Genomic DNA, 57671 nt, shown 5'->3' with positions numbered 1-57671 from the left:
TCGCAGTGCACCACGGCAAGCGGGACCGCCTGATGCACCGCGTTCATCTTCTCTTTGCTCAGGGTCAGATCGAGCATCGCACGGCGGCCATCGACGTCATCACCCAGCAGATTTGCAAACCCTTCGGCGTTGGCGGTGCAACCTGACCAGCGCAGCAAGGCGACCTGCTCCGCTACCCTCTGATGCTCGCCCTCGCCGTGTGCGGCCTGCGCCAACCTCCGCGCCAGTGCGGCAACGCGTCGGGAATGCCCGAGAGGCTGTCCCATGCTGAGGTCCCCGACCTGGCCGATCGCCCGCAACGCTCCGCTCAATGAGATGTCCAGGTGCAACGCGCTATCCATGAAAAAATGCCTTGGGTCGGATAAATGACCGATGCCCACGAAGCAGGCCAGTCAGCAGAATTTGAGCTCCCACACAGGAGCTGATGCAAATGAAAACATTCAGATCGAAAGCCGCCACCGTCGCCTTTGCCCTTGCAAGCACATTGGTCGCGGGTGTCAGTCAGGCCAAAGATACAACGCCTTCGGTGGTCATCGTACACGGCGCATTCGCCGACGGCTCCGATTGGGCCAAGGTCGTGCCGCTTCTTCAGGCCAAAGGGGTTGCAGTTTCGGTCGTGCAAAACCCGCTCACCTCGCTTGCCGACGACGTCGCCGCGACGCAAAGAACCTTGAACAATCAGCCAGGCCCGGTCGTTCTGGTCGGTCACTCCTGGGGCGGCACCGTGATTACTCAGGCCGGCAGCGACGAAAAAGTCCGCGCCCTGGTGTACGTCGCCGCCTTCGCGCCTGATGCCGGTCAAACAAGCGGCGAGCAAGGAAAAGGCGCGCCCACGCCTCCGGGCATCAGCCAGATCAAGGCTGACGGCAACGGTTTCCTCTATTTGACGCCAGAAGGCATGGCAAAGGACTTCGCCCAGGACCTCCCTGCGACGCAGACCGCCGTGATGACCGCGACGCAAGGCCCCATCAAAGCCTCCGCGTTCGAGGATAAAACGACCGTTTCGGCCTGGAAGACCAAACCGTCGTGGTATCTGCTCGCCACCGAGGACCGGATGATCCATCCCGATGTCCAGCGCTCTGCCGCCAAGCGTATCGGCGCCACCCTGGCGGAGCTGCGCACCAGCCATGTCCCCCAGCAGTCGCAGCCAGCCGAAGTGGCCAAGGTGATTCTCGAGGCAGTGAAAAAAGTCGGCGAGCAGTGATTGCTGCGTGCGGCGCCACTAATAACCCAGAACTCAACCGCTGCATCGATACGGAACGGACGCATGAATCATCTGAGTGAGCGCAACTACGACTTCATCGTGTGTGGCGCAGGCACGGCGGGCTGCGTGGTTGCTGCCCGCCTTGCCCAACAGTCCAACGCACGCGTGTTATTGATTGAAGCAGGCAACGAATACAACGGCCCAGAGGTTGTAGAACCCGCGCAGTGGCCGCTGAACCTCGGTTCGGAGCGCGACTGGGCATTCGAAGGACAAGCCAATCCCCACCTCAACGGTCGTCGTCTTTCCTTGAACATGGGCAAGGGGCTCGGGGGTGGATCCAGCATCAACGTGATGGTCTGGGCACGCGGGCATCGATCGGACTGGGATCACTTCGCTGCCGAGTCCGGCGACGCTGCCTGGGGATACGATTCGGTACTGGATTATTACCGGAGGATCGAGAACTGGCACGGCAGCCCGGATGCCGCACGGCGGGGTTCTGGTGGCCCCGTGCATGTCGAGCAGCCGGCTACGCCTCAGCCCCTCGCCAAGGCAATACTGGAAGCGGCCAGCCGTCTCGGTATTCCCCGATATGACAGTCCCAACGGCGCGATGATGGAAGGCCCGGGCGGGGCCGCGATCACCGATCTGCGCATCAATCAGGGCAGGCGCGAGTCCGTTTTCGATTCCTATATCCGGCCACTGCTGAACCAACCGAATCTGACGGTTCTCACCGGCGCATTGGTGGCCCGTGTTCTTCTTGACGGCTCACGGGCGGTCGGTGTCGAAGTGATAATCGAAGGTCAACGCCACTGCTTCTATGCCGAAGCCGAAGTCGTCTTGTCCCTGGGCGCAGTGAATACGCCCAAGGTGCTCATGCAGTCAGGAATCGGCCCGGAGCGCGAACTGCGCACCCATGGCATCGTTCCGATCAGTCACCTTCCCGGCGTGGGTCAGAATCTTCAGGACCATATTGCCTTTGCCTGTACCTGGGAATACTTGCGACCCCAAGCTGTGGGCGGCGGTGGTTGTGAAACCACTGTGTACTGGAAAAGCGACAGTCGCCTGGACTCCCCAGACCTGCTGCACTGTCAGCTTGAATTTGCGGTGCCCTCCCCGGCTGAAGTGGGTATCCCGCCGCCGCAACAGGGTTGGACGACGTTCGCAGGGCTGGCCAGGCCTCTCAGTCGAGGACGCTTGCGCCTATCGGGCGCCGGGCCATTGGATGCACCGCTGATTGAGCCGAACTCGCTGAGCGCACCCGAGGACATTGCGTCGGCGTTTGCGTCGATCGACCTCTGCCGGGCAATCGGCAACAGCGAAGCCTTCAATGGGTTGGTAAAGCGCGAGGTGGTCCCCGGGCCAAAAGATCACCGCGCCATGCACCAGTTCATGCGCAATTCTGCAGTGTCCTACTGGCACCAGTCCTGCACCGCGAAAATGGGCCGAGATGCGATGTCGGTGGTCGACCATCAACTCCGCGTGTATGGCATCGAGAAACTGCGGATCGCCGATGCCTCGATCATGCCGCGAATCACCGTTGGCAACACCATGGCTCCTTGCGTCGTCATTGGCGAGCGAGCAGCCGATCTCATCCTCGCGGCGCATGGAGTGATCGCTCCGGTCACAGCGCCAATCGGATAAGGCAATGAGAACACTGACAGCGGGCGGCGGTATCGCCGACCTTGCAAAGAAAGGGAGGCAATTGACGGTCGCAGTCGCAACCCACAGCAATTGACCAAACACGCCTCGCGTCGCTATCTGGCGCCCTGCTGGTATTCACGGGGCGTACACCCAAACTCGCGGCGAAAAACGGTGTGCAGGTACTGCGCCGATTTGAAGCCGCAACTGCGCGCGATGTCGGCGATGGCTGAATCGGTGTTCTCCAGCCCGTTGGTGGCGGCTGCCAATTTGAAACCCAGGATCTCGTCGTGGACGCTGCAGCCTCGCACATCGCGAAAGTGCGATTCCAGCGATGAGCGAGACACCCCCACGTAGGCCGCCACTTGCGCGGACTTGATGCCCTGGCAGGCATATTGGCGAATGAACAGCAGGGCTTGCATGACATATGGGTTGCCCAAGGGTTGGTGCAAACTCGAGACCTGCACGTTGATCGCATCCGGGGGTATCAGGATGTGCATGCCGGTGGAGGGCATGCCGTGCAGCATCTGGTGCAGCAATCGCGCAGCGGTGCGCCCCATGGTTTCGGTGCCCTGGATGACCGAACTCAGGGGGACCCGGGTCAAGCAGCGGGTCAACGGGTCGTTGTCGATGCCAATCAGTGCCACCTGCTCCGGGACGGCGATTCCGGCGGTCAGGCAGGCTTGCAGCAGCTGCCGGGCGCGGGCGTCACTGACGGCGATGATACCAATGGGTTTGGGCAGGCTCTGTAGCCAGTCGATCTGCTGCTCGACGGCGCTGTCCCAGAGTGGCGCGCTGGTGCCCATGCCCCGATAGACCTCAGCGTGCAGACCATCGCGTTGCATCAATCGTCGAAAGGATTTTTCCCGTTCCTGCGCCCAACGGTTGGCCTGCGCTTCCGGCAGGCTGAAGCAGGCAAAACGTGTCAGCCCTGCCTCGATCAAGTGCTTGTAGGCAAGGGTAATCAAGGCGTCGTTATCGGTGGCCACATACGGGATACCTTTCGGATAGGCGCGCTCATCCTCGTAAGAACCGCCTACCGCCACCACGGGTAACTCGATGCCGGCCAACGCCTCACCGATCAGCGGATCGTCGAAGTCGGCAATGATCCCATCCCCCTGCCATCGTTCGATGCCTTTCAGGCGACAGAGAAAATCCTCCTCCAGAAAAAGGTCCCAAGAGGCACGGGTGCTGCTCAGGTAATTGCCGATGCCGCTGATGATGCCGCGGTCATAGATCTTGCTGCCGTTGAACAGCAGCGCGATGCGGTGCACGGGAGGTACGGTTTTCATTGTTTTTATTATGGTCTGGAGGCAAGCCGTCCTGGACGGCGATTGGCACAGACTAGGCGCCCGGTCGACGAATCTCAATACTCAAAATCGCACCCTGTGTTGATGATTTTCGTAATCAGCGGTAACGGGGCCGTTGCTAGTATCGGGACACCGCAAAGAACAACAAGGACATTTGCCTGATGCCGTACTTCCCCAATGTCGACCAGATTCGCTACGAAGGCCCTGACAGCAACTCGCCTCTCGCCTTCCGGCACTACGACGCCGACAAAGTCATCCTCGGCAAACCCATGCGTGAACACCTGCGCATGGCTGCCTGTTATTGGCACACCTTCGTCTGGCCAGGGTCCGATGTGTTCGGTGCAGCAACCTTCAAGCGCCCGTGGCAACACACCGGCGACCCGATGGAGGTGGCCATTGACAAGGCGGCCGCCGCGTTCGAGTTTTTCTCCAAACTGGGTATCGACTATTACTGCTTCCACGACACGGATGTCGCCCCGGAGGGCAATTCGCTGAAGGAGTACCGCAACCACTTCGCGCAAATGGTTGATCACCTGGAGCGACATCAGGAAGACAGCGCAATCAAGCTGCTGTGGGGAACCGCCAACTGTTTCAGCAACCCACGCTTTGCCGCCGGTGCCGCCAGCAATCCGGACCCCGAAGTGTTTGCCTGCGCCGCCGCCCAGGTGTTCAGCGCCATGAACGCCACCCAACGCCTGAAAGGCTCCAATTACGTGTTGTGGGGCGGTCGCGAAGGTTACGAAACCTTGCTCAATACCGATCTGAAACGTGAACGCGAACAACTGGGCCGCTTCATGCGCATGGTGGTCGAGCACAAGCACAAGATCGGCTTCAAAGGCGACCTGCTGATCGAGCCCAAACCGCAGGAACCGACCAAGCACCAATACGATTACGACAGCGCGACCGTTTTCGGCTTTCTCCAGCAGTTCGGTCTGGAAAAGGAAATCAAAGTCAACATCGAGGCCAACCACGCAACCCTGGCAGGCCATAGCTTTCATCACGAGATTGCGACGGCCGTCTCGCTGGGGATTTTCGGCAGCATCGACGCCAACCGCGGTGATCCGCAAAACGGTTGGGACACCGACCAGTTCCCCAACAGCGTCGAAGAAATGACCCTGGTGACCTATGAAATTCTCAAGGCCGGCGGGTTCATGAATGGCGGATTCAACTTCGACTCCAAGGTCCGCCGCCAGAGCCTCGATGAGATTGATCTGTTCCATGGCCATATCGGTGCAATGGACGTTCTTGCCCTGTCCCTGGAACGGGCAGCCACCATGGTTCAAGACGACCGACTGCAGCAACTCAAGGATCAACGCTACTCCGGCTGGCAGCAGCCGTTCGGGCAGGCGGTGCTGACGGGTGACTTCAACCTCCAGTCACTGGCCGAACATGCATTCGCTAACGAGCTGAACCCGCAAGCCGTCAGCGGCAGGCAGGAGATGCTCGAGAACGTCGTCAACCGGTTCATCTATCGCTGATCGCCAGCGAAGTCAGCCGGCAGCGGGGCTGTGACATTTACGCGACAAATCTGTGTCCGCAACGCCTGCCGACTCTCTACAGTCCTACCAGCCCGATACTCATCATCAGGCAGTGTCTTTCCAACAACAATAAAAGGACGCACCACCATGAAGAACGTAAAACGCACGCTATTGGCCGGCGCCTTGGCTCTGCTGTCGTTGCCGGTGATGGCCGATGCCGCCCACCCGAAAATCGGTTTCTCCATTGATGATCTGCGGCTGGAGCGCTGGTCACGGGACCGCGATTATTTTGTCGCGGCAGCAGATAAAATGGACGCCAAGGTCTTCGTACAATCGGCCGATGGCAACGAGCAAAAGCAGATCTCGCAAATCGAAAACCTCATTTCCCGCGGCGTCGATGTGATCGTCATCGTGCCGTTCAATGCCACCGTCCTGACCAACGCCGTCGCCGAAGCGAAGAAGGCCGGAATCAAGGTTGTGTCCTATGACCGTCTGATTCTCAACGCCGATATCGACGCGTACATTTCATTCGACAACGAAAAGGTCGGCGAAATGCAGGCCAGCGGCGTGCTGCACGCAGCGCCCAAGGGCAATTACTTTCTGCTGGGTGGCGCGCCCACCGACAACAACGCAAAAGTTCTGCGCGAAGGGCAGATGAAAGTGCTGCAACCGGCCATCGACAAGGGGGACATCAAGATTGTTGGCCAACAATGGGTGAAGGAATGGAGCCCGACCGAAGCACTGAGCATTGTTGAAAACGCCTTGACCCGCAACGACAACAAAATCGATGGCATCGTTGCCTCCAACGACGCCACGGCAGGCGGCGCCATACAGGCATTGGCGTCTCAGCAACTGGCTGGCAAGGTGCCGATTTCTGGGCAAGACGCGGACCTTGCAGCGGTCAAGCGAGTGATCGATGGCACTCAAACCATGACCGTGTATAAGCCGCTGAAACTCATCGCCTCCGAAGCCGCCAAACTCTCGGTACAACTGGCGCGTAACGAGAAACCCGCCTATAGCTCGCAGTACGACAATGGCAGCAAAAAAGTGGACACCATCCTGCTCACGCCAACCCCGTTGACCAAGGACAACATTGACCTGCTGGAGCAGGACGGGTTCTACACCAAGGCACAGATTGCCGGGAAATGAACAGCAGAGCGTAACGTCTCAACGGCCCGCTGCGGGAGCCCGGCCAGCCCCTGGTTCCTGCAGTGTCAGCCACATACCTCACGCTCATGAGTCTCTGCCATGCCCGATTATCTGCTGCAAATGAACGGTATCGTCAAAACCTTCGGCGGTGTCAAAGCGCTCAATGGCATCGACATCAAAGTCAGGCCAGGTGAGTGCGTTGGACTGTGCGGCGAGAACGGCGCCGGCAAGTCCACACTGATGAAAATCCTTTCGGCGGTCTACCCCCATGGCACCTGGGACGGCGAAATTCTCTGGGATGGTCAACCGCTCAAGGCCCAATCCATCAGCGAAACCGAAGCCGCCGGTATCGTCATCATTCACCAGGAACTGACGCTGGTTCCCGACCTGTCGGTGGCCGAGAACATTTTCATGGGCCATGAACTGACGCTGCCCGGTGGACGCATGAATTACCCGGCGATGATCCACCGTGCCGAAGCCTTGATGCGTGAACTGAAAGTGCCGGACATGAACGTGTCGCTACCGGTTTCGCAGTACGGCGGCGGCTATCAGCAACTGGTGGAAATTGCCAAGGCACTGAACAAGCAAGCGCGCCTGCTGATCCTCGACGAGCCTTCATCGGCCCTGACCCGCTCAGAAATCGAAGTGTTGCTGGACATCATCCGCGACCTCAAGGCCAAGGGTGTTGCCTGCGTCTACATCTCCCACAAGCTCGACGAAGTGGCCGCCGTGTGCGACACCATTTCAGTGATCCGTGACGGCAAGCACATCGCCACGACCGCCATGGCGGACATGGACATTGCGCAGATCATCACCCAGATGGTCGGACGGGAAATGAGCAACCTCTACCCTACCGAGCCGCACGACATCGGCGACGTGATTTTCGAGGCTCGCCACATCACGTGCTACGACGTCGATAGCCCCAAACGCAAACGGGTCGACGATATTTCGTTCGTTCTCAAACGTGGGGAAATCCTCGGAATCGCCGGTCTGGTCGGCGCAGGCCGTACAGAACTGGTGACCGCGCTGTTTGGCGCCTACCCCGGCCGCCATGAAGGCGAGGTCTGGCTGGACGGCCAACCCATCGACACCAGCACGCCGCTCAAGTCAATCCGTGCCGGCCTATGCCTGGTGCCCGAGGACCGCAAGCGCCAAGGCATCATTCCAGACCTGGGCGTCGGCCAGAACATCACCCTGGCCGTGCTGGACGGTTACTCGAAACTGACCCGCATTGATGCCGAAGCCGAGCTGGGTTGCATCGATCGGGAAATATCGCGCTTGCACCTCAATACCGCGAGCCCGTTCCTGCCGATTACCAGTCTCTCCGGCGGCAATCAGCAAAAAGCCGTGTTGGCGAAGATGCTGCTGACCAAACCCCGGGTCCTGATCCTCGATGAGCCCACCCGGGGTGTGGATGTCGGCGCCAAGTACGAAATCTACAAGTTGATGGGAGCGCTGGCGGCCGAAGGCGTGTCGATCATCATGGTTTCCTCGGAGCTGGCCGAGGTGCTAGGTGTGTCCGACCGAGTATTGGTCATCGGCGAGGGGCAGTTGCGTGGCGACTTCATCAACCGCGAACTCACCCAGGAACAGGTGCTCGCCGCCGCACTCAGTCAATCTGGTGGCTATAACAATAATGATCGGATACCCGCGTAATGAATCAGGTCAAACAACTTTTTACCCGCTACAAAATGCTCGCTCTGCTGGTTGCCGTGGCAATGATATGGATGTTCTTCAGCTGGCAGACCGAGGGCGGATTTCTAACACCGCGCAACCTGTCCAATCTGCTGCGGCAGATGTCCATCACCGGGATTCTTGCCTGCGGCATGGTGCTGGTCATCATCAGTGGCGAGATCGATTTGTCGGTCGGCTCATTGCTGGGCTTGCTCGGTGGGGTGGCGGCCATCCTCGACGTGATCTACCACATACCGCTGCTGGCGAATCTCAGCCTTGTCGCCCTGTGCGGACTGCTGATCGGTCTTGCCAACGGCTACATGACCGCGTACCTGCGCATCCCGTCTTTCATCGTGGGGCTGGGGGGCATGCTGGCTTTTCGCGGCATTTTACTGGGGATTACCGGCGGCACGACCATCGCACCGGTGTCGCCGGAGTTTGTCTACATTGGCCAGGGTTATTTGCCACACACGATGGGCATGGCCCTGGGCGTTCTGCTGTTCGCATTGACGCTGTTCCTGACCTGGAAACAACGGCGCAATCGCGCGCTCCATGGTCTGGCGCCACATTCACTGGCGCGTGACGTTTTTCGAGTGCTGTTGATCGGTGCAGTGCTGGCCGGATTCGTCCAAACGCTCAACAGCTATGACGGCATCCCCGTGCCGGTTCTGCTTCTGCTGATTCTGCTGGGTGTGTTCAGCTACGTGACCAGTCAGACCGTCTTCGGTCGACGCGTCTATTCCGTGGGCAGCAACATGGAAGCAACGCGCCTGTCCGGTATCAATGTGCAAGCCGTGAAGCTCTGGATTTTCGGCATCATGGGCGTAATGTGCGCGCTCGCCGGCGTGGTGAACACGGCGCGCCTGGCCGCCGGCTCGCCCTCGGCCGGCAGCATGGGCGAACTCGACGCCATCGCTGCATGCTTTATCGGTGGCACCTCCATGCGCGGGGGCTCCGGTACGGTCTACGGTGCCCTCCTCGGCGCGCTGGTCATTACTAGCCTGGACAACGGCATGTCCATGCTTGACGTCGACAGTTACTGGCAGATGATCGTCAAAGGCAGCATTTTGGTGTTGGCCGTATGGATAGACGTGAGCACCCGGACCGGACGACGCTGATCCGCTGCGGGATGAAATCATTCACGACCGCATTGGACATAAGCCCTTTTTCTCAAGCCGAAGCCTCCCTCTTTCAATGCCGAACATAACCGCCCAAGCAATTTAGGGTCGTTGATCTTGTCGAGGGAGGTTCAGCTGGCAAGCACTGAGTATTCAAGATTAGGACAGAGGCAGACGCCATTTGCGGTGGATCCGTCTGGAATTGGTCAAATTCACCATCGAGCAGGCCATCATCAAGAAGGCAGCCAGGCTCATCCACAGCTATTCGAAGCCGACGCTGAGCTACTGATCAACAATGACGAGTTACTTAAGCACGAGGTGTTTGGCCCGGTGGTCGTCGTCGTTGCGGTTAATGACCGGCACCAACTGCAGCAAGCCCTGATTTTCGGGGGGATTCACCAAGGCGATTCATGAAGCCCGGCGGATTTACGGTATCGCACATTACACGTAGCACATGAGCGCCAGGCTCCTGAGCGCGGTTTCAATGCTGTCCATCTAGCCTGGCAATTGCGCCTTGACCTGATGCGCAAATTCCGGACTCCCATTGACGAACCTGCTCAAAATGCTCGGGGAAAAGTGCAGCCTTCGAATGAACACCAGCCGCTCTTCCAGTTTGAGCGTAACAGCCAAATGAATCGTGCCCATTGTCAGTCCTTTTCTTTCAGCATATCTTGTACAAAACCTATACAAGGTCGCTAGAAATGTACAATAAAAAGGATTGGCCACTGACGCTGTACTTCGACGGTCAATGTCCACTGTGTGCGCGTGAAATCAAAATCCCGAATCGACACGCCACAGAGAGTCGACTGCTTTTTATTGACATCAGCAGCGGTGCGTTCGACGCCAAGGCACTCGGGTTCACTTTCGAGCAAATGCAGTCCTCGCTGCACGCCCGTTTCGCCGATGGCCGCTGGGTAACCGGTCTGGACGCCACCTTGTGGAGCTGGCGAGCCGCAGGCCTGGGGTTTTGGGCTGCGCCATTGACATGGCGTGCCATCCGACCGCTGCTTGCTTTAGGTTATCGCTGCTTCTGCCGCTTACGCCCCCATTTGGCATGGCTTCCTCACCCTGATGGCCGCCGTCGCTGTGTGGATGACCGTTGCGGGGTGCCGGAGTCAAAACCCGCACCAGACGAGCGGCCCACGTTGAAAACAAAGCAGCCCTAGAACGCTTCGCTTTGACATTGGCCCGACGAAGGAACTGGGTCATAGCTGATCGGGTGCACAACGTGTTTTCTGGTGCGCAGCAGGCACTCTCCTACTGCCAAGGATTGCCGAAACATGAAGCGCAGCATGGCTGCGAGGAATCTAAATGAACCCATCAATAGCCAAGCATTACCGTGAAATTCTCGTCGCCGTAGGCGAGAACCCTGAGCGTGAAGGACTGCTGGACACGCCCAAGCGCGCAGCCAAAGCGATGCAATACCTTTGCAACGGTTACACGATGAGTCTGGAAGACGTGACCAACGGTGCCCTGTTCGAATCGCAAAACGATGAAATGGTCATCGTGCGCGATATCGAGCTGTATTCATTGTGTGAGCATCACCTGCTGCCCTTCATCGGCAAGGCTCATGTCGCGTACATCCCCACAGGAAGGGTACTGGGTCTATCAAAGGTCGCCCGAGTCGTCGATATGTTCGCCCGCCGCTTACAGATCCAGGAAAACCTCACAAAACAAATTGCTGATGCCATCCATTACATCACCGATGCGGCCGGCGTGGCCGTGGTCATTGAGGCAAAGCACATGTGCATGATGATGCGGGGCGTGGAAAAGCAAAACTCTGTGATGACGACCTCAGTGATGCTGGGGGCCTTTCGCGAGTCATCCGCTACGCGTCTCGAGTTCCTGCAACTGATTGGGCGACGCAGTTAAGGCCCAAAATCTGCACAAGGTGTGGGAGAGGCAAAATGAACAGTTCCTTTGAGATGAACTCACTCGGCTACGGCTACCGCGCCTTGGTGATAGGCGCCAGTGGAGCGCTCGGCGCGGCGTTTTGTGAGTTGCTCAACGAAGATCCACGATGCTCGTTTGTTCGTGAGCTGGGGCGCAATAGTGCTCCAGGATTGGATCTGGAAAAGCCCGACAGCATCGCCAGCGCAGCCGCCGAATTAGCCGAAGAAGCCCCGTATCAGTTGATTTTGCATGCTGCCGGTCTGCTTCATCGCGAAGACATCAAACCTGAAAAAAGTTACACCTCTATTGAAGCGGATGCGCTTCAGGCGATATTCCAAGTCAACACACTCGGGCCTGCACTGATTTTGCGTCACTTCTTGCCCTTGCTTGACGCTCGCGGCGCAATGGCCGTGCTCTCCGCCAAGGTCGGCAGTATTGGCGATAACCGTCTGGGCGGCTGGTATGCCTATCGCGCCTCCAAGGCAGCGTTGAACATGTTGATTAAAACGGCTGCGATTGAACTGGCACGAACACGCCCTCAGACCCGCTTGCTGAGTCTTCATCCAGGCACGGTCATTTCGGGCCTGTCCCAGCCCTTTAAAGGCGCTTCTGCCGCCAGGCCTGCAAGCCTCGCTGCCCGCGAATTGTTATCACTGATTGATCGCTTGGCGCCTGCCGACAGCGGCAATTTCTTTGCTTATAACGGAGAACGCCTACCGTGGTAGGCAGGGAGTGAACCTTGAATCTGCAAGCGTTGACCGAACGGGCCGCCAATGGCGAAGTACGAGAGTTGGAGCTGCTGTCTCTGGAAGGCGGTTTTTATCTGGCGCGAGTCGGGCTGGATCACGGCCAGTTCACGCTGCTGGACGATACAGCGAAGCCTATGCACCTTCGCTCCATCAATCACCTGCGTGAGTTGTTGCAGTTTGTCCCGCCATTCCCCTGCGTGCTTGTGCAGCAGTGCGTTCATGACGAGATGTGCGGCTCACGTGAAGGGCGCATTGAGCCGTTACGCATTCCTTTCTCGCTGACTGCGCCTTGGTGAGTCACCTTCCGTTGGACTCTGTCGAATGAATAAGACTCACCGACTATGCCTGGTTTTGGGCGACCAGTTGTCCTTTGACCTGGCCTCATTGAAGGGGCTGGACAGCGAGCGTGATACGGTTTTACTGGTCGAAGTGATGGAGGAAGCCAGTCATGTGCCCCATCACCCGCAAAAAATCGCACTGATCTTCAGTGCCATGCGCCATTTTGCTGAGGCATTGCAGCAGCGTGGCATTCGCGTGCAATACGTCACGCTCGATGATCCGCAAAATAGCGGCTCGGTGCCGGGCGAGTTACGGCGCTGGCAGTCGCTGCTGCAGCCGGATGAGTTGCACCTGACAGAATGCGGTGACTGGCGCCTGGAGCAGTCGCTCAAAGATTGCGGCTTGGCGATTCAGTGGCATACCGATACCCGTTTTTACTGCACCCGATTCGAATTTGCATCCTGGGCCGAAGGCAAAAAGCAGCTGCGCATGGAGTTCTTCTACCGCGAGATGCGACGCAAGAGTGGCTTGTTGCTCAACGGCGATGGCAGCCCGGTCGGCGGCGCCTGGAACTTTGATGCCGAAAATCGCAAGGCACTGCCTAAAGGCGTTAGAGCCCCCTCACCCCTCCGTTTTTCGGCCGATGCCATCACTCAGGACGTGCTGGCGCTGGTTGCAAAAAACTTTTCCAGCCACTACGGCGCCCTCGACACCTTTGACTACCCGGTGACTCACGCCGATGCCCAAGCGCTGTGGGACTACTTCCTTGACTGGGGTCTGGCAGCCTTCGGCGACTACCAGGATGCGATGGCCAGTGATGAACCCTTCCTGTTCCACGCGCGGATCAGCGCCGCGCTGAATATTGGCCTGTTGGATCTGCGTCAATTGTGCAGCGACGTCGAGGCTGCTTACTGGGCGCACAGCATTCCATTAAACGCTGCCGAAGGCTTTATTCGTCAACTAATTGGCTGGCGTGAATATGTACGCGGCGTCTACTGGCTGAAAATGCCCGACTACGCCGGCGGCAATCTGTTTGGCAACAGCAGGCCGCTTCCAGAGTTCTATTGGACAGGCGACACCAAGATGAACTGCATGGGCCAGGCGATCGGCCAAAGTTTGAAACATGCCTATGCCCACCACATCCAGCGGCTGATGGTGACCGGCAACTTTGCACTGCTGGCCGGCATCGCGCCGCCCCAGATTTGCGACTGGTACCTGGCGATCTACATGGACGCATTCGACTGGGTCGAGCTACCCAATACATTGGGCATGGTCATGCATGCCGATGGTGGTTACTTGGGCTCAAAGCCTTACTGCGCCAGTGGCCAATATATAAAGCGTATGTCCGACTACTGCCGTAACTGCGCGTACAAAGTCAGTGAAAGCACGACGGACGACGCCTGCCCTTTCAATTCGCTTTACTGGCATTTTCTGATGCGTCACGGCGACCTTTTACGCAGCAATCAGCGCATGGGCATGGTCTATAAAAACCTCGATCGTATGACTGAATCCAAGCAGCAAGCACTCTGGGATCGTGGCCAGAAGCTGCTCGCCAAACTGGATGCCGGGGAGTCGTTTTGAAGAAGAGTGAACTACCGATCAAAACCTGTGCGGTCTGCGGATTGCTCTGCCCTACTAGAAAGATCTTCCAGTCCTAAAAACTTTCGTGCTGCTACGCCGATCTCTTCGACGGAGGATTCGCGATGCCAAATTCAGATCTGCTCCCTTCCCTGCTACTCAAGATCTATCAGAACCAGCTTGCCTTTGAGGCCGCCATCATGGAACTCACGCTTTGCGTCGAGCAGCGTGGATCGGTTCAAGGTAAGCAACGGACAAGCAAGTCCTCAAGCGAATAGCTAGTTTAAAGATGTATGGCAATTGGAGAGGGCCTGAAAGGCTCTCGTCTGGCCGAACATTTTTATCGCCATAACCAGCAAAAATATGGTCGGAATAGGCCTGCGCACCCTAGTCATACGATCTCCAATCATTAACCAAAGAAGCAAAAATCACCCCTCCAACGCAATACCAGAGCCTGCAACGCTCGAAACCCTCTTGCCCGGCCTACTCGAATACGATACAAACCAATCCAGTTGTACGACAACATTATAAAAATGCCCCCGCCACCTGAGTCGGCCTATCACTCTTCGAGACCTGCCATGCCCCGCCCTACGTATGCCCAAACCATACCGCCGCCCTTCCCCCGCCATCTCGCCGTGATCATACTTTTGTGCATGGGCTGCGCGTTCGCCGGTAACCATGTGGCGGCACGGGTTGCTTTTGATGATGGCGCGGGTGTGTTGTTGGCGATTTTGATGCGTTCTGGCGGGACCTTGCTGGTGCTCGCCATTCTGGTGTTGTGGCAAAAACAAAGTCTGCGTCCGCCGCCGGGTACCTGGCACTGGCAGTTGCTGTTGGGCCTTCTGATTACCGTGCAGAGCCTGTGTCTGTACTCCGCTGTAGCACGGATCCCAGTGGCGCTGGCGCTGCTGGTGGCCAACGTATTTCCTATCTTGCTGGCGTTGCTCACCTGGGTAGTGGGTGGCCCGAGACCGACTGCACGCACCGCTACGTTGATGGGTTTGATTCTGGTTGGGCTGGTGTTTGTGTTGGATGTCCCCGGGCGTGTGTCGACCACGACCAACGTCAGCCAAGAATGGCTGCTGGGCGTCGCGTTCGCGTTCTGCGCCGCCAGCGTGTTCGCATGCGCGCTGTGGATTACTGACCACAAGTTGTCTCAGGTACGTGGTTCGGTGCGCAGTCTGTTGACCATTTTTATCGTATTCGGCAGCGTCAATCTTGCGGGGTTGGCTGGCGCCCTTCCAGGCGGACTAAATCTGCCCGCGACGTCAACCGGATGGTTGGCCCTTGCCACCTTGGTGGTGCTGTACGGCACGGGTTTTATCGTACTGTTTATTTTGGTGCCTCGGCTGGACATGCCACGCAATGCGCCGGTAATGAACATCGAGCCGCTGGCGACGTTGCTGATGGGCTGGATTGTGCTGGATCAGATGCTCAGTGCGGGGCAGGTTCTGGGTGGGGCGATTGTGGTCACCTGTATCGTTTTGCTGACGTATCGCACATCAGCTATCAAGGCTGACGAAAAAGCGCGACGGGCACAGTGCTAATAGCAGGGATACTGCTTGGGGTTAAACAACGTAACCGCCGTCCTACCCGAGAACTTAGGTAGTCATCCATTGTGACTTCATTGAACGAGCGCCCTTTGGAAGATCGGAGGTGTGGAATGAACCCAGTAACACCTGACGGTCGTTACTTTGTTGTCAAAGGGCAGCTGTGGCGATGTTCTAATCCATCGCTTAAGGAGGATGTGCGGCAGAGTCTCGTAGATGAGCTCATGGCAGCTCGACGTGAGGTGAAGAAAGCTAAGGCTTGGTCCGGGTTGTAGCCCGCCTCCAGCCAGACCTCCTGTGATTGCTTGTTGCGCTTCACAACATGTTCACTTGCCCCTGCCAAGTGCTGCCAGAACCTACGGCCGTCCGCACTGCCCTGGTAGTCAGGAAAATAGACGTCTGGGGCTTATGCACTCAAACCGACATCACTTGGCCGGTATCCTTCAAGACGTCAGTCAGACACAGCGGTTCGGCATTCAACCGGGGCGCGAAATACCTTGCTGGCGCAGTTTTCGGTAGAGCGTATTACGGCTGATCCCCAGGCGGGCAGCGACATGAGCGATGTGCCAATGTTCCGCCTCAATCAACGTTAGCAGTGTCTGCCGTTCGGACACTCCAAGTGGGTTTTCGGCTAACACGGCTGGAACGGCCGGTAGCAACTCCGCCAAGTCCTCCAGAGTGACACGTCCCTCCATCGACAACGCTATCAGTGTGCGCAGACACGTACGCAGCTGCCGGACATTACCCGGCCAAGGATGCGTCAGCAAACGCTCTCTAACTCCGGCCTCGAGCCGAATCCTTGCATCTTTTGTCTCTTCGCGCAGTAGAAGGTCGAGCAAACGACCCTTGTCTGAACGCTCACGTAACGGTGGGAGCTGCACGGAGAAACCGGCAATGCGATAAAACAAGTCTTCGCGAAAACGCCCTTCGACCACACAGGTGTGCAGATCCTGGTGGCTGGCACTGATAAGGCGAATATCGAGAGGACGTGCCGTCGCGCCGCCTAGGGGCACCACCTGACGTTCCTCCAGCACCCGCAGCAGGCGAGTCTGCAACGCCAGGGGCATATCGGCGATCTCATCGAGAAATAGAATGCCGCCATGGGCTTGCTCCAGCTTACCGATCATTCCGTCCTTGCGTGCGCCAGTAAAGCTGCCGCCGTGATAGCCGAACAGCTCGCTCTCGATCAGCGTTTCTGGAATGGCCGCGCAATTGATCGCTACAAACGGCTGGCTAACCCTGGAGCTGGCGCGATGCAGCGCAGCAGAAAAAGCTTCTTTGCCTGTACCGGTTTCACCTTGTAAAAACACGGGTACGTCACGCTCCAAAACACGCAATGCGCGAGCAAAGCCGCGTTGCAAGCGCGGATCTTCGAGACACACTTGCCCGTCGTCAATTTTGGGGATTGCAGGAGTGCCGGAAGGCACTCGGCGTAAGGGTTCTCGCAACTGTCCGTAGAGCTGGCGTCCGTCCAGCAGCCGCATTGGCCAGCAGACACTTGGCTGCGAGCTGGCCTGACTCATCACCTGATCGAGAGGTGTCTCCAACAGCATCGTCAGAGATTGCCCAACCACCTGCTCACGGCTGAGGCCCAGCAGCTCGAGCGCCGCATGATTAACTGAACAGATACAAGCGCTCTCGTCGAAACTGAGCAACCCCTCCCCCAATAGCCCGACGTAGCCGGACTCCGGGTGGAAGCGCAGCAAGTATCGCTGCGGATCATGCCCCAGGAAATAACAGCTCTCGATCAAATGGGCCGTCAGGTTGGTCAATGCCATTGCTTTGAAGTGCTGCTGAAGACCTTGTTCTTCTCGCACAGAAGAGAGGTTAAGAACGGCGAGCAACTCTCCGCTCGCATCAAATATCGGGCTGGCCGAACAGGTTAAGCCGGCATGCTTGCCACGGAAATGTTGATCACGACGGATAGTGACATGCTGTCGCTCGACCAGGCAGGTGCCGACACCGTTGGTTCCCTCACAATCCTCGCTCCATACCGAACCGAGCCACAGTCCGGAACGCTGCAATTCGGCTCGTTCGGAGTCATTGAACACGCTGTCGATCGCCACACCGCGAGCGTCGGTGAGTAGCACCACGTGGCCATCACGTCCGAGCTGTTGGTGCAAGTTGCTCATCTGCCAGTGAGCCACAGCGATGATGTGTTCCAGTGGCGCGCGGTGATCCTGCAAGCGTGGATGCTCAACCACGTTAGGTGCGCGGCGACTGGCAGGATCGAGCTGATATTGATCCAGGCACCGGCGCCAGGATCGTGTGATGGCCAAGTCAGCAATAGGGCCATGGGTGGCGTGAGTACCCTGCACGGCTTGCAGCACTTGTTGTGCATGGGCGTTGATCAAGGCCGGCTTCATTATTCTTGTTCTCCGTTACGGTTAGGACACGGGTCTGTTCGCAGCTTATATGAAAAGATCGCAACCAGCGCTTTTTGCACCGAGTGACACTCTGTCATCCACCATTTTCAGAATCGTGACAGATCTGCGAATCCAAGCCTGAGCAACACCGCAGCAGCCGCTCTGCAATGGGGCTTTCGCGAAGGTGGCCCGAGCCTTGCTCAGGGGCAAGTTGTACAAAAACAACAAGATCGGAGAAGCCCCATGAACATCGCTGTTGAAACACCTCTGCACACGCCAACTGCTCAACTCGCGGCTTGGGTCGAAAACCTCGGCGAGCGTCTCACCCAACGTGATGTGGACGGCGTACTGGAACTGTTTGCCGAAGAGTGTCACTGGCGTGACCTGCTACTTTTCAGCTGGAACCTGGTGACCCTCGAAGGCAAGCCTGCCATCCGAGACATGCTCGAAGCACGCCTCGACCAGACTCGTCCTGAGCGATGGAAACTGGAAGGTGAAGCGACGCTGAATGACGGTGTGCTCGAAGGTTGGATCAGCCTGGAAACCGAAGCGGCGCGAGGTAAAGGCTACGTTCGCCTAAAAGACGGTGTGTGCTGGACGCTGTTGACAGCCATGCGCGAGCTCAAAGGCTTTGAAGAACCCAGTGGCCGCCGTCGTCCAATGGGTGCAAGTCATGGTCACACCCACGCCGACAAACGCAACTGGTTAGAGCGTCGCCAAGATGAAGAAGCTTCGCTAGGCATTACCACCCAACCTTACTGCCTGATCGTTGGTGGCGGCCAAGGTGGGCTGGGGCTCGCTGCGCGGCTCAAGCGAATGGGCGTGCCAACTCTGATCGTCGACAAAGCCGAGCGTCCTGGAGATCAGTGGCGCGGTCGCTACAAGTCGCTGTGCCTGCACGACCCTGTCTGGTACGACCATATGCCTTACCTGCCCTTCCCCGATCACTGGCCAGTCTTCACCCCAAAAGACCAGATTGGAGACTGGCTGGAAATGTACACCAAAGTCATGGAGCTCAATTATTGGCCGCGTACCGAATGCGTGAGTGCCAACTTTGACGAGCAAAGTGGCACCTGGGAGGTTGAAGTTCAGCGCGACGGCGAGCGTGTGACTTTACAGCCCACCCAGTTGATCCTCGCCACTGGCATGTCTGGCGTCCCCAACGTTCCTGTTTACCCGGGTGCTGAGATTTTCAAGGGCCAGCAGCACCATTCCAGCCGCCACCCCGGCGGGGACGCCTGGCGCGGCAAGCGCGCGGTTGTCATCGGTGCCAACAACTCTGCTCACGATATCTGCGCCGACTTGGTGGAGAACGGTGTCGAGGTGACCATGGTGCAGCGCTCCAGCACCCACATCGTACGCTCTGACAGCTTAATGGATCTCGTCTTCGGCGGGCTCTACTCCGAAGATGCCTTGGAGTCGGGTTTGACCACCGACAAGGCCGACATGCTGTTCGCCTCGATCCCCTACAAGGTAATGCCAAGCTTTCATCAACCGATCTTTGAAGCGATCAAGGAGCGTGACAAGGACTTTTACGAGCGCTTGGCCAAGGCCGGGTTCATGCTGGATTTCGGTGACGACGAATCTGGCCTTTTCATGAAGTACGTCCGCCGTGGTTCTGGTTACTACATCGACGTCGGCGCCTGCGAACTAATCGCTAACGGCACGATCAAGCTCAAAAGCGCGCCAGGCCTGGGTGTCGAACGCATCGAAGCAGATGCCGTCGTCCTCAACGATGGCAGCCGCCTACCTGCAGATCTGATCGTCTACGCCACGGGCTATGGCTCAATGAATGGGTGGGCGGCGAAGCTGATTTCCCAGGAAGTCGCTGACAAGGTCGGCCGTTGCTGGGGACTGGGGTCTGGAACCACGAATGATCCTGGTCCGTATGAGGGCGAATTGCGCAACATGTGGAAGCCCACACAGCAGGAAAACCTCTGGTTCCACGGTGGCAACCTACACCAGTCACGGCATTATTCGCTGTATCTGGCGTTGCAGTTAAAGGCGCGCTTCGAAGGCATCGACACATCCATCTACGGCCTTGCAAAGAGTCATCACGCTGGCTGAGTCAGAAGGCGCCCAACCGAGGTTGGGCGCTCAATCGGCACGGAAACGCTGGCTGAGCGATCCTTGAAAATGCTCCAGCAGAAAATCCACGAACACTCGTGTTTTGGCCGGCAAAGCTTTTCGGGACGAGAAGTACAGCGAAACGACACCTAGATCCACATACCAATCCGGTAACAAACGAACCAGATCACCGCGTTGCAACCAAGGCCACGCGCGCTCCATCGGTACCAGCCCGACACCCAACCCCATCAATGCACAGCTACACAATGCTTCTGGATCGTTCATTATCGCCGTCGGTTTCAGGTTGACATCAAACCGCCCTTCTCCAGCATCCCGAAGTGTCCAGTTGAGCAAACGCCCTGTGCTGGTCGAACGCATTACGATGCCATCCACCCCCTGCAAATCGCCAGGAACAACGGGCATTGTCCGCCCCTCCAACCACTGCGGAGCTGCAACAGCGACAAGATGAAGTTTGGCCAACTCTCTCGCTACGATTCCCGAAGATAATTCAATACCGCCACCAATGGCCACATCAAAACCTTCACCAATCAAATCGACGCGACGGATTTCCAAGTGCCAGTCCGGAACTACCTCGGGGTAACGCTGTTTGAAACTTTTGAGTAGTGGCAGGACATAATCGTAAGCGAAAGACGGAGACAAATTGACCCGTAATCGCCCTGCGGGGACTTCTCGGGCATCACCTATTTGCGCGATAGCACCTTGGATGGTTTCGACGCTGCCCGAGACTTGCTGGTAGAACAATTCTCCTGCCTCAGTGAGGGTCAGGCTTCTTGTGCTGCGCTGGAAGAGCCGGGTGCCTAAATTGGCTTCGAGCCGTGCCACATTCTTACTCACGGCAGCAGCGGAAATCCCCATACGCCTGGCGGCTTCGGAAAAGCTGCTGGCCTCCGCGGCGCGAACGAACGATTCCAGATTGCCGAGGGTTTCCATGGTCATCTCCAACTTTTGGTTGAAGGTGATTCTACCGATTGGAGACTAATTTATCCCTGATGCTTTGGTCATGATTGTGCCTACCGGATCATTACGATTGGAAAGCAAAGACTCATGACAAAAATTCTAGTTACTGGCGCGACAGGCAGATTGGGCAATGCAGTCTTGCGTTCACTGGTACAAAAAATCCCGGCATCAAATGTTGTGGCGATGGCACGTGATACTGAAAAGGCCGAGCCTCTGGCTGCCTTAGGCATAGAAGTGCGCTACGGGGATTACACCGACTACGATTCGTTGGTGGCGGCATTCGAAGGAGTTGAAAAAATCTACCTGGTATCAGCCGTTGCGTTCAGTGATCGTGTTGCCCACCATACAAACGTGATCGTTGCTGCCGGCCGGGCGGGTGTTCGCCATGTGGTTTACACCAGTATTCAACGGATCAACGATGAGCTGGCACCTATTGAAGGGGTGACGGAGAGCGATATTGCTACCGAGCGACTTCTTGAAAAGTCGGGCCTCACGTACACGATTATTCAACATCCGTTATACGCCGACGACTTGCCCTTCTTCATCGGAGCCAATGCGGCAAATGAAGGCTTCAGCGTCCCAGCAGGCCAAGGTCGAATTGGGCCAGTCACCTACGCAGAGCTTGCAGAAGCAGGTGCTGCCTTGCTCACCCAGACTGGGTACGAGAACCGCACCTGCTTGCTAAATGCAGGACAGACGTGGTCATTCCAGGATGTCGCAGACGGGTTCTCTCGATTGACGGGCATGCCCGTTGAGTACCAGCCAATTTCCGCTGAAGCATTCATTGCAGCTCGGGAAAGTGAAGGCTGGCCAACTGCGGTCGCGAAATTCATCAGCGGCTGGGGTAACGCCATCGATGAAGGCGCTTTTGACCAGAGCAGTCGTACGCTTGAAAAACTGTTGGGCCGTAAGCCAAAACATTTGGAAGGGATGCTAAAGGAAGTCTTCAAACTTTAAGTAAAGCCACTTCCCCAAGCCCAATCTCTTGTAGCAACCGCTGGAGAAACGCCAAGCCGTTTAACCCCACTTTCTGCACCTAATCATTTTCTGTACGCCGGCAAGACTCCGGCAAAGCAGGCTGTGATCAGGTTCGGAAAGCCTGGAGGCATACAATCCCCAAACCGCAGGCGCTCCTGCGACACCACATATTGGCAATGACCTGGACCTTGAAGGACTCGAAATAGGGACGGCATTCTTGTGGAATGGGCGTCCGCTTAAAAAAGGCTAAAGAGTGAGAGATGTACGGGTCCGGCGATGCGTCATCTATCTGGAAACGGCTATCAGCAAAGCCCGGATTTCAATGTACTCATTGATGTACTTAAAATTCGTGGCTGCAGGTAGATTTCGGTAGAATTCGCCGGAACGAAAAAAGAGGCCGAAGCCTCTATTTTCTAGATTTGCAGAGCTCAATGAAGCTCTGCAAAACAACATCTGGAGCGGGAAACGAGACTCGAACTCGCGACCCCGACCTTGGCAAGGTCGTGCTCTACCAACTGAGCTATTCCCGCGTCTTGGTGTGGCGCATTCTATAGAATCCAGAAGCCCCGTCAACCCTTTGATTCAAAAAAGTTTTATTTCTTTTCCACGTCGGTCTTCAGATGCGGCCAGGCAGCCCGCAGGTATTGGACCATGGACCACAATGTCAGGCCGGCAGATACCAGCAGCAAGGCATAACCGATCAAGACCCAGAAGGTAAAGTCCGATGGATTGGCCAGCAGGATCACCAGCGCCAGCATTTGCGCGGCGGTTTTCCATTTGCCCAGGTTCGACACGGCAACGTGAGCCCGTGCACCGAGTTCGGCCATCCACTCGCGAAGTGCCGAGACGACAATTTCGCGACCGATGATGACGGCCGCCGGCAGCGTGAGCCACAGGTTGCCGTGTTCTTGCACCAGCAACACCAGCGCAACGGCCACCATCAGCTTGTCAGCCACGGGGTCAAGGAACGCCCCGAATGGTGTGCTTTGCTCCAGACGACGGGCCAGATAACCGTCCAGCCAGTCTGTGGCGGCGGCAAATGCGAAGACCGAAGCGGAGGCCATGTAGCTCCATTGGTACGGCAGGTAGAACAGTAAAATGAAGATCGGGATGAGCAGGACGCGTAGAACGGTAATCAGATTAGGGATATTCATCGGCACAACTGGCTACGAGGTGAGGTGGCATTCTACTCGCTGTGCAGATTTGCATAAATCAACTCTGCGAGCTTTTTACTGATCCCGGGTGCTTTGGCGATCTCTTCGATGCTGGCACGAGACAGCTCCTGCAATCCACCAAAATGTTTTAACAAATCTCGGCGGCGTGTCGGTCCGACGCCTGCAACGCCCTCAAGTGTCGAGGTGCGCCGGGTTTTACCACGGCGGGCCCGGTGCCCGGTAATGGCGAAACGGTGGGCTTCATCGCGTATCTGTTGAATCAGATGCAGCGCGGGGGAATCACCGCGCAAGGTAAATTCGTGAGCTGCGTCGTTGAGGTACAGGGTTTCAAAACCGGCCTTGCGCGTCGCCCCCTTGGCCACGCCCAGCAGAATCAGGTCAGGCACCGCCAGCTCATTGAGCACGTCGCGGGCCATCGACAGCTGACCCTTGCCGCCGTCCACCAGCAGAATGTCCGGCAACTTGCCCTCCCCGTCCTTCAGTTTGCTGAAGCGCCGCGTCAGGGCCTGGTGCATGGCCGCATAGTCGTCGCCCGGGGTGACGCCTTCGATGTTATAACGACGATAGTCGGACTTGATCGGGCCTTCCGGACCGAACACCACGCACGACGCCACGGTGGCTTCGCCGCTGGAGTGGCTGATGTCGTAGCACTCCAGGCGCTGTGGCGGCTCGTCCAGGTTCAAGACTTCTGCCAGGGCATCGAAACGCGCGGCGACGTGTTGACGGTTGGCCAGCCTCGCGCCCAACGCCTGCTCGGCATTGGTGACCGCCAATTGTTGCCAGCGTGCTCGCGTACCCCGTACCCGATGGCTGATGGTCAACTCGCGACCGCGCAGCTCTTCAATGGCCGCAATGAGGGTCGGAAAGTCTTCGTGAACCACGTTGACGATCAGTTCGCTCGGCAGGTCGCGCTCAGGACTGGTAATGAAGTACTGGCCGAGAAAGGCAGCCATGACCTCGGAAACGTCCTCGTCGATGCCGACCTGAGGGAAGAAGTTCTTGCTGCCCAACACCCGCCCACCGCGCACGCTGATCAGGTGAACACAGGCACCGCCCGGATTGACGAACGCAGCGATCACATCGATATCGCCGGTTCCGCCTTCCATGCTTTGCTGATCCTGGACTCGACGCAGCAGCGAAATCTGGTCACGCAACTCGGCGGCGCGCTCGAACTCGAGGTTGATCGCCGCCTCTTCCATGCCCGCGGACAACTCGTCGGTCAGCGCATTGCTGCGGCCTTCAAGGAACATCACTGAGTGGCGAACGTCCTCGGCATACACTTCGGGCTCTACCAGCCCGACACACGGGGCCTTGCAGCGCTTGATCTGGTATTGCAGACAAGGGCGCGTGCGGTTCTTGTAATAGCTGTCTTCGCACTGGCGAACAAAAAACGTTTTTTGCAGCAAGCTCAAGCTTTCGCGAATCGCGCCCGCGCTGGGATACGGACCGAAATACTTGCCCTTGGCCTTTTTCGCACCGCGATGAATGCTCAGACGAGGAAACTGGCCATCCGAAAGAAAGACGTAAGGGTAGGATTTGTCATCGCGCAGCAGGATGTTATACGGCGGACGCCACTCCTTGATCAGCGTCTGCTCAAGCAGCAAGGCTTCCGTTTCGTTGGCCGTGATGGTGGTTTCGACCTGGGCGATACGGGCGACCAGCGCCGCCGTCTTGGGCGCGAGACCGGACTTGCGGAAGTAGCTCGACAGGCGATTTTTCAGGTTCTTGGCTTTGCCGACATACAGAAGGCGAGCATCGCTGTCGAACATGCGGTAGACGCCGGGGCGCCCACTGACGGTCGACAGAAAAGCGCCTGGATCAAAGACTTCGGTCATTTTCAGAGGCTGGCATCGACCATGCCGTGACGCACCGCCAACAGCGTCAGCTCGACATCACTGCTGATCGAGAGCTTCTCGAAAATGCGGTAACGGTAAGTGTTGACCGTTTTGGGCGACAGGCAGAGCTTGTCGGAAATGATCTGGACTTTCTGACAGCCGACAATCATCAATGCGATCTGGATCTCGCGTTCCGACAGCGCGTCGAAGGGCGAATCGTTGGTCGGCTGAAAGGATTTGATCGCCAGTTGCTGTGCAATCTGCGGGCTGATGTAGCGTTGCCCGGCAAACACCAGGCGAATGGCCTGGACCATTTCCGGCAACCCGGCGCCCTTGGTCAAATAACCGGCGGCACCGGCCTGCAGCAGCCGCGTAGGAAACGGATCTTCCTCGCACACGGTAACCGCGACGACTTTGATGTCCGGATGACTGCGCAATAACTTGCGCGTGGCTTCAAGACCGCCGATCCCGGGCATCTTGACGTCCATCAGCACCACATCGGGTTTCAACTCACGCGCTTTAAGCAGGGATTCCTCCCCCGACTCAGCCTGGCCGACTACTTGCAGGCCATCGATGTCAGCCAGCATTCGTGTAATGCCTGTACGAACGAGATCATGGTCATCGACTACTAGCACCCTAATCAAGCAGACACCTCGCGATATGGTCTTATTGGGTTGCCGGACACCTTAGCAAAAAGCGACTGGCAGACCTAGCGGCAAGCGCTATATAAAAAGTTTCAATACATCTTGAAAGGCTTGTCGCTAGCGTGTTTCAGCGATACAGCTCATCGACATCACGCTGCATTCTCAGGAAACACTCGTCTTGGCCGGCTACCTTCAGTCCTTTTCTCTCGTACAGCGCTTTGGCCGGATTCGTTTCAAAAACTGTCAGGCGTAATGCTGGACGCCGTTCCTTGCTCGCCATGGCCAATACCTGATCGATCGCCCAGGAACCGGCACCCTGCCCCTGAAACGCTTCCAGCACGTGCAATTCGCGGATATACAAAGCCCTGGAGTCGCGACTGAGGCTCACATAACCCAGCAAGACATCGTCCCGGACAATCAACCAGTTCTCGCGCCCGGCCCAGGCGACATCGAACGCCTCGTCCTGCCAGAGCAGGTCATTTTGAATGTAATAGCGGAGCATGTTGCGACAGGTCAGTTCGCGAGCGAAATCAAGGTCGCCGGATGTTGCCGGGCGCCAGTCAAAAGCCATTAAAACCTCCGCAGGTGCCAACGATCAGTGTCGTCATGGTTCGCCCTTGTGACATCACTCGTGAGTGACGCCCAAAGTGTGTCACAAACCTCGACCACTCAAGCGATAGAAAAGGTGATCGGTCATCGATAGCATTTTCTGATTGAAACCGCGCACCGGCCTCTAGTAAGCTCGGCGCATTCATCGGAGACAGACCATGTTCAACGCCCTCTTACAGCTTCGTACCGCCAGCGCCTCGCGCTCGGTTACGGCTGCCCGGGCGACTGACGTTTGTGCTCCGGTCAGCTTTTATTTTGGGTATTGGTTTAGCCACTGGCGCGCCTGATACCCACACGGCGCCCACTTTAAACGGGTCGCCACCAGAGAATTCTCAACCCCCGGTCGGCCTCCCGACCGGGGGTTTTGTTTTTTCAGCCCCTGATTTTTTTGCGACACACCAGACAACCAGAGGATTTACGAAATGAACTACGCCACTTATTACCGTTACGACAGTTTTTCCGCCTGGCGATTTAGCAGCCTCCGCTCGGGACAGCCTGCCGCCTCCGATCGGTCACCCACAGGTGGCAAGCACACACACGCAGCCAATCCGGCCAATTGTCGAACACCCCAGTAGGGCCGAGCGCGCGGGAACGAACCCGCCGCCAGCCCAGGAAGCCTGAATATGAACTCGTCCGTCTCTGCTCTGCCGCTGTCCACCTTGAGTCCCGCCAATGAAGCGCTGACCCTGCGTCTGCCCAGCTCGTTGCAACTCAAGCAGCAACTGCCCCTCAACAACGCCCTGACCCGGCAAGTCGCCGCCCACCGCGACGCGGTCCGCGCGATCCTCAACGGTGAAGATTCCCGTCTGCTGGTCATCGTCGGCCCTTGCTCGATTCACGATCCCCAGTCCGCCCTCGAATACGCCACCCACCTCGCTCGCCTCGCCGCCGAAGTCAGCGACCAGCTGTTGCTGGTAATGCGCGCCTACGTCGAAAAGCCCCGCACCACGGTCGGCTGGAAAGGCCTGGCCTACGACCCGCAGCTTGACGGCAGCGATGACATGGCCGGCGGCTTGACCCTCTCCCGTGAACTGATGCGCGAGATGCTGCGCCTCGGCTTGCCAATTGCCACCGAACTGTTGCAACCGATGGCGGCCGGCTACTTCGACGATCTGCTGAGCTGGGTCGCCATCGGTGCCCGCACCACCGAGTCGCAAATCCACCGGGAAATGGCCAGCGGCCTGAGCATGCCCGTCGGATTCAAGAACGGCACCGATGGCGGCGTGGCCGTTGCCAGCGATGCCATGCGTTCGGCCGCCCACCCGCATCGTCATTTCGGTGTCGACAGCCAGGGGCATCCTGCGATCATTCAAACCCCTGGCAATCCCGACACCCATCTGGTGTTGCGCGGCGGTCATCGCGGGCCGAACTACGATCGCGACAGCGTCGCCCAAGTGAACAGCGACTTGACCCGACTCAAGATCCCCGCACGGATCATGGTCGACTGCAGCCACGCCAACAGCGGCAAAGACCCGGCTCGTCAGCCCGCCGTATTCAACGATGTGCTTGAGCAACGCCTGCAAGGCGATCAATCGCTGATCGGCATGATGATCGAGAGCCATTTGTTCGAAGGCTGCCAGCCCTTGAGCCCATCGCTGCGCTACGGCGTATCAGTGACTGATGGCTGCCTCGGCTGGACCGGAACGGAACACCTGTTGCGACAGGCCGTCGACCGGCTGCGGGCACAGAACGGCGTTCAGCGACCGGCATAACCACCGCCGACCTTCCAGCCCTCGATTCGAGGGCTGGGCGTCTGAAAAGCGAATCGGTTGACAGGTAAACGGCGTTGACACAGTAGGCCGTTGCATTGATGCGCTCGGCGAGCGACAAAAAGATGTCCAAATATTCCGAACGGGACCTCAGGCTCTTTCGAACTTTCCTACGTTTTCTATACCTTTTTCATCAACTTACAGCGGATTCCTCATACATCGCCGAGCCGCTGGTGTGCTTTAGAGTGAGCCCATATTCACCTCTCTGAACCATCGCGAAAAAGGAATGAACATGCTACGGAATGCAACTACTCAGTATCCAATCCTGTTGATCCACGGCCTCTTCGGCTTTGATCGCATTGGCAAAGTCGAACTCTTCCATGACGTCAAGCAGGCCCTCAGAAGTGCCGGTGCAAGAGTGTTCATCCCCCACCTCTCGGCTACCCAAAGCAACGAAGTGCGCGGTGACCAACTGTTGGCACAGATCGAACGGGTGCTGGAAGGAACCGGCGCCCACCAGGTCAACCTGATCGGTCACAGTCAGGGTGCCCTCGCAGCACGTTACGCCGCCGCCATCGCGCCGGAGATCGTCGCGTCGGTGACTTCGGTCAGCGGCCCGAACCACGGCTCGGAACTGGCCGATTTCCTGCGCAAGGCCCTCACACCGGGACGCCTGCCGGAACACGTCGCGGCCACGGTTGCCACGCTGTTTGCTGATTTTCTGTCGTTGCTCAGCGGTCATCAGCGTTTGCCGCAGAACGCCATCGCCGCGCTCAACGCCTTGACCACCGAAGGTGTGGGCGCGTTCAACGACAAATACCCGCAAGGACTGCCGAAAACCTGGGGCGGCAAGGGGCGCGAACTGGTGAACGGCGTGCGTTATTACTCCTGGAGCGGCACATTGCAGGGTGACCTTCTCGATAAAGGGCTGGGGGCGGTCAGTCCGCTGCACGGTTTCCTCCAGGCCTTCTCTCGCTACTTCACCACCGAGGCAGAGCAAAATGACGGCATGGTGGGCCGCTACAGCTCCCATTTAGGCAAAGTCATCCGTTCCGACTATCCGCTGGATCATCTGGACAGCCTCTGTCAAACCGCCGGCCCGCTGCGCAAGGGCATCGATCCGATTGCCTTGTATGTGCAGCATGCCGAGCGCCTGAGAAATGCCGGCCTATAATCTGTCCGGAACTTTGTCGAGAAATAGGCCACTGAATCCGGTAGGCTCCGCACTTTACTGAACATTGAAAGGAGAATTTTCCATGGCTAAAGCCACTGCCCGTCACATCCTGGTTAGCTCGGAAGACAAGTGCAACGAACTCAAGGCCCAGATCGAAGGCGGCGCTGATTTCGCCGAAGTTGCCAAAGCCAACTCCACTTGCCCATCCAGCCGCCAGGGCGGCGACCTCGGCTCGTTCGGTCCAGGACAGATGGTCAAGGAGTTCGACACCGTCGTCTTCAGCGCACCTATCAACGTGGTGCAAGGCCCGGTCAAGACCCAGTTCGGCTACCACCTGCTGGAAGTGACCAGCCGTCAGGACTGATCAGCACTCTGATATTCTGCACAGCGGCCCGCCTTTTGGCGGGCCGTTGTGTTTCGGATACGTAATACGGCTGGCGAGGGACGCGCCGCTAGCGTACAAATTGCGGTTATCGACCACCCGGCTCTAAGGCTGACAATGCGACTGGCTTTCCCCACTTTGTTGTTCACTGCCATGGCCCTGCTGTTGAGTGCCGTCGGTGTGAATGCTGCACCGCAACATGCGTTGACCGTGTACGGCGAACCGGCGAAGTACCCCGCCGGCTTCAGTCATTTCGCCTACGCCAACCCGCAAGCCCCCAAGGGCGGCACGATGCGTCGCTCGGCCATCGAGATCGGGCATTTCGACCATATATTGCCGTACATCGACAAAGGCATTGGCGTCACGCAGATCGACGGCTTGCTCTACTCGCCCCTGGCCCAGCGTTCGCTGGACGAACCCTATACCGTGTACGGTCTGGTGGCACAGAAAATGGAGCGCTCCGACGACGGTATGTCGCTGCGCTTCTATTTGAATCCGAAGGCGCGTTTCGCCGACGGCACACCGATCACCGCCCAGGACGTGCGCTACACCTTCGACCTGCTGATGACCCAGGGCAGCCTGCGCTATCGCACCCAGTTCGCCGACGTCAAAGGCGTCGAAGTCGAAGCGCCGCTAACGGTCCGGTTCGACTTCAAAAGCAACGAAAACCGTACCTTGCCCCTCGACATCGCCACGTTGCCGGTATTTCCCGAACACTGGTGGAAGACCCGTGACTTCGCCAATGGCGGTGGTTATGAGGCGCCATTGGGCAGCGGCCCTTATAAGGTGGGCAAGGTCGACTCCGGTCGCAGCATCACCTTCGAGCGCAACGCCACCTGGTGGGGCAAGGATTTGCCGGTCAGCCGCGGCCTCTACAACTTCGATCATTTCAGCATCGAGTACTTCGGCGATACCGACGTCGCACGCCAGGTCCTGCGTGGCGGCGCCTATGACTACAACCGCGAATTCTCCGCGACCGGTTACTCCATCGGCTACGAAAGCCCGGCCCTGAGCGACGGTCGCCTGCAAAAAGCACATCTGGCCACAGAAGCCCCGCAATCGGCCCAGGGTTTTGTCTTCAACCTGCAAAAACCGATATTCCAGGACCGCCGAGTGCGCCAGGCCCTGGCCATGCTCTGGGATTTCGAGTGGAGCAATCGGCAGATGATGCGCGACCTGTACATCCGCCAGCAAAGCTTCTTTTCCAACACCGACCTCGCCGCCCGCAAACTGCCGGACGCCGGCGAGCTGGCCATTCTCGAACCGCTGCGTGGGCAGATTCCCGACGAAGTCTTCACCCAGGTCTTCGAAGCGCCGAAAACCGATGGCAGCGGTCTGATTCGCGACAAACAATTGCAAGCGCTGGACTTGCTCGAGCAGGCCGGCTGGAAACCCGACGGCGACCAACTGGTCAACGCCGAGGGCACGCCACTGAGTTTCACTTTTCTGGTCAGCCAAAACGGCATGGACCGATTGCTCCTGCCATACAAGCGCACCTTGAAACAGATCGGCATCGACCTGAACATCCGCCGCATCGACGCGTCCCAGTATGTGAATCGCCTGATGAGCCGCGATTACGACATGATCGTCACCGGCTACCCGGTCACCACTTCACCGGGTGGCGAGCTGTTCAACTACTTCGGCTCGGTCTCGGCCAACGACCCCGGCGCCAACAACTACATGGTGCTGAAGAACCCGGCGGTCGACACCCTGATCAACGGCCTGGTCCGCGCCAACACCCAGCCCGAAATGCTGCGTTACGCCCACGCACTGGACCGGGTGCTGCAATGGAACTACTACTGGATTCCCAACTATTACCCGCCGGGCACTTCAACGGTGTGGTGGAACCGGTTCGGCATGCCCAACGAGCAGGCCAGTAATGACGAAGCCATCGAAAGCTGGTGGGAAGTGAGCACCACGCCGCTGACCAACCAGCAGATGACGGCGGAAAAAATCCGCCGTGGCACACCCGGAGGGCCGCATTGATGTGGGCTTACATACTGCGGCGTCTGCTGCTGATCATCCCGACGCTGGTGATCATTCTTCTGGTCAACTTCGTCATCGTCCAGGCTGCACCGGGCGGTCCGGTGGAGCAGGCCATCGCGCATTTGCAAGGCATCGGTGGCGCCAGTGTCGGCGGCGGCTCCGGGGAGACCATGTCCGGCACCTCCCGGGCCAGTCGCGGTCTCGACCCGCAATTGATCAAGGACATCGAAAAGCAGTACGGCTTCGACAAGCCCGCACACGAACGCCTGTGGCTGATGCTCACCAGCTACGCGCGCCTGGACTTTGGCAAGAGCTTCTTCCGCGGCGCCACCGTCACCGACCTGATCCTGGAAAAAATGCCGGTGACCATTTCCCTCGGGCTATGGGCGACGCTGATCACGTACCTGGTGTCGATCCCGCTGGGCATCCGCAAGGCCGTGCATCATGGCAGCCATTTCGACATCTGGAGCAGCACGGCAATCATCATCGGTTACGCGATGCCGGCGTTCCTGTTCGCGATGTTCCTGATCGTGGTCTTCGCCGGTGGCACCTCTCTGAACTGGTTCCCGGTGCGCGGACTGGTGTCGGACAACTTCGAATCGCTGTCGACCGTGGGCAAGATCGCCGACTATTTCTGGCACCTGGTGCTGCCGGTGACGGCGTTGGTGATCGGCGGTTTCGCCACGCTGACGATCCTCACCAAGAACTCGTTCCTCAATGAAATCACGCGCCAGTACGTGGTCACCGCACGGGCCAAAGGCTTGAGCGAACGACGCGTGCTGTACGGCCATGTGTTCCGCAATGCGATGTTGCTGGTGGTGTCGGGGATTCCCCAGGCGTTCATCAGCGTGTTCTTCGCCGGGTCGCTGCTGATCGAAGTGATTTTCTCCCTCGATGGCCTGGGGCGCATGAGCTATGAGGCTGCCGTGTCGCGGGACTATCCGGTGGTGTTCGGCTCGCTGTTTATCTTCACGCTGTTCGGGCTTTTGATAAAACTGATCGGCGACCTCTGCTACACCCTGGTCGACCCGCGTATCGACTTCGCCGCGAGGAACGCCTGATGTTCAAGCTCTCGCCGTTAGGCCGTCGCCGCTTTGAACGCTTCAAGAAAAACCGTCGGGGCTGGTGGTCGCTGTGGCTGTTCATTGGCCTGTTTCTGCTGACCTTGGGCGGTGAGTTGATCGCCAACGACAAACCGCTGGTGGTCAGTTATCAGGGCCAGTGGTACTTCCCGGTATTCAAGCGCCACACCGAGCAGGAGTTCGGCGGGCAACTGCCGTTCCAGGCTGACTATCGCAGCGAATACGTGCAAAAGCTGATTCACAAGGACGGCGGCTGGATGCTGTTCCCGCCGATCCCGTTCAGCGATGACACGCCCAACTATGAACTCAATACACCGGCGCCAAGCCCGCCCTCCAGCGTCAACTGGCTGGGCACCGACGACCAGTCCCGGGACGTCATGGCCCGGGTGATTTTCGGCGCACGGGTGTCGATCCTGTTTGCGTTGATGCTGACCTTCGTCAGCGCCTTGATCGGCATCGCCGCCGGCGCTTTGCAAGGCTATTACGGCGGCTGGGTCGACCTGCTGGGTCAACGCTTGCTGGAGGTCTGGTCCGGTCTGCCAGTGCTGTACTTGCTGATCATTCTGTCGGGGTTCGTCGAACCGAATTTCTGGTGGCTGCTGGGGATCATGGCGCTGTTTTCCTGGCTGGCGCTGGTCGACGTGGTGCGCGCCGAGTTCCTGCGCGGTCGCAATCTGGAATACGTCAAAGCCGCCCGGGCGCTGGGCCTCACGGATCGAAAAGTGATTGTCCGGCATATCCTGCCCAACGCCATGAACGCGACCTTGAGCTACCTGCCGTTCATTCTCACCGGCGCCATCTCCACCCTCACGGCCCTGGATTTTCTCGGCTTCGGGATGCCGGCCGGCAGCGCATCGCTGGGCGAGCTGATCGGGCAAGGCAAGCAGAACCTGCAAGCGCCGTGGCTGGGGCTGACGGCGTTTTTCACCCTGGCGCTGATTCTTTCCTTATTGGTGTTTATCGGCGAGGCGTTGCGCGATGCCTTTGACCCCCGATCCTGACGCGGACTGTAGATATGAGTACCAACCTGATCGAAATCCGTGACCTCAGCGTGGCCTTCAATGGCCAGACGGTGGTGCGCAATCTGTGCCTGGACATCCATCCCGGCGAATGCCTGGCATTGGTCGGCGAATCGGGCTCCGGCAAATCGGTGACCGCCCACTCGATCCTGCAACTGCTGCCCGAGACCGGCACCCGGACCACGGGCAGCATTCGCTATCGCGGCAAGGAGTTGCTCGGTGCCCCGCCCCAGGTGTTGCGTGAACTTCGCGGCAACCGGATCGCGATGATCTTCCAGGAACCGATGACCTCGCTCAACCCGTTGCACAGCATCGAAAAGCAGATCGGCGAAACCCTGCTGGTGCACAAAGGCCTGACGGGCAACGCGGCGCAAGCGCGGATTCTGGAGTTGCTGCAACTGGTCGGCATCCAGAAACCCAAAGAGCGGCTCAAGGCCTATCCCCATCAGCTGTCCGGTGGCCAGCGGCAACGGGTAATGATCGCCATGGCCCTGGCGTGCGAGCCGCAGTTGCTGATCGCCGACGAACCCACCACGGCGCTGGACGTGACAGTGCAGCGCAAGATTCTGATTCTGCTCAAGTCCCTGCAACAGCGTCTCGGCATGTCGCTGCTGTTGATCAGCCACGACCTCAATCTGGTGCGCAGCATCGCTCAGCGTGTGTGCGTGATGAAGGCCGGGGAAATCGTCGAAGAGGCCACCTGCGAAACGATCTTCACCGAACCGAAACATCCCTACAGTTGCGTGCTGCTGAACGCCGAACCGGAAGGCGAAGCCCTGCCCCGGGACGAGCGCGAGAACGTTCTGGAAGTGGACAACCTGCGCGTGCAGTTTGCCCTTGGTGGCGGCTTGTTCCAGCGCAAGACGTATCTGAACGCGGTGGACGGCATCAGCCTCAACATTCAGCGTGGCAAGACCCTGGGCATCGTGGGCGAGTCCGGTTCGGGCAAATCGACCCTGGGCCAGGCGATTCTGCGTTTGCTCGATTCCGAAGGCAGCATTCGCTTTCAGGGCGAGGCACTGGACGGTCTGACGCAAAAGCAGTTGCGGCCATGGCGCAAGAAGATGCAGGTGGTGTTCCAGGACCCCTTCGGCAGTCTCAGTCCACGCATGTCCGTGGCGCAGATCATCAGCGAAGGGCTTGAAGTGCATAGCCAATTGACCGCTGATGAATGCAAAGCCGAAGTGATTCGTGCACTGGAAGAAGTCGGCCTCGACCCGCAAAGCCGTGATCGCTATCCCCACGAGTTCTCCGGTGGCCAGCGTCAGCGCATCGCCATTGCCCGGGCGCTGGTGCTGAAACCGGCGCTGATTCTGCTCGATGAACCGACCTCGGCACTGGATCGCACCGTGCAGAAACAAGTGGTCGCCCTGCTCCGCCAACTTCAGGAAAAACACGGCCTGACCTACCTGTTCATCAGTCATGATCTGGCGGTGGTACGTGCCCTCGCCCACGACATGATCGTGATCAAGGACGGCAAAGTGGTGGAAAGCGGTGCCAGCCACGACGTATTCGATTCGCCGCAGCATCCGTACACCAAAGAGCTGTTGGCGGCGGCGCATACGCGGTAGGCATAATCGCGTCCACATCGATGAACCGCGTCGCGGCCTTCGCGGGCAAGCCTCGCTCCCACAGGTTTTGTGGTTATCGCTGAATTTGTGGCTCGACACAAACCCTGCAGGAGCGAGGCTTGCCCGCGAAGAGGCCCGCCAAGACAACACACATTCTGGACATGAAACCCATGAACACCACCGAAAGCCTCAAGGACTACCAGCGCGTTCGCCTGCTGGCGATCCGTTCGCTGTTCGAGATCATCGAGCAATCCAGCGAGGGCACGGTGATTGTCGACCGCGACGCGAATATCGTCTGGATGAACGAGCGCTATGCCCGCCGCTTCGGCCTGGAATCAGCCGAAGTGGCCATCGGCAAAGCGTGCGAAAGCGTGATACCGGGCAGCTTGTTACGTGAGGTGGTTCGCACCGGTCGCCCGATTTTGCTGGATATGCAGGACACGCCGAAAGAACCCCTGGTGGTCATGCGCTTGCCGATCCACGACGACGCGGGCGCCGTCATCGGCGCCATTGGTTTTGCGCTGTTCGACGAATTGCACAGCCTGTCTCCGATGCTCAAACGCTACCTGAGCATGCAGGAAGAACTGGCCTCTACCCGCTCGTTGCTGCGGTCGCGGCAGACCAAATACAACTTCGCCCACTTCATCGGGACCAGCGCCGCCAGCCTGGAAGTCAAACGCCGCGCCCGGCGCAGTGCCAGTGCCGAGTCACCGGTGCTGTTGCTCGGCGAAACCGGCACCGGCAAGGAGCTGCTGGCCCAGGCGATCCACGGCGCTTCACCCCGCGCGCACAAAGCCTTCGTCAGCATCAACAGCGCAGCGATTCCCGAGTCGTTGCTCGAAGCCGAATTTTTTGGCACCGCGCCGGGCGCCTTCACTGGCGCCGATCGCAAGGGCCGGGCCGGCAAGTTGCAGATCGCCCAGGGCGGCACGCTGTTTCTCGATGAAATCGGCGACATGCCGTTGCCGCTGCAAAGCAAGTTGCTGCGCGTGTTGCAGGAAAAGGAATTCGAGCCGGTCGGTTCCAATGAGGTCATCCAGAGTGATGTGCGAGTGATCGCAGCGACCTCCACGGACCTGGAAGCGGCGATCAAGCGCGGCGAATTTCGCGCCGATTTGTATTACCGGCTCAACGTGCTGCCGATCAACGTGCCGCCTCTGCGCGATCGTCTTGATGACTTGCCAGCGCTCAGTGAAGCGATCCTTGAGGAACTTCGCAGCCAGCATGAGCTGAACACCGAAGCCTTGGACCTGCTGGCGCATCACGCCTGGCCGGGCAATATCCGTGAGCTGCGCAACGTGCTGGAACGCGCGGCGCTGCTCAGTGATGACCTGGTGCTGAATGCAGGGGACATCCGCGCGGCAATCGGGACGTTCACACCAGTGACGCGTGTGGCGCCGAGGGTCGTTGAGGCCGTTGCGCAGGAGACGTTCAGCGAGGCGCGGGAGCGGTTTGACCGGCAATTGATTGAATCTGCCCTGGCGCAATGCGGGGGTAAGGTGATTGAAGCGGCGGCGCGGTTGGGGCTGGGTCGGTCGACTTTGTATAAGAAGATGGTGGCGCTAGGGATTGCCGAGTCTCCATAAAGAGACATTGATCTCTATTGGTAGATAGGGCCTCTTCGCGGGCAATCCTCGCTCTTACGGGACCAAGGCGCTCTTGTTTGTGCGGACGACCGCAAATCATGCAGGAGCGAGGCTTGCCCGCGAAGGCACTCTCACAGCCGCAAAAAATCTCGAATAAGAGACAAATCATTCAGAATCACCTTATACATAAATAAATATCCTTATATTTCAATGCCTTAAGTAAATGGCACGAAACTCGCTAAAGCCCTCTCCCACAAAAGTTCCACCCTACAAAAATAACAATCCAGGAGACACACCATGAGTGTGATCATTGCCTTGGCAGCCCTCGCGCTGCTGATGCTGGCTGCTTACCGTGGCTACAGCGTTATTCTCTTCGCCCCGATTGCCGCCCTCGGCGCCGTCTTGCTCACCGACCCTTCCGCCGTCGCCCCTGCCTTCACCGGGGTGTTCATGGAAAAAATGGTCGGCTTCATCAAACTGTATTTCCCGGTGTTCCTGCTCGGCGCGGTGTTCGGCAAGCTGATTGAGCTGTCGGGATTCTCACGCTCCATCGTCGCGGCAGCGATTCGGTTGCTCGGTACACGTCAGGCGATGTTGGTGATCGTGTTGGTCTGCGCCCTGCTGACTTACGGCGGCGTGTCGCTGTTTGTGGTGGTGTTCGCGGTCTACCCGTTTGCCGCTGAAATGTTCCGCCAGAGCAACATCCCCAAGCGCTTGATCCCGGCGACCATCGCCCTCGGCGCGTTTTCGTTCACCATGGACGCCCTGCCCGGCACCCCGCAGATCCAGAACATCATCCCCAGCACCTTCTTCAACACCACCGCGTGGGCGGCGCCGTGGCTGGGTGTAATCGGCGCGATCTTCGTAGTCTGCGCCGGCATGCTGTTTCTCCAACGCCAGCGCAACAAGGCGCAGGCCGCCGGTGAAGGTTATGGCACCGAACTGCGCAACGAGCCGGAAACCGCGGCCGACATCAAACTGCCGAATCCATGGATTGCCCTGTCGCCATTGCTGGCAGTCGGCATCATGAACCTGCTGTTTACCCAGTGGATTCCGCAGTGGTATGGCAAGACCCACAGCCTCGCGCTGCCGGGCATGGCCGCGCCGGTCACCACCGAAATCGCCAAGCTCACGGCGATCTGGGCGGTGCAAGCGGCCTTGCTGGTCGGCATCATCATGGTGCTGGTGTTCGGCTTCCAGGCGATTCGCGGCAAGTTGGCCGAGGGCAGTCGAAGTGCAGTCAGCGGTTCATTGCTGGCGGCGATGAACACCGCGTCGGAGTACGGTTTTGGTGCGGTGATCGCCTCCTTGCCGGGCTTCCTGGTATTGGCCGACTGGCTCAAGAGCATTCCCAACCCGTTGGTCAACGAAGCGATTACCGTGACCCTGCTCGCCGGCATCACCGGTTCGGCGTCGGGCGGCATGAGCATTGCGCTGGCGGCCATGGCCAATGACTTCATCGCTGCGGCCCACGCTGCCAACATTCCGTTGGAAGTGCTGCACCGAGTGGCTGCGATGGCCAGTGGTGGCATGGACACCCTGCCGCACAACGGCGCAGTGATTACCCTGCTGGCGGTCACCGGCCTGACCCACCGTGAAGCCTACAAAGATATTTTCTGTATTACGCTGATCAAGACCCTGGCGGTTTTTGTGGTGATCGGTACTTTCTACGCCACTGGCATTGTGTGAGGTATTCATGACGACTCTTTCGGGCAAGACTGCACTGGTCACCGGTTCCACCAGCGGCATCGGCCTGGGCATTGCCCTGAGCCTGGCCGAGGCTGGCGCCAATCTGATTCTCAACGGTTTCGGCGATGCGTCCAAAGTGATTGCCGAGGTCGAGCAATTCGGTGGCAAGGTCGGCCATCACCCGGCCGACGTCAGCGACCCGGTGCAGATTGCCGACATGATTGCTTATGCCGAGCGTGAGTTCGGCGGCGTCGACATCCTGGTGAACAACGCCGGTATCCAGCACGTAGCGGCGGTAGAAGACTTTCCCGTGGAACGTTGGGACTCGATCATTGCGATCAACCTGTCGTCGGTGTTCCACAGCACCCGCTTGAGCCTGCCGGGCATGCGCACCAAAGGTTGGGGCCGGATCATCAACATTGCCTCGGTGCATGGCCAGGTGGGCTCGGTGGGTAAAGCCGCCTATGTCGCGGCCAAACATGGCGTGATCGGCTTGACCAAGGTCGTCGGGCTGGAAACGGCAACGACCAATGTGACCTGCAACGCCATTTGCCCGGGCTGGGTATTGACGCCGCTGGTGCAGAAGCAGATTGATGCACGCATCGCGACCGGGATCGAGCCGCAACAGGCGCAGCACGATTTGCTCGCGGAGAAGCAGCCGTCGCTGGAATTCGTCACCCCGCCGCAATTGGGCGAACTGGTGTTGTTCTTGTGCAGTGAGGCCGGAAGCCAGGTGCGCGGCGCGGCGTGGAATATTGATGGTGGGTGGTTGGCGCAGTAATTCGGCAGTAAACCGCGTTATCGTTCTTCGCGGGCAAGCCTCGCTCCCACAGGTTTTGTGGTTGCAGCCGGATTTGTGGCTCGACGCAAAACCTGTAGGAGCGAGGCTTGCCCGCGAATGAATCTGAAAATAGAAGAAGAGGCAAGCCATGTCCGACATCCTCTGGCAACCCAGTGCCGAGCGCATCAGCAAAACCCGCATGGAGGCCTTCCGGCGCTTCATCATTAAGCGGCACCACATTCACCTCGACGACTACCCCGCCCTGCACCAATGGTCCATCGATCAGCGCGTAGCTTTCTGGCAGGCGATCGTCGACTTCTTCGACATCCGTTTCCACGATCAGCCGGACGCAGTGCTGGTGGAAGGCGCGCAAATGCCCAGCGCCGAGTGGTTCCCAGGCGCCACCCTGAATTTCGCCGAGCACCTGCTGCGCCGTCGCGACGATGCCGTGGCGGTCATTGCGATTGGCGAGAACGGCCAGCGTGAACACCTGACCTGGGCGGAACTCGCCGAGCATGTCGCCGGTTTTCAAAACAGTCTGAAAGCCGCTGGCGTCGGCCTCGGCGACCGTGTCGCCGCGTGCATGCCCAATACCTGGCAAACTCTGGTGGCCATGCTCGGCACCACCAGCCTGGGGGCGATCTGGTCCTGCTCATCACCGGACTTCGGCACCCAGGGCGTCATCGACCGCTTCGGCCAGATCGAACCAAAAGTGCTCATCACCTGCGCCGGTTATCGCTACGCCGGCAAGGACATCGATCAGACCGCCAAGGTCAATGAAATCCTCGATCGCCTGCCATCCTTGCAACAGTTGATCCTGGTGCCCTATGCCCGACCACAGGCACGCATCGAACAGTTCCACACCCGAGCCAACGTGACGCTGTGGGATGATTTTTACGACATCGGTGGCGAGCCGGATTTCGTCCCCGTGCCGTTCGCCCATCCGCTGTACATCCTCTACTCCAGCGGCACCACCGGCGTGCCGAAATGCATCGTCCACAGCACCGGCGGCGTGTTGCTGCAACACGTCAAGGAGCACGGCCTGCATTGCGATCTCGGCCCCGGCGACCGTTTGTTCTACTACACGACGTGCGGATGGATGATGTGGAACTGGCTGGTCTCTGCCCTGGCCGTGGGCAGTGCAGTGGTGCTGTACGACGGCTCGCCGTTCCATCCGGCCCCCCGGCGTTTGATCGACCTGATCAACGATGAACGCATCAGCGTCTTCGGCACCAGTCCAAAATTTATCGCCACCCTGGAAACCCATGGGATCAAACCGCGCGAAAGCCATGACCTGAGCAGCCTGAAAACCCTGCTTTGCACCGGTTCCGCGCTGTCGCCGCAGAGTTACGACTACGTGTATCGCGACCTCAAGAGCGACCTGTGCCTGGCCTCGATGTCCGGTGGTACCGACATCGTTTCGTGCTTTGTGAACAGCAATCCTTTTGAGCCCGTGCGTCGCGGCGAAATCCAGGGCAAAAGCCTGGGCATGGCGGTCGAAGTCTGGAATGACGACGGCAAGCCTGTGATCGGCGAGAAAGGTGAACTGGTGTGCACCCGGCACTTCCCGGCGATGCCCATTGGTTTCTGGAACGACCCGCAGCAGGAGAAGCTGCACGCTTCATATTTCAGCCAGTTCCCCGGCGTCTGGGCCCAGGGCGATTACGCCGAACAGCTGCCCCACGGCGCGATGATGATCCACGGCCGCTCGGACGCGGTGCTCAACCCGGGCGGCGTGCGCATCGGTACCGCGGAAATCTATCGTCAGGTGGAGAAGGTCCCACAGGTGCTGGACAGCGTGGCCATTGGTCAGCAATGGCAGGATGACGTGCGGGTGGTGCTGTTCGTGAAGTTGCGCGACGGCGTCGAACTGGATGAAGCCTTGCAGCAGCAGATCCGCCAGGTCATCCGCGCCAACACCACACCCCGGCATGTACCGGCGAAGATTGTCGCGGTGACCGATATCCCACGGACCATCAGCGGCAAGGTCGTCGAGCTGGCGGTGCGGAACGTGGTGCATGGGCAGAAGGTGAAGAACACCGATGCGTTGGCCAATCCCGAGGCGCTGGAGCAATTTCGGGATCGGCCGGAACTGGCTTTTTAAACGGTTCGATCGAACGCTCGGGCCGGGGCTGCCGTGCCCTGTGCAAACCTCTGCGCAGTCACGGGTTTGTTCAGCGTGATCAGCACCGGATCGACAATCGCACGTTCGGGGTTTGCTTCCAGCGTGCTCCGCAGGAGGGACATGTTGCGGTCAAACCCGCCTTCGTCGGTGTACAACTGGCTCAGCAGCGAAGTGACCACCGCCAGTGAGTCGGCGTTTTCAAAGGCTTTGGCACGGGCGTGACGGGCATTGCCTCCATCTGTCACCGCAAGCTGTCCGGAGGCCAGGTTCAACAGCGACGCCACGTCCAGCGACTGGCTACCCCCAACGTTGCCGGCGTCGCGGGCATAGGCGACATCACCGATCTGCGCAGGTCCGTGAAACAGCTCATGGATCAAGTCGTCTGCGACGACGTCAAGGTTGAAACCCTGGCCGATGAAGTGACGGTTGAGATTGACGGTGTAGATTTCAACGAACTTCGCGTCGGATTGCCCGGTTGCGCCTTTCCACTGCTGGTAAGCGTCCGCGTCGAAAGCGGCAATGTGGTGGGTGTCCTTGAGTGGATCAAGGACGAAGTTACTGATGGAAACGCCCGCGAAGTCTGCCCTGACCGCTCTCAAATAATTCAATAACTGATTGATTGCTTCATTCGAATCGCTTCCCATCAGCAGCCTCGCGACCAGCGTGCGCTGCGCCTCAAAATCACGGTGGATCAAGGCATTGATTGCGTTTTCGATTTTAGTCCGGGCTCGCGGCAGACTTTGTTCAATGAACTGTCGGGTGTAACTGACAGGCAATGTCTTGGTTGGGCGCGGCAAGCCGACAGGCGCCACGTAGGCAAAGTGCTCCAGTTTGGGCCCCCAGGCTTTGCCCAGGCGGTCGAGGGCATACCATTGGAGTTGGTTGCGCGCGGCCACCACTGACAGGGCCTCACCCACTGCACCACGTGGCCGCCAGCTACCCTGTCCGGTGTGGACGTGACTGGCGGCGCGGAGCAGGTCATAGGATTTGTGGCTGCCATGGAGTCTGCCCAACTGGGACTTCGCCAGTCCAAGAAGCGCTTCAGCCTGACTGCTGAAACGTAACGCGCCCTTATGGATGAGTTTGCCGGCACCATAAAACACCGTTGGTACATCATCCACGGGGTTGAAGAGGGAAATGGAGGTGACAAAGGCCAGTTTGGTCAGACGGGCGCCTTTGGACGACAGGGAGATCGCCTTCGACGAGATGCTCAGCGCTTTGGCGCCCGCCCCCACGAATGCCCCGCCCAACGCCATGGCGTCCATGACGCAACCGTAGATCCCGTCTACGACCTTGTTGTGCTCTCCGGAAGACAAATCCTCGATGCACTTTTTGAACGGAACCACCAGATTCACGATGTAATCGGCAGTCTCTTCGCCTTTTTTGCGTTCGGTTTCAAGCGCTGTCGGCACGGTGGCCATCAACTCGATTTCGTCCAACGTGCGCAACGGATGATTGTTCACAACGAACGCCAGAATTCGCGCCAGTTGCGGATTGCCAACATTCATATAAGTACTCTGCTGGCGAGCCGTTACTTGCAGTGGCGCGGGGAGTTCGCCCAGTTTTTCAATAATTGCCATGTCGCTGCTGGCGTCATTCCCGGCGAAAACGCCGTCGGTATATTCAATAACAGAAAGAGGCAACCATTCGGGGGGCGCAGGTCGTTCCGGCGCATTCAGATCCCCGGCGAAATCCATTCTCGCGGCCGTTCGCAATTTGCCTGTTGAGATGATCAGCGAGGCGAGCGTGTTGTTTCTCCGTAATTCACCCCGCAAGGTGAACAACTCATAACACACCGCCGTGTTTGCGTGAGTTGCAAACATGACAATGCCGAAGCGTCCCTTGACAGCATCGCTACCTTGCCGGGTTTCGTAAGTCGTTGAAACAGGGATCGGCGATATTGAAAAGAAAGACTCGGTTCTGGTGGCCGGAAGACGAACGGTAAAAAAGCTGATCTTTCCGTTCAGAAAGACGTCCAGATCATGAGGAAGCATGTGTGAAAGGGCCAACTTGATGTTGCTCGCCAGCGCATTATTCAACTGGCCGTGATAATCGCGCAATTGGCGATGGTACTCGACATTGTTGGGAGGCAGGCTCCGCAACCTTGGAAAGCGACTATAAAGGCTAGTGACGGAGGGGTCGTACTGAGTTGGTCTTTTGTAATGGGTGATACCGGCCAACAAATCAGGGGTCCCGGAAATAACTTTATCGGGGAAGACCGCAGGAAAATCCCACTGGCCACCTTCCAGATCCGCCGACATGTGCAACTCGACCATGGACATGGGGTTGGAGGACGCATAAAGGCCGGGGTGTTGATAGAGCACTTTATCGTCGAGAAAATCACACTCCGGCACCGCGCCTTGCAAGGCTTCGCGCGCGATGGTTTCGCGGTTGGGCATCGGGATGGAATAGACGCGCGCCAGATGGGTGAAGTTTTCCGCATATGCCTGGAACGCGGTGATGGCCCGCTCGGTGCTGTCCGTTGCCGCTTGAGTCAGCTCGCTTGCGCTGATAACGCTGTTGATCAGGGCCCAGTCGACGATCGGATCGATCATTGCCAAATCCCGCAGTCGGGACAGCGGCTCGCTGACAGGCTCCAGTTCGACATACGCCATGATTTGCGCATACGTCAGCACACGCGACGCGCCCTTCCTGACCGCTTCCGCCAAGGCAACGCCATGGCAAAAGGTTACCCAGGCAACCGACCCCATCGTCATCGACGATGGCACGCCCCTGACCAGAAATTCCGGCGCAATGTCCGCCAGCAGCAGATGACACGCCAGTGGCGCCGCCGCAGGATCAACCCAGCCCTTGGTATAGAGAAAGGCTTGCAGCTCTTCGCGGACCACGGCCGGCGACCGCTCTACGTTGCTCGGCGCATATAAAGCGAAACCACCGAGACTCTTGCGATCCCCGGTACTACCAAGAGACGGATAAAGATCCAGCAACAGGCTGGTGACCAGCAGTTGCTCGAGATCTTGCGCAGAGACGTTCTGCCCGGGATGCGCGCCGAACCAGTCCGACGCTTCCAGAATCTGCCTGGCACAGGCCTGGGCCACTGGATGCTTGACCAACGCGACGATCCGCTCGGCGGCATTTTCGTGTGTCGCAACGGCGCGTCCCGTTTCGCGGTACAACATGTCCAGCAGTCTGGTGTTCTGGGTAACACGCTGAGTAACCTGCCGAATGGCGGTCCGTTGCTCAGCCGACAAGACGGCTAACGATGAATCATCCGTAACCAACTGCCCCCAATAGTGCCCCAACTCATCGACATCAGGATCAAACTCGAAAAGCGCGATCAGGTTTCTGGTTTCGCTCGCGTTCGTTGGAACCGTCAGGCCATGAAACCTCAGCCATTGGTCCACATCGACGAAATCTTCGGTGTAAATGTATCCACCGGCTTGCCTGGCAATATCACCTACCACCAGCAGCTTTTGATAATAGTGCGACGCCTGGACGATATTCACGTCGACGACTTCCCACACTTGCCGCTCTTTTCGGAATATCTCAAGTCCGCCGTTTTCGTTAATACGGGTTGCCGCCATATTCTCCGGACGGTGGCGACGGAGTTCGTCCATTACGACCGTGTAGTTGGCCAGGTTATTCCATGCCACTCGCCCCGGCATATGGACTTCATACAGCGAAGAACCTTTTGCCAGCTCAAACTCATAACCTTGCCAACAGTACGGCCCTTCATCCTCTTGATCCTCGAAGACACTTTGCAACAAGCGCGCGACCACTTGTCGTTCAGCGGCATCGGCCCTTAACCACTGGTGCTGGACTTCGGAAACGGCTCCGGACAACGGATAGTCTTTATATTTCAACTTAACAACCATAAAACAACCTTATGTATTTAGTTCACTGATTCATTAATCGAAGGTGAATCCTGACCCACCAAAAATTAACTAAACAGTAAAACTTCATAAGACAACATTTCATCGTCGCCGCCTTACCCACCTCATCAATCCACTAACCCCCAGTCCCCAATGGGCGCATTGGCGGTCGAAGGCCCACCGCCATACAGTTTGAGGCGCAACTTCAGATTGCTCAGCGAGTCCGCATGTTTTAGCGCCTCTTCCTCACTGATTGCGCCTTCCATCACCAGTGCATACAGTGCGCCATCGAACGTCTGCATACCGAACTCTGCGGACTTTTCCATGATGTCTTTAAGTTCGTCCAGTTGATTGCGCTTTATCAAGTCACCGATCGTGGGTGTTCCCAACATCACTTCCACTGCCGCCCTGCGCTGACCGTCAAGGGTCCGCACCAATCGTTGGGAAACAAACGCTTTCAGATTGTTGCTCAAGTCATGCAGCAACTGCGTCCGCCGCTCTTCGGGAAAGAAATTGATGATGCGGTCCAGCGCCTGATGGGCGTTGTGCGCGTGCAACGTCGAGATCACCAGATGGCCCGTATCGGCAAACGCCAGCGCGTGCTCCATGGTTTCGCGGTCGCGGATTTCGCCGATCAGTACCACGTCCGGGGCCTGGCGCAGGGTGTTTTTCAGGGCAGCATGAAAACTGCGGGTATCGACGCCGACCTCGCGCTGGTTGATGATCGACTGCTTGTGCCGATGGATGTACTCGATCGGGTCCTCGATGGTGACGATATGGCCAGTGCTGTGGCGGTTGCGGTAATCGATCAGCGCCGCGAGAGAGGTTGACTTGCCGCAATCGGTGGCGCCGACGAACAGTATCAATCCTTGTTTGAGCATCACGGTTTCGAGCAGCACCGCCGGTAGTTTGAGGTCTTCGAAACGCGGGATGTCGAGCTTGATGTTGCGTGCCACGATTGACACATCGTTGCGTTGCTTGAAGATGTTGACCCGAAAGCGCCCGACACCCGCCAGGGAGATTGCCAGGTTCATCTCCAGTTCCCGATCGAACTCCAGGCGCTGTTCGGCGTCCATGATGGACTCGGCAATGGCCGCGACTGCTCCCGGCTTGAATGGCTGGTCGGTCAGCGGCTTGAGCACACCGTCGAACCGCGCACTGGGTGGTGCGCCGGTGGAAAGATAGAGATCGGATCCATTCCGGTCAGACAGTATCTGCAACAGTGCATCGATTTCCATGGCAAAAAACACCCGCGAAGCATTCAATGAAAAAGTAATGACCCATGGCAGGTCATCCAGCGTCTACCGCCCTGCAAGGATAGTAGACGCCGCGCCACCGACTTAAGTGCAGGACAATTTGATGAACGCAACACTGACGGGCAGCGATGCACAGGCCTTGATCGCCAGACTGGACTGGACACGCACCCCGCTGGGCGCTGCCAGCACCTGGCCACAGAGCCTGCGCACTGCGGTGGACATCGTGATTCATTCACCGATGCCGATGCTGTTGCTGTGGGGGCCGCACCTGACGCAGATCTACAACGACGGCTTCGCCCTCCTCGCCGGCAGCAAGCATCCACACGCTTTCGGACAACCGACGCACCAGATCTGGCCAGAACTTCAGGACTTTACCAGCCCCATTTACAGCGCTGTCCTACAAGGCCAGGTGCGTACCTACAGCGAACAACGTTTTACCTTGCAACGCGACGAAGGTGATTCCGACTTCTGGCTGGACCTGACCTACAGCCCGATCCGCGATGAAAACGCTGAGGTTGCTGGCATTCTGGTCACCGCCATCGAAACCAATGAACGCCGACGCATCGCGCTGGAACTGGAACAGCGGTCGGCCGCCAGTCTCAAGGCCCAGCACGAAACCGAACAGCGCCTGCAACTGGCGCTGGCGGCCACCGACGCCGTCGGTACCTGGGATTGGGACATCGGCGAAGATCGCTTCATCGCCGATGCGCATTTCGCCGAACTGCACAACATCGACCCACTGCTCGCCAGTCAGTTGCCCATCAGCGCCTACCTCCAGGCCGTGCACCCGGAAGATCGCGCCATGGTCGCCCGCAGCATCAAATATTCCATCACCCACGGCACCGAATACGCCGAGGAATATCGCTTGCTGCAACCCAGCGGTCACCTGCGCTGGGTGTTTGCCCGCGGTCGCTGCTACAAGGACCACCATGGCCGGCCGATCCGCTTCCTTGGCGCCGCGCTGGATCTGACCGAACGCAAGCTCACCGAGCAAGCCCTGCGCCAGAGCCAGACCGAGTTGCAGCTGATCATCAACGCCATGCCCATCCTGATCAGCTACGTGGACAGCGAGGAACGCTTTCGCTTGAACAACGCCGCTTATCTGGACTGGTATGGCCTGACACCGCAGGAACTCTATGGCCGCACCATTCGTGAAGTGCTGGGCGAAGAAGCCTATGCCTTGCGCGCCGAACACATTGCCCTGGCGCTGACGGGCAAGTCTTGCTGTTTCAGCATCAATACCCCGCACCGGGACGGCAGTAACCGCCATGCCTTGATGAATTACTTGCCGCGCCACGGTGCCGACGGCACGGTGAATGGTTTCTACATCTTTGTCATTGACGAAACCGAGCGCAAACAGACGGAAGAAGCCCTGCGCAATCTCAACGATACCCTTGAGGAACGGGTCGCGGCCCGCACCCAGCAGCTGGCCGAAGCCAACCAACGGCTGCAAAACGAGATGTTCGAGCGTGAACGCGCGGAAGACGCCTTGCGCCATGCGCAGAAAATGGAGGCGGTCGGGCAGCTCACCGGCGGCATCGCCCACGACTTCAACAACATGCTGACCGGGATCATCGGCAGCCTCGATCTGATGCAGCGCTATATCGCGGAAGGGCGCGCCGCCGAGATTGGCCGTTTCACCGAAGCCGCGGTGTCCTCGGCCAATCGTGCCGCCGCCCTGACCCATCGGCTACTGGCGTTTTCCCGGCGTCAGTCGCTTGATCGCCGGCCGCTGAACGCCAATGACCTGGTGCACTCCCTGGAAGACTTGTTCAGCCGGACCAAGGGCGATCACATCGAACTCAAACTGCTGCTGGCCGGCGAGGTCTGGCCGGTGAGCACTGACGTCAGCCAACTGGAAAACGCTCTGCTCAACCTCGTCATCAACGCCCGGGACGCCATGCCCGATGGCGGCGAGTTGCTGATCGAAACCGCCAACGTTTACCTCGACGGCAGCGACATCACCACGTTGGAACCGGTCAAGGCCGGGGATTACGTGATGATTGCCGTCAGCGATAACGGCACCGGGATGACACCGTCGGTGCTGGCCAAGGCGTTCGACCCGTTCTTCACCACCAAACCCATCGGCCAGGGTACCGGCCTTGGATTGTCGATGATTTATGGGTTCGCCCAGCAGTCGGGCGGGCATGTCAGCCTGTTCAGTTTGCCGGGCAAGGGCACCAGCGTTCGCCTTTACTTGCCCCGATTGCACGCCACGGAACCGGAAAAAGTACTGCTGCCGTTCACGGGCGAGGCTCCGGCGGCGATTGCCGGCGAAACCGTGGTGTTGGTGGAAGACGACCCGGCGGTGCGCATGCTGGTGCTCGACCTGCTCAACGAGCTGGGTTATCACGCCCACGAAGCCGAGGATGCGAAGACCGCCCTGCCCTTGCTGGAATCCGACCTGAGGGTCGATCTGCTGGTGACCGACGTAGGCCTGCCGGGCATGAACGGCCGGCAACTGGCAGAGATCGCTCGCCAGCACCGCCCCGAACTCAAGGTCCTGTTCATGACCGGTTACGCGGAGAAAGCCGCCGAACGCCAGGGTTTCCTGGAAGAAGGCATGGACATGGTCGCCAAACCGTTTTCCATTGACCTGTTGGCCAACAAGATTCGCACGATGATCGGCCAACCGGAGTGAGTTGAGGCATAATCGCGCGCCCCGCTGGCATCAACATAGCCATCACCGTTGCAAGGTATGCCCCCATGAAAGCTCAAGCCCGCCATATTCTGGTGAAAACCTCGGAAGAAGCCGAGCAGCTCAAACAACGCATCGCCAAGGGCGAAGCCTTTGATGTGCTGGCCAAGAAGTACTCCACCTGCCCGTCCGGCAAACGCGGGGGCGACCTGGGTGAAGTGCGGCCTGGGCAAATGGTCGGGGTGATCGACGCGGTGATCTTCAAAAAACCGCTACGGGTGGTGCATGGGCCGATCAAGAGCAAGTTCGGGTATCACCTGGTGCAGGTGTTTTACCGGGATTGATGGGTTTGGCTTAAAGGCCCTGTGGCGAGGGAGCTTGCTCCCGCTGGGCTGCGTAGCGGCCCCAATTTACGGCTGCTGCGCACCCGAACGGGAGCAAGCTCCCTTGCCACAAAAGCTTATTTCAATCTTTGGGAATCAGTGCTCCAGGCACTTGAATCACCCGACTCGCCAACCGATGCCCCGCCTCGGCCGCCTCAACCGCACTTCCACCCTTGAGCCGACTGGCCAAATACGCCGCGCTGAACGAATCCCCCGCCGCCGTGGTGTCCACCACGCGCTCGACCTTCTGCGCGGGCACCTCGAACGACTCGCCATCACAGCGAATCAGACACGCCTCGGCGCCACGCTTGAGCACCACTTCGGGGGTGCCAATCTGCTCGTAAGCGGCAAACACCGCCTCGCCATCGGAAAAATGAAACAGCGCCTGCTCGTCATCGACGGTCAGCAACGCCAGATCGACATAGGGCAAGACGCTGCGATAAGCCGCCCGCGCCTCTTCGACTGACGCCCACAAGCGTGGCCGGTAGTTGTTGTCGAACACGATCCGCGCATCCCGCTGGCGGGCCTCGATCAGGGTTTCCAGCAGTTTCACCCGACCTTGCACGCCGAGCACCGCCAGGGTGATGCCGCTGAAATACAGCACGTCGTAATCCGGCAGCGCGGCCAGGATCGGCGCGGCGGCCGGGGTGGTGAAGCAGTCGCGCACGGCCGCTTCGTTACGCCAATAGAGGAAGCGGCGCTCGCCCGCCGCATCAGTCTGGATGCAGTACAAACCGGGCAGTCGCCCGGGCAGGCGCTGAACCATGCCCAACCCGATGTGTTCGTCGGCCCAGGTCTGGCACATGGCATCGCTGAAACTGTCGTCGCCCAGTGCAGTGACGTAATCGACGATGCCGCGGGTGCCGAGTTCCCGGGACAGGTAGACCGCAGTGTTCAAGGTATCGCCGCCGAAGCTCTGTTGCAGCGTGCCATCGGCGCGTTGTTGCAGCTCGATCATGCATTCGCCGATCAAGGCGATGCGCGGGGTGTTGGGGCCGAGGGTGTTGATGGTGTTCATTGTTGTGGGGTCTCTGGTATTGCGGTGTTGTCTGGGAGGATGCCATCGCGAGCAGGCTCACTCCCACATTGGATCTTCAGTGTTCACAAGATCCCTGTGGGAGCGGGCTTGCTGGCGAAGGCCGCGCCTCGGTCCGAAGCCTTAGAAACAGGTTTCCATGGTTTCGATGACGTTCAGCTGCTCATCCACCAGACACCCCGTGCGCCACTTGTCGAACGTCAGGCACGGGTGCGAGGTGCCGAACGAAATGATGTCGCCCACCCGCAACTCAACCCCCGGCGCCACGGTCATGAACGCGTGCTGGTCCATCACTGCCGTCACTTTGCAGGCGCTGACATCGTCACCGGTGGCAGGCACCACGCCGGCCTTGTAACGCAGCAGCGGCACCGGCAACCCCGCGTCGTAGGCGACGTCGCGTTTGCCCAGGGCGATCACCGCGAAACCCGGCTCCGGCAACGACTGCACATGCGCCCAGACTTCCAGCGCCGGGCGCAGGCCCTCGTGCAGATCGCTGCGGCGGTCGAGCACGCAGCATTGCGCTTCCTTGTAGATGCCATGGTCGTGAGCCACGTAGCTGCCGGGGCGCAACACGCTGAGGAAACGTCCACCCGCGTTCTGCGCTTCGAAGGATTCGGCGATCAAGTCGTACCAGGCCGAACCCGACGCGGTGATGATCGGCTTGGGAATCGCAAAGGCGCCGCTGTCCTGCAACTGCACGGCCAGGCGCACCAGGGAGGCGGCGAATTCACGAATGCCTGTGACCGCATGATCACCGTGGATCACGCCCTCGTAGCCTTCGATGCCGGTCAGCGCCAGCGCCGGTTGAGCGCCGATGGCTTTGGCCAGCGCGACCACTTCCGCTTCACTGCGGCAACCGCAACGACCGCCGACCACGCCATACTCGATCATCACGTTCAGGCGCACACCGCGCGAGGCGAAGTACGCGCCCAGGTCAGCGACGTTGTCCGGATGATCGACCATGCAATGGAAGTCGAACGTCGGGTCCGCCAGCAAGTCGGCGATCAGCGCCATGTTCGGCGTACCGACCAATTGGTTGGCCATCAGCACCCGACGCACACCGTGGGCATAGGCCGCGCGGGTTTGCGTGGCGCTGGCCAGGGTGATGCCCCAGGCGCCGGCGTCCAGTTGGCGACGGAACAGAGCGGGCGTCATGCTGGTTTTGCCGTGGGGCGCGAGTTCCGCGCCGCTGTTGCTGACAAACGCCTGCATCCAGCGAATGTTGTGCTCCAGCGCTTCGCGGTGCAGCACCAGCGCAGGCAGGCTGACGTCGCGCACGAGATTGGCGCCAGTCTGGGCAAAGCCCTTTTCCACAGCCGCAGTGTTTTGGGCAGAAGACATGGTCGAACTCCTCACATTAGCGGCTGCAGACAGCCGCTTTTATTCGTTGATACGCCGGGCCAGGCTATTGGCGCTGTCGATCAGCACCCGGCGATAGTCGTTGTAATTGTTCTTGGCGTCGTTCCGTGGGGCGACGATGCACAGGGTCGCAATGGCCACGCCGCTCGGGTCTTTGACCGGGGCGGCGAAGCAATGGGTGAAGGTGTCGGCGACGCTATCGAAAGAGAAGAAGCCATCGATACCGGCCTGACGGATTTCCTTGAGAAACTGCTCCAACGGCAGCCGTTCGCCGTCGGGCAGGATGAAGTCGTCGTGGTCGATCAGGTCAATGATCTCCTGATCACTCAGGTGCGCCAGCAGCAGGCGCCCGGACGCAGTCCAGGGGATTGGCGCGTTCTCGCCGATGTCCGAGGAAATACGGAAATGCCGCTCGCCCTCTTTCATCAGCGCAACGGTGTATTTGCGCCCGTTAAGCAGGCACATCTGAGCGGTTTCATGGGTCTGGCTGACGATGTCCTGCAAAGCGTGATCGGCTTCGCGGGTCAGGTCGAAATGGCGCAAATGCGCTTGCCCGAGAAAGTACAACTGACGGCCGAGGTAGACGTGACCGTCCTTGCCCACGGGTTCGAGAATGCGACGTTCCAGCAGGGAAGCGACCAGTTCGTAGATCGTGGATTTCGGGCTGTCGATGCCGCTGGCGATTTCATTCGGGCGCAGCGGTTTGCCGACTTCCTTGAGGAAATCGAGGATATCGAACGCCCGGTCCAGACCGCGAGCCCGGCGCTTGATGGTGTCTTCGGTCATGTCAGTGGTTCCCATACAAATTCGCCGGGGAGTTTACCGCTAATGATCGTTCCCACGCTCGACGGGGGAATGCCTCAATGAACGCTATGCGTCCCTTTGGGACGCGGAGCGCCCCGGGCTGCATTCCCCCGCAGAGCGTGGGATCGATCATTAGGCTCAGGCCTTTTTCTTGTACGCGATGCAGTCGATCTCGACCTTGCAATCGACCATCATGTTCGCCTGCACACAGGCCCGGGCTGGTGCGTGCTCGCTTTTGAAGTACTCGGAGAAGACCTTGTTGAAACTGGTGAAATCCCGCGGATCCTCCAGCCACACGCCAGCACGCACCACGTCTTCCAGGCCATAACCGGCCTCTTCGAGAATCGCGATCAGGTTCTTCATGGCCTGGTGGGTCTGCTCGACGATGCCACCGGTAATGATCTCGCCGTCCACCGCCGGCACCTGCCCGGAAACGTGCAGCCAGCCATCGGCTTCAACGGCTCGGGCGAAAGGGCGAGGCTGACCGCCAGCGGCGGTGCTGCCGGTGCCGTAACGAGTAATGCTCATGAGTGTTTCTCCTGATCGAAAAAATATAAAAGTTAAAACCGCGTGTTCTTGAGAAATTCGGCAAGACGCGGCGATTGCGGGCGTTCGAACAGCTCCTTGGGAGGCCCCTGCTCCTCGATCCGCCCCTGGTTCATGAAGACGATCTTGTCCGAGACCTCGAAGGCAAAACGCATCTCGTGGGTAACCAGCAACATGGTCATGCCTTCGTCGGCCAGGCCCTTGATCACGTTCAGCACTTCGCCGACCAGTTCCGGGTCCAGGGCCGAGGTCACTTCGTCGAACAGCATCAGGCTCGGGTTCATGGCAATCGCCCGGGCAATCGCCACGCGCTGTTGCTGACCGCCGGACAACTGGCCGGGATAGTGGTCACGACGCTCCAGCAGGCCAACCCGCTCCAGCCATTTCTCCGCCAGCGCCACCGCTTCGTCCTTGTGCAGTTTCTTGACCTTGAGCAATCCAAGGGTGACGTTCTGCAGCGCGGTCAGGTGCGGGAACAGGTTGAACTGCTGGAACGCCATGCCGGTCATTGCCCGGTGCCGGGCGATGACTTTTTCCGGGTGACGCACGCGCTTGCCGTTGACCTCGTCATAGCCGATGGACTCGCCATCGAGCACGATCTGCCCGCCCTGGAATTCTTCGAGCATGTTCACGCAACGCAGCAGCGTGGTCTTGCCCGAGCCGCTGGAGCCGATCAGCGTGACCACGTTGCCGCGCTGCATGGTCAGGTCGACGCCCTTGAGCACTTCAAGCTTGCCGTACTGTTTGTGCAGGCCGCGAATGTCCAGCAGGGCCTGGTTCTGTGTCGAAACTTGAGGTTGAGTCATGGCAAGGCCACCCGCTTTTCAATGTGCCGGCCGAGTAATTCGATGGCGTAGTTGATGACGAAAAACAGAAATCCGGCGAACAGGTAAAACTCCAGCGTCATGAAGGTGCGCGCGATGATCTGCTGCGTGCTGAGCAACAATTCCGCCACACCGATGACCGACAGCAAGGTCGACGCCTTGACGATTTCGGTCGACGAGTTGACCCAGGTCGGCAGGATCTGCCGCAACGCCTGGGGCAACAACACGTAGCCGAGCGCCTGATAAAACGTCAGGCCGATGGCCTTGCTTGCCTCCATCTGGCCACTGGGCAACGCTTGCAACGCGCCGCGCACAATCTCCGCGACGTGGGAGCCGCAGAACAGCGTCAGCCCCAAGGCACCGGCCTGAAACGCGCTGATTTGCCAGCCCAATGCGGGCGCCATGTAGAAGCAGGCCAGCACCAGTACAAACACTGGCGTGCCGCGAATAATGTCCACGTAAAACCGGAACGGTGCGCGCATCCAGAACTTGCCGTAGGTCAGCACCAGACCGGTAACAATACCGACCATCGTACCCAGCAAAATCGCCAGGGCCGAGACCTGCACACTGGTCAAAAAGCCCTGCCACAGAACTTCCCGCGCCACCCATAACTCATGCAACCAACTGGGGGATTCGTACATGGTGGCCTCCTATCGGCGGATCGCCAGACGCTGCTCGAGGTAACGCAGCATCATGGCAATGAGGTAACAGGCCGCAACATAGAGCGCTGTGGTCACCAGCCAGGTTTCGATCACCCGGTAGCTCTCGACATTGATCTTGCGCGCGTAGTAAGTCAGCTCCGGCACCGCAATCGCGGCGGCCAGCGAGGTGTCCTTGAACAGCGAAATGAAGTTGTTCGACAAGGCCGGCAACACATTGCGCAGCATCACCGGCACGGTGACGTAGGCCTTGACCTGCCACTCGCCCAACCCGATCGCCAGGCCCGCTTCACGCTGCCCCTTGGGAATGCTCAACAAGCCACCACGGAACACTTCAGTCAGGTACGCCCCGGCGTACAGCGACAAGGTGATGATGAACGACGGGATCTTGTCCAGCCGGATCCCCAGGCTCGGCAAAGCGAAGTAGATCAACAGAATCAACACCAGAATCGGCGTATTACGGACCACCGTCACATACACCGACGCCAGCACCCGCAATGCACGGTGCTTTGACAGCAAAGCAAACGCCATCATCAGGCCGATCACGCAACCGATGGCGATCGACACCAGCGCCAGCTCAAGGCCCAGACCGAGCCCCGCCAGCAAGGTGTCGAAATCGCGCCACACGGCGGCAAAGTTCAACTGATAGTTCATGGTCAGCAGTACCTTGAACGGGGCGCGTCATCGGCGCCCCGCTCTCACGGGATCATTTGAATTCGACAGGGAAACCGATGGCCGGGGTTGGCAGATCTACACCGAACCACTGTTTGAAGGACGCCGCGTAAGTCGGGAACTCAACGCCGGTCATGGCTTCATGCAAGGTGGTGTTGACGAAGTTCAGCCAGTCCTGATCGCCGCGCTTGACCGCGCAGGCGTAGGTCTGCGGGCTCCAGGCGTAGGCCGGGCTGCGATAGCGGCCAGGGTTCTGCACCATCAGGTATTTCACCGACGATTGATCGGTGGCGGCGGCGTCGGCACGGCCGGAGTTCACGGCCTGATACATCAGATCAACACTGTCGTACTGATCGACCTTGGCCTTGGGCAAGGCTTGATGCACCAGCTCTTCGGCGTACACGTTCTGCAGCACCGCCACGGTCACGCTGTCGTTGGCGGCCTTGAGGTCTTCGATTTCCTTGTACTTGCTGTTGGCCGGCAGCAGCAGTCCGACACCTTCGCGGTAGTACGGCAGGGTGAACGCCACTTGCTGGGCACGGCTGGCGGTCACGGTGATGAACTGGCAACTGATGTCGACCTTGTCCGTCAGCAGGTTGGGAATCCGCGCATCGGACGACTGCACCACGAATTCAACCTTGGTCGGGTCATTGAACAAACCCTTGGCAATCATTTTCCCGATATCAATATCAAACCCCTGCAACTTGCCATCCGCTCCCTGGAAGTGCCACGGCGCATTGGTACTGCCCGTGCCCACGATCAGTTTCCCGCGGGCCAGCACGCTATCGAGCTTGCTGTCCGCCGCCTGGGCCACGCCCATGGCAGCAGCCGAAGCAGCGACAAGAAAAATACACGCTTTAAACAAGGAAGGTCGGCGTTGCATGGCAAGCACTCCAGGGTGATGTTTATTCCGCTATACCGGACATTGGTGTGTAACAGCGGAATAGACAGCAGAAAGTGTGCCACAGGTTGCGAGGGGAATGTCGGGTAGATTGGAAAGTGTTGTGAATCAAATGGATGGGTGAACGTTAAAAATGCACGTTACGAAACGCACAGGGGAATGAGCGCTACCGTTGGCTACACGGTTCGGGTACTCGCACCACATTCGTCTTGAGGCGGTTCAAATTGGGGCAGCGTGTTACCTGTAATTTCTGACAGTAGACCCACCCGTCTCCGCTCCTTTACCGTCGACAGACACTCAATGCACAGTGAAAAAAGGAGTTCACCATGCGCTCGGCTGCCCACAACACGCTGGCCCCGACTTACCGCAAAGCCCTGAAAACCTGGCGTCCGGTGATCTTGTACTTCGGCAGCCAGCACTGTCCGGCTTGCGAAATGGCCGGGCCGGTCTTCCGTCAGGTTGCCGAGGCCTATCGGCATCACGCGCACGTCTACATGCTGAACACCATTGAGTCGCCTCGGCATCCGCACGTCACCGGAACTCCAACCGTGTTGTTTTATCAGAACGGTAAACTGCTGAAGAAGCTCAAAGGGATTGGAACCGAACAAACGTTGAAAGAGGATTTCGCCAGGCACATTGGCAGGGTGAAACCGGCGAGGGTGAAGCGTAAACCGACGCACGATCTTGCCTGGTTGCAACAGACCTTCCGCAGGCTTTGCACTGTGCCTCGTGCCACTGAGCGTTTGAATCGAATGGTTTGGCCTTAGCGATTTTTGACCTGCTCGATGTACCTGGACACCGCCGCCGATTTCTCGAACCGTCGATGAATCAACGACAACCACGACGTCGCCTCGCAGCCCTTGATCGTGCGGTACAACACACCGGGCAACCCGACATGCCCGACCACCGACGCCGGCACGACCGCCACGCCCTGCCCCAACGATACCAGCGCAATGACCGCCACCAGACCGCCCGGCTGCGCGCCCAGTTTCGGTGCAAACCCGCCCTCGGCGGCGACTTGCAAAGTGCCGCTGATTTGTTCCGGCAGGATGAACGTCTCGTTTTGCAGATGCTCCGGAGCAATCTCTGGCAGTCGGCACAACCAGGACTCGGAGGACAGCGCCAGCACAAAGCCTTCTGCATCCAGGCGAACGGCTTCCAACCCCTCGGGCAGGGTCATCGGCGAGCGGACATAGCCCACATCAAATCGCCCCTCGACCACCATGGCTGGCAATGACGCCATAGGGCTTTCCCGAACATTCAAGCTGACGTCCGGGCACTCACGACCAAAAGCCTGCACCTGTTTTTGCAGCACCCCCGAGTACACCGCCGACGCCACGTAACCGAGTTCGATATGGCCAATATCCCCGCGCCCGGCCCGCTG

At 58.8% G+C, this 57671-nt stretch carries 47 protein-coding genes, 1 tRNA gene and 1 pseudogene (2 of these 49 cut by a window edge); 29 read left to right on the top strand and 20 right to left on the bottom strand.

The window, feature by feature from the left end; translation table 11 throughout:
* Positions 1-341, bottom strand: the 5' end (the start) of a protein-coding gene (locus tag BLU63_RS26035; protein WP_010460792.1) for an HD domain-containing phosphohydrolase. The gene continues 1099 nt to the left of window position 1, outside the view; 341 of the gene's 1440 nt are visible here — the first part of the coding sequence; the start codon lies at positions 339-341; the stop codon falls past the left edge of the window.
* 89 nt (positions 342-430) lie between these two features.
* Between BLU63_RS26035 and BLU63_RS26030 the strand changes: the two genes are divergently transcribed.
* Both BLU63_RS26030 and BLU63_RS26025 read left to right on the top strand, forming a co-directional pair.
* Positions 431-1204: an alpha/beta hydrolase gene (locus BLU63_RS26030; protein ID WP_077747721.1), complete on the top strand. Its 774-nt coding sequence runs from the start codon at positions 431-433 to the stop codon at positions 1202-1204.
* A 63-nt stretch (positions 1205-1267) separates the two neighbouring features.
* Complete coding sequence (locus BLU63_RS26025; RefSeq protein WP_083376608.1) at positions 1268-2845, top strand: GMC family oxidoreductase; 1578 nt, start codon at positions 1268-1270, stop codon at positions 2843-2845.
* Positions 2846-2958: 113 nt separating this feature from the next.
* On the opposite strand, the gene BLU63_RS26020 is transcribed toward BLU63_RS26025, so the two are convergent.
* A complete protein-coding gene (locus BLU63_RS26020) occupies positions 2959-4134 on the bottom strand; it encodes a XylR family transcriptional regulator (RefSeq protein ID WP_083376607.1) in 1176 nt (391 codons plus the stop codon).
* Positions 4135-4313: 179 nt separating this feature from the next.
* On the opposite strand from BLU63_RS26020, the gene xylA reads away from it, so the two are divergent.
* The 11 genes and pseudogenes from xylA (at position 4314) to BLU63_RS25965 (ending at position 15617) form a co-directional block, all read left to right on the top strand.
* Positions 4314-5630 carry a xylose isomerase gene (gene xylA, locus BLU63_RS26015; protein ID WP_083376606.1) on the top strand — a complete coding sequence of 439 codons (1317 nt, stop codon included), beginning with the start codon at positions 4314-4316 and terminating at the stop codon, positions 5628-5630.
* A 147-nt stretch (positions 5631-5777) separates the two neighbouring features.
* Positions 5778-6779, top strand: coding sequence for a D-xylose ABC transporter substrate-binding protein (xylF, locus tag BLU63_RS26010; RefSeq protein WP_010460800.1), 1002 nt, complete (start codon positions 5778-5780; stop codon positions 6777-6779).
* A gap of 99 nt (positions 6780-6878) precedes the next feature.
* Positions 6879-8435: a D-xylose ABC transporter ATP-binding protein gene (gene xylG / locus BLU63_RS26005; RefSeq protein ID WP_083376605.1), complete on the top strand. Its 1557-nt coding sequence runs from the start codon at positions 6879-6881 to the stop codon at positions 8433-8435.
* Complete coding sequence (locus BLU63_RS26000; protein ID WP_083376604.1) at positions 8435-9571, top strand: sugar ABC transporter permease; 1137 nt, start codon at positions 8435-8437, stop codon at positions 9569-9571. Before xylG ends, BLU63_RS26000 begins: the two co-directional genes overlap by 1 nt.
* A gap of 210 nt (positions 9572-9781) precedes the next feature.
* Positions 9782-9952: pseudogene (locus BLU63_RS33435) on the top strand (aldehyde dehydrogenase (NADP(+))); the annotation flags it as partial.
* 320 nt (positions 9953-10272) lie between these two features.
* Entirely contained in the window at positions 10273-10737 is a 465-nt protein-coding gene (locus tag BLU63_RS25990) for a thiol-disulfide oxidoreductase DCC family protein (protein ID WP_083377303.1), read from the top strand.
* A gap of 145 nt (positions 10738-10882) precedes the next feature.
* Positions 10883-11443: a GTP cyclohydrolase I FolE gene (folE, locus tag BLU63_RS25985; protein WP_083376603.1), complete on the top strand. Its 561-nt coding sequence runs from the start codon at positions 10883-10885 to the stop codon at positions 11441-11443.
* A 35-nt stretch (positions 11444-11478) separates the two neighbouring features.
* The gene (locus BLU63_RS25980; RefSeq protein WP_010460811.1) at positions 11479-12189 is read left to right on the top strand and encodes an SDR family NAD(P)-dependent oxidoreductase; all 711 of its coding nucleotides are present in this window, start codon (positions 11479-11481) and stop codon (positions 12187-12189) included.
* A gap of 14 nt (positions 12190-12203) precedes the next feature.
* Positions 12204-12509, top strand: coding sequence for a DUF6482 family protein (locus BLU63_RS25975; protein WP_010460813.1), 306 nt, complete (start codon positions 12204-12206; stop codon positions 12507-12509).
* A gap of 25 nt (positions 12510-12534) precedes the next feature.
* Positions 12535-14073, top strand: coding sequence for a cryptochrome/photolyase family protein (locus tag BLU63_RS25970; RefSeq protein ID WP_083376602.1), 1539 nt, complete (start codon positions 12535-12537; stop codon positions 14071-14073).
* A gap of 575 nt (positions 14074-14648) precedes the next feature.
* Positions 14649-15617, top strand: coding sequence for an EamA family transporter (locus BLU63_RS25965; RefSeq protein ID WP_083376601.1), 969 nt, complete (start codon positions 14649-14651; stop codon positions 15615-15617).
* 479 nt (positions 15618-16096) lie between these two features.
* Here the strand turns inward: BLU63_RS25965 and BLU63_RS25960 are convergent, their stop codons facing one another.
* Entirely contained in the window at positions 16097-17986 is a 1890-nt protein-coding gene (locus tag BLU63_RS25960; protein WP_083376600.1) for a sigma-54-dependent Fis family transcriptional regulator, read from the bottom strand.
* A 243-nt stretch (positions 17987-18229) separates the two neighbouring features.
* On the opposite strand from BLU63_RS25960, the gene BLU63_RS25955 reads away from it, so the two are divergent.
* Positions 18230-20053, top strand: coding sequence for an NAD(P)/FAD-dependent oxidoreductase (locus BLU63_RS25955; RefSeq protein WP_083376599.1), 1824 nt, complete (start codon positions 18230-18232; stop codon positions 20051-20053).
* A 30-nt stretch (positions 20054-20083) separates the two neighbouring features.
* Here the strand turns inward: BLU63_RS25955 and BLU63_RS25950 are convergent, their stop codons facing one another.
* On the bottom strand, positions 20084-21004 hold the full coding sequence (locus BLU63_RS25950) for a LysR family transcriptional regulator (RefSeq protein WP_083376598.1): 921 nt from the start codon (positions 21002-21004) through the stop codon (positions 20084-20086).
* 114 nt (positions 21005-21118) lie between these two features.
* Between BLU63_RS25950 and BLU63_RS25945 the strand changes: the two genes are divergently transcribed.
* Positions 21119-21988, top strand: a complete 870-nt coding sequence (locus tag BLU63_RS25945) for an NmrA family NAD(P)-binding protein (RefSeq protein ID WP_083376597.1) — start codon at positions 21119-21121, stop codon at positions 21986-21988.
* A 475-nt stretch (positions 21989-22463) separates the two neighbouring features.
* Here BLU63_RS25945 and BLU63_RS25940 read toward each other — a convergent pair.
* The 5 genes from BLU63_RS25940 to BLU63_RS25920 all read right to left on the bottom strand — a co-directional run bounded on the left by BLU63_RS25940 (position 22464) and on the right by BLU63_RS25920 (position 26234).
* Positions 22464-22539: transfer RNA gene (locus tag BLU63_RS25940), tRNA-Gly, on the bottom strand.
* A gap of 63 nt (positions 22540-22602) precedes the next feature.
* A complete protein-coding gene (pgsA, locus tag BLU63_RS25935) occupies positions 22603-23163 on the bottom strand; it encodes a CDP-diacylglycerol--glycerol-3-phosphate 3-phosphatidyltransferase (protein ID WP_010460829.1) in 561 nt (186 codons plus the stop codon).
* Positions 23164-23195: 32 nt separating this feature from the next.
* Positions 23196-25019, bottom strand: a complete 1824-nt coding sequence (gene uvrC, locus BLU63_RS25930; protein WP_010460831.1) for an excinuclease ABC subunit UvrC — start codon at positions 25017-25019, stop codon at positions 23196-23198.
* Between the two features lie 2 nt (positions 25020-25021).
* Entirely contained in the window at positions 25022-25663 is a 642-nt protein-coding gene (gene gacA, locus BLU63_RS25925) for a response regulator transcription factor GacA (protein ID WP_008015884.1), read from the bottom strand.
* 127 nt (positions 25664-25790) lie between these two features.
* Positions 25791-26234: a GNAT family N-acetyltransferase gene (locus BLU63_RS25920; protein ID WP_083376596.1), complete on the bottom strand. Its 444-nt coding sequence runs from the start codon at positions 26232-26234 to the stop codon at positions 25791-25793.
* Between the two features lie 661 nt (positions 26235-26895).
* On the opposite strand from BLU63_RS25920, the gene BLU63_RS25915 reads away from it, so the two are divergent.
* The 11 genes from BLU63_RS25915 (at position 26896) to BLU63_RS25865 (ending at position 41355) form a co-directional block, all read left to right on the top strand.
* Positions 26896-27984 carry a 3-deoxy-7-phosphoheptulonate synthase gene (locus tag BLU63_RS25915; protein ID WP_083376595.1) on the top strand — a complete coding sequence of 363 codons (1089 nt, stop codon included), beginning with the start codon at positions 26896-26898 and terminating at the stop codon, positions 27982-27984.
* 289 nt (positions 27985-28273) lie between these two features.
* On the top strand, positions 28274-29155 hold the full coding sequence (locus BLU63_RS25910) for an esterase/lipase family protein (protein WP_083376594.1): 882 nt from the start codon (positions 28274-28276) through the stop codon (positions 29153-29155).
* A gap of 82 nt (positions 29156-29237) precedes the next feature.
* A complete protein-coding gene (locus BLU63_RS25905; protein ID WP_007912303.1) occupies positions 29238-29519 on the top strand; it encodes a peptidylprolyl isomerase in 282 nt (93 codons plus the stop codon).
* A gap of 135 nt (positions 29520-29654) precedes the next feature.
* Complete coding sequence (locus tag BLU63_RS25900; protein WP_077747706.1) at positions 29655-31523, top strand: extracellular solute-binding protein; 1869 nt, start codon at positions 29655-29657, stop codon at positions 31521-31523.
* On the top strand, positions 31523-32584 hold the full coding sequence (locus BLU63_RS25895) for a microcin C ABC transporter permease YejB (RefSeq protein WP_010460849.1): 1062 nt from the start codon (positions 31523-31525) through the stop codon (positions 32582-32584). The genes BLU63_RS25900 and BLU63_RS25895 overlap by 1 nt, the downstream gene beginning before the upstream one ends.
* Positions 32584-33606 carry an ABC transporter permease gene (locus tag BLU63_RS25890; RefSeq protein WP_083376593.1) on the top strand — a complete coding sequence of 341 codons (1023 nt, stop codon included), beginning with the start codon at positions 32584-32586 and terminating at the stop codon, positions 33604-33606. The genes BLU63_RS25895 and BLU63_RS25890 overlap by 1 nt, the downstream gene beginning before the upstream one ends.
* Before the next feature lie 14 nt (positions 33607-33620).
* A complete protein-coding gene (locus BLU63_RS25885) occupies positions 33621-35195 on the top strand; it encodes an ABC transporter ATP-binding protein (RefSeq protein WP_083376592.1) in 1575 nt (524 codons plus the stop codon).
* A gap of 170 nt (positions 35196-35365) precedes the next feature.
* Positions 35366-36781, top strand: coding sequence for a sigma-54 interaction domain-containing protein (locus BLU63_RS25880; RefSeq protein ID WP_010460855.1), 1416 nt, complete (start codon positions 35366-35368; stop codon positions 36779-36781).
* A gap of 297 nt (positions 36782-37078) precedes the next feature.
* Positions 37079-38470 carry a GntP family permease gene (locus BLU63_RS25875; RefSeq protein ID WP_010460857.1) on the top strand — a complete coding sequence of 464 codons (1392 nt, stop codon included), beginning with the start codon at positions 37079-37081 and terminating at the stop codon, positions 38468-38470.
* 7 nt (positions 38471-38477) lie between these two features.
* Positions 38478-39251 (top strand): 3-hydroxybutyrate dehydrogenase, encoded by a 774-nt coding sequence (hbdH, locus tag BLU63_RS25870; RefSeq protein WP_083376591.1) that lies wholly within the window; start codon positions 38478-38480, stop codon positions 39249-39251.
* Between the two features lie 148 nt (positions 39252-39399).
* On the top strand, positions 39400-41355 hold the full coding sequence (locus BLU63_RS25865; RefSeq protein WP_083376590.1) for an acetoacetate--CoA ligase: 1956 nt from the start codon (positions 39400-39402) through the stop codon (positions 41353-41355).
* On the opposite strand, the gene BLU63_RS25860 is transcribed toward BLU63_RS25865, so the two are convergent.
* Positions 41352-45212, bottom strand: a complete 3861-nt coding sequence (locus tag BLU63_RS25860) for a hypothetical protein (protein ID WP_083376589.1) — start codon at positions 45210-45212, stop codon at positions 41352-41354. The two genes, BLU63_RS25865 and BLU63_RS25860, sit on opposite strands and share 4 nt — an antisense overlap.
* A 125-nt stretch (positions 45213-45337) precedes the next feature.
* Positions 45338-46447 carry a PilT/PilU family type 4a pilus ATPase gene (locus tag BLU63_RS25855; RefSeq protein WP_083377302.1) on the bottom strand — a complete coding sequence of 370 codons (1110 nt, stop codon included), beginning with the start codon at positions 46445-46447 and terminating at the stop codon, positions 45338-45340.
* A 121-nt stretch (positions 46448-46568) separates the two neighbouring features.
* On the opposite strand from BLU63_RS25855, the gene BLU63_RS25850 reads away from it, so the two are divergent.
* Both BLU63_RS25850 and BLU63_RS25845 read left to right on the top strand, forming a co-directional pair.
* Positions 46569-49106 carry a PAS domain-containing hybrid sensor histidine kinase/response regulator gene (locus BLU63_RS25850; protein WP_077747701.1) on the top strand — a complete coding sequence of 846 codons (2538 nt, stop codon included), beginning with the start codon at positions 46569-46571 and terminating at the stop codon, positions 49104-49106.
* A gap of 65 nt (positions 49107-49171) precedes the next feature.
* Positions 49172-49447, top strand: a complete 276-nt coding sequence (locus tag BLU63_RS25845; protein WP_007898282.1) for a peptidylprolyl isomerase — start codon at positions 49172-49174, stop codon at positions 49445-49447.
* A 121-nt stretch (positions 49448-49568) separates the two neighbouring features.
* Here the strand turns inward: BLU63_RS25845 and BLU63_RS25840 are convergent, their stop codons facing one another.
* The 8 genes from BLU63_RS25840 to BLU63_RS25805 all read right to left on the bottom strand — a co-directional run bounded on the left by BLU63_RS25840 (position 49569) and on the right by BLU63_RS25805 (position 56269).
* Complete coding sequence (locus tag BLU63_RS25840; RefSeq protein WP_083376588.1) at positions 49569-50504, bottom strand: sugar kinase; 936 nt, start codon at positions 50502-50504, stop codon at positions 49569-49571.
* Positions 50505-50645: 141 nt separating this feature from the next.
* Positions 50646-51863, bottom strand: a complete 1218-nt coding sequence (locus BLU63_RS25835) for an amino acid deaminase (protein WP_083376587.1) — start codon at positions 51861-51863, stop codon at positions 50646-50648.
* Between the two features lie 39 nt (positions 51864-51902).
* Complete coding sequence (locus tag BLU63_RS25830; protein ID WP_083376586.1) at positions 51903-52667, bottom strand: IclR family transcriptional regulator; 765 nt, start codon at positions 52665-52667, stop codon at positions 51903-51905.
* Positions 52668-52823: 156 nt separating this feature from the next.
* Entirely contained in the window at positions 52824-53213 is a 390-nt protein-coding gene (locus BLU63_RS25825; RefSeq protein ID WP_010460883.1) for a RidA family protein, read from the bottom strand.
* A gap of 32 nt (positions 53214-53245) precedes the next feature.
* Positions 53246-54037 (bottom strand): amino acid ABC transporter ATP-binding protein, encoded by a 792-nt coding sequence (locus BLU63_RS25820; protein WP_077747698.1) that lies wholly within the window; start codon positions 54035-54037, stop codon positions 53246-53248.
* Entirely contained in the window at positions 54034-54696 is a 663-nt protein-coding gene (locus BLU63_RS25815; RefSeq protein WP_077747697.1) for an amino acid ABC transporter permease, read from the bottom strand. The genes BLU63_RS25820 and BLU63_RS25815 overlap by 4 nt, the downstream gene beginning before the upstream one ends.
* Positions 54697-54705: 9 nt before the next feature.
* Positions 54706-55368: an amino acid ABC transporter permease gene (locus BLU63_RS25810; RefSeq protein WP_010460889.1), complete on the bottom strand. Its 663-nt coding sequence runs from the start codon at positions 55366-55368 to the stop codon at positions 54706-54708.
* A gap of 52 nt (positions 55369-55420) precedes the next feature.
* The gene (locus tag BLU63_RS25805; RefSeq protein WP_010460890.1) at positions 55421-56269 is read right to left on the bottom strand and encodes a transporter substrate-binding domain-containing protein; all 849 of its coding nucleotides are present in this window, start codon (positions 56267-56269) and stop codon (positions 55421-55423) included.
* 344 nt (positions 56270-56613) lie between these two features.
* Here BLU63_RS25805 and BLU63_RS25800 point away from each other — a divergent pair, with 344 nt between their 5' ends.
* On the top strand, positions 56614-57054 hold the full coding sequence (locus tag BLU63_RS25800; RefSeq protein ID WP_083376585.1) for a thioredoxin family protein: 441 nt from the start codon (positions 56614-56616) through the stop codon (positions 57052-57054).
* Here the strand turns inward: BLU63_RS25800 and BLU63_RS25795 are convergent.
* A protein-coding gene (locus BLU63_RS25795; RefSeq protein WP_010460894.1) for a LysR family transcriptional regulator crosses the window boundary here: on the bottom strand, positions 57051-57671 show its 3' portion. Its footprint extends 246 nt past the window's final position; the window shows 621 of its 867 coding nt (coding positions 247-867); its start codon lies beyond the right edge, outside the window; its stop codon occupies positions 57051-57053. The two genes, BLU63_RS25800 and BLU63_RS25795, sit on opposite strands and share 4 nt — an antisense overlap.

Origin of the sequence: Pseudomonas mandelii (assembly GCF_900106065.1) — a bacterium.
GTDB lineage: Bacteria > Pseudomonadota > Gammaproteobacteria > Pseudomonadales > Pseudomonadaceae > Aquipseudomonas > Aquipseudomonas mandelii.
This window is presented reverse-complemented; position numbering and strand designations above follow the sequence as displayed.

Excerpts from the sequence above, each read along its gene's own strand:
- BLU63_RS25865 (WP_083376590.1), top strand. The coding sequence starts at position 39,400 with ATGTCCGACATCCTCTGGCAACCCAGTGCCGAGCGCATCAGCAAAACC.
- BLU63_RS25820 (WP_077747698.1), bottom strand. The coding sequence starts at position 54,037 with ATGACTCAACCTCAAGTTTCGACACAGAACCAGGCCCTGCTGGACATT.
- BLU63_RS25840 (WP_083376588.1), bottom strand. The coding sequence starts at position 50,504 with ATGAACACCATCAACACCCTCGGCCCCAACACCCCGCGCATCGCCTTG.
- xylG (WP_083376605.1), top strand. The coding sequence starts at position 6,879 with ATGCCCGATTATCTGCTGCAAATGAACGGTATCGTCAAAACCTTCGGC.
- BLU63_RS25825 (WP_010460883.1), bottom strand. The coding sequence starts at position 53,213 with ATGAGCATTACTCGTTACGGCACCGGCAGCACCGCCGCTGGCGGTCAG.
- uvrC (WP_010460831.1), bottom strand. The coding sequence starts at position 25,019 with ATGACCGAAGTCTTTGATCCAGGCGCTTTTCTGTCGACCGTCAGTGGG.
- BLU63_RS25915 (WP_083376595.1), top strand. The coding sequence starts at position 26,896 with ATGAACTCGTCCGTCTCTGCTCTGCCGCTGTCCACCTTGAGTCCCGCC.
- BLU63_RS25990 (WP_083377303.1), top strand. The coding sequence starts at position 10,273 with ATGTACAATAAAAAGGATTGGCCACTGACGCTGTACTTCGACGGTCAA.
- folE (WP_083376603.1), top strand. The coding sequence starts at position 10,883 with ATGAACCCATCAATAGCCAAGCATTACCGTGAAATTCTCGTCGCCGTA.
- BLU63_RS25835 (WP_083376587.1), bottom strand. The coding sequence starts at position 51,863 with ATGTCTTCTGCCCAAAACACTGCGGCTGTGGAAAAGGGCTTTGCCCAG.
- BLU63_RS25890 (WP_083376593.1), top strand. The coding sequence starts at position 32,584 with ATGTTCAAGCTCTCGCCGTTAGGCCGTCGCCGCTTTGAACGCTTCAAG.
- BLU63_RS25920 (WP_083376596.1), bottom strand. The coding sequence starts at position 26,234 with ATGGCTTTTGACTGGCGCCCGGCAACATCCGGCGACCTTGATTTCGCT.
- BLU63_RS26025 (WP_083376608.1), top strand. The coding sequence starts at position 1,268 with ATGAATCATCTGAGTGAGCGCAACTACGACTTCATCGTGTGTGGCGCA.
- BLU63_RS25810 (WP_010460889.1), bottom strand. The coding sequence starts at position 55,368 with ATGAACTATCAGTTGAACTTTGCCGCCGTGTGGCGCGATTTCGACACC.
- BLU63_RS25950 (WP_083376598.1), bottom strand. The coding sequence starts at position 21,004 with ATGGAAACCCTCGGCAATCTGGAATCGTTCGTTCGCGCCGCGGAGGCC.
- BLU63_RS25945 (WP_083376597.1), top strand. The coding sequence starts at position 21,119 with ATGACAAAAATTCTAGTTACTGGCGCGACAGGCAGATTGGGCAATGCA.
- BLU63_RS25905 (WP_007912303.1), top strand. The coding sequence starts at position 29,238 with ATGGCTAAAGCCACTGCCCGTCACATCCTGGTTAGCTCGGAAGACAAG.
- pgsA (WP_010460829.1), bottom strand. The coding sequence starts at position 23,163 with ATGAATATCCCTAATCTGATTACCGTTCTACGCGTCCTGCTCATCCCG.
- BLU63_RS26000 (WP_083376604.1), top strand. The coding sequence starts at position 8,435 with ATGAATCAGGTCAAACAACTTTTTACCCGCTACAAAATGCTCGCTCTG.
- BLU63_RS25830 (WP_083376586.1), bottom strand. The coding sequence starts at position 52,667 with ATGACCGAAGACACCATCAAGCGCCGGGCTCGCGGTCTGGACCGGGCG.
- BLU63_RS25845 (WP_007898282.1), top strand. The coding sequence starts at position 49,172 with ATGAAAGCTCAAGCCCGCCATATTCTGGTGAAAACCTCGGAAGAAGCC.
- BLU63_RS25875 (WP_010460857.1), top strand. The coding sequence starts at position 37,079 with ATGAGTGTGATCATTGCCTTGGCAGCCCTCGCGCTGCTGATGCTGGCT.
- BLU63_RS25800 (WP_083376585.1), top strand. The coding sequence starts at position 56,614 with ATGCGCTCGGCTGCCCACAACACGCTGGCCCCGACTTACCGCAAAGCC.
- BLU63_RS25955 (WP_083376599.1), top strand. The coding sequence starts at position 18,230 with ATGAACATCGCTGTTGAAACACCTCTGCACACGCCAACTGCTCAACTC.
- BLU63_RS25965 (WP_083376601.1), top strand. The coding sequence starts at position 14,649 with ATGCCCCGCCCTACGTATGCCCAAACCATACCGCCGCCCTTCCCCCGC.
- BLU63_RS25880 (WP_010460855.1), top strand. The coding sequence starts at position 35,366 with ATGAACACCACCGAAAGCCTCAAGGACTACCAGCGCGTTCGCCTGCTG.
- BLU63_RS25970 (WP_083376602.1), top strand. The coding sequence starts at position 12,535 with ATGAATAAGACTCACCGACTATGCCTGGTTTTGGGCGACCAGTTGTCC.
- BLU63_RS25960 (WP_083376600.1), bottom strand. The coding sequence starts at position 17,986 with ATGAAGCCGGCCTTGATCAACGCCCATGCACAACAAGTGCTGCAAGCC.
- BLU63_RS25885 (WP_083376592.1), top strand. The coding sequence starts at position 33,621 with ATGAGTACCAACCTGATCGAAATCCGTGACCTCAGCGTGGCCTTCAAT.
- BLU63_RS25900 (WP_077747706.1), top strand. The coding sequence starts at position 29,655 with ATGCGACTGGCTTTCCCCACTTTGTTGTTCACTGCCATGGCCCTGCTG.
- BLU63_RS26030 (WP_077747721.1), top strand. The coding sequence starts at position 431 with ATGAAAACATTCAGATCGAAAGCCGCCACCGTCGCCTTTGCCCTTGCA.
- BLU63_RS25850 (WP_077747701.1), top strand. The coding sequence starts at position 46,569 with ATGAACGCAACACTGACGGGCAGCGATGCACAGGCCTTGATCGCCAGA.
- BLU63_RS26020 (WP_083376607.1), bottom strand. The coding sequence starts at position 4,134 with ATGAAAACCGTACCTCCCGTGCACCGCATCGCGCTGCTGTTCAACGGC.
- xylF (WP_010460800.1), top strand. The coding sequence starts at position 5,778 with ATGAAGAACGTAAAACGCACGCTATTGGCCGGCGCCTTGGCTCTGCTG.
- xylA (WP_083376606.1), top strand. The coding sequence starts at position 4,314 with ATGCCGTACTTCCCCAATGTCGACCAGATTCGCTACGAAGGCCCTGAC.
- BLU63_RS25860 (WP_083376589.1), bottom strand. The coding sequence starts at position 45,212 with ATGGTTGTTAAGTTGAAATATAAAGACTATCCGTTGTCCGGAGCCGTT.
- hbdH (WP_083376591.1), top strand. The coding sequence starts at position 38,478 with ATGACGACTCTTTCGGGCAAGACTGCACTGGTCACCGGTTCCACCAGC.
- BLU63_RS25855 (WP_083377302.1), bottom strand. The coding sequence starts at position 46,447 with ATGGAAATCGATGCACTGTTGCAGATACTGTCTGACCGGAATGGATCC.
- BLU63_RS25815 (WP_077747697.1), bottom strand. The coding sequence starts at position 54,696 with ATGTACGAATCCCCCAGTTGGTTGCATGAGTTATGGGTGGCGCGGGAA.
- BLU63_RS25910 (WP_083376594.1), top strand. The coding sequence starts at position 28,274 with ATGCTACGGAATGCAACTACTCAGTATCCAATCCTGTTGATCCACGGC.
- BLU63_RS25895 (WP_010460849.1), top strand. The coding sequence starts at position 31,523 with ATGTGGGCTTACATACTGCGGCGTCTGCTGCTGATCATCCCGACGCTG.
- BLU63_RS25980 (WP_010460811.1), top strand. The coding sequence starts at position 11,479 with ATGAACAGTTCCTTTGAGATGAACTCACTCGGCTACGGCTACCGCGCC.
- BLU63_RS25805 (WP_010460890.1), bottom strand. The coding sequence starts at position 56,269 with ATGCAACGCCGACCTTCCTTGTTTAAAGCGTGTATTTTTCTTGTCGCT.